Source organism: Formosa algae (assembly GCF_001439665.1).
Lineage (GTDB): Bacteria > Bacteroidota > Bacteroidia > Flavobacteriales > Flavobacteriaceae > Formosa > Formosa algae.
Genome location: NZ_LMAK01000073.1, coordinates 57,672 through 115,062 on the forward strand (window position 1 = coordinate 57,672; position 57,391 = coordinate 115,062).

At 33.4% G+C, this 57,391-nt stretch carries 55 protein-coding genes, 1 pseudogene and 1 riboswitch (1 of these 57 running past the window's edge); of the genes and pseudogenes, 29 read left to right on the forward strand and 27 right to left on the reverse strand.

Going from position 1 to position 57,391, the window contains the following annotated elements:
* Together AST99_RS15510 and AST99_RS15515 are read right to left on the reverse strand one after the other, a co-directional pair.
* Positions 1 to 278, reverse strand: the 5' end (the start) of a protein-coding gene (locus AST99_RS15510) for a 1-acyl-sn-glycerol-3-phosphate acyltransferase (RefSeq protein ID WP_057783271.1). 760 nt of this gene lie to the left of the window's left edge; only the first 278 of its 1,038 coding nucleotides appear in the window; it begins with the start codon at positions 276 to 278; the stop codon falls past the left edge of the window.
* Positions 279 to 374: 96 nt separating this feature from the next.
* Complete coding sequence (locus AST99_RS15515) at positions 375 to 710, reverse strand: tRNA-binding protein (RefSeq protein ID WP_057783273.1); 336 nt, start codon at positions 708 to 710, stop codon at positions 375 to 377.
* A 45-nt stretch (positions 711 to 755) separates the two neighbouring features.
* Here AST99_RS15515 and AST99_RS15520 point away from each other — a divergent pair, with 45 nt between their 5' ends.
* Positions 756 to 1,316: a thioredoxin family protein gene (locus AST99_RS15520; protein ID WP_057783276.1), complete on the forward strand. Its 561-nt coding sequence runs from the start codon at positions 756 to 758 to the stop codon at positions 1,314 to 1,316.
* Here the strand turns inward: AST99_RS15520 and AST99_RS15525 are convergent.
* From AST99_RS15525 to AST99_RS15535, 3 genes are all read right to left on the reverse strand, one after another.
* On the reverse strand, positions 1,306 to 1,851 hold the full coding sequence (locus AST99_RS15525; RefSeq protein ID WP_057783278.1) for a YfiT family bacillithiol transferase: 546 nt from the start codon (positions 1,849 to 1,851) through the stop codon (positions 1,306 to 1,308). The genes AST99_RS15520 and AST99_RS15525 overlap by 11 nt on opposite strands.
* 28 nt (positions 1,852 to 1,879) lie before the next feature.
* A complete protein-coding gene (locus tag AST99_RS15530) occupies positions 1,880 to 3,109 on the reverse strand; it encodes a porin family protein (protein WP_057783279.1) in 1,230 nt (409 codons plus the stop codon).
* A 113-nt stretch (positions 3,110 to 3,222) separates the two neighbouring features.
* The gene (locus AST99_RS15535; protein ID WP_057783281.1) at positions 3,223 to 4,158 is read right to left on the reverse strand and encodes a peptidylprolyl isomerase; all 936 of its coding nucleotides are present in this window, start codon (positions 4,156 to 4,158) and stop codon (positions 3,223 to 3,225) included.
* Between the two features lie 255 nt (positions 4,159 to 4,413).
* On the opposite strand from AST99_RS15535, the gene pta reads away from it, so the two are divergent.
* Together pta and AST99_RS15545 are read left to right on the forward strand one after the other, a co-directional pair.
* Entirely contained in the window at positions 4,414 to 6,507 is a 2,094-nt protein-coding gene (pta, locus tag AST99_RS15540; protein WP_057783283.1) for a phosphate acetyltransferase, read from the forward strand.
* Between the two features lie 39 nt (positions 6,508 to 6,546).
* On the forward strand, positions 6,547 to 7,725 hold the full coding sequence (locus AST99_RS15545) for an acetate/propionate family kinase (RefSeq protein ID WP_057783285.1): 1,179 nt from the start codon (positions 6,547 to 6,549) through the stop codon (positions 7,723 to 7,725).
* Positions 7,726 to 7,811: 86 nt separating this feature from the next.
* Here AST99_RS15545 and AST99_RS15550 read toward each other — a convergent pair whose 3' ends face one another.
* Positions 7,812 to 10,013 (reverse strand): ATP-dependent DNA helicase RecQ, encoded by a 2,202-nt coding sequence (locus AST99_RS15550; protein ID WP_057783286.1) that lies wholly within the window; start codon positions 10,011 to 10,013, stop codon positions 7,812 to 7,814.
* Positions 10,014 to 10,216: 203 nt separating this feature from the next.
* On the opposite strand from AST99_RS15550, the gene AST99_RS15555 reads away from it, so the two are divergent.
* From AST99_RS15555 to lptB, 4 genes are all read left to right on the forward strand, one after another.
* A complete protein-coding gene (locus AST99_RS15555) occupies positions 10,217 to 11,185 on the forward strand; it encodes a KpsF/GutQ family sugar-phosphate isomerase (protein ID WP_057783290.1) in 969 nt (322 codons plus the stop codon).
* Positions 11,185 to 12,021 (forward strand): twin-arginine translocase subunit TatC, encoded by an 837-nt coding sequence (gene tatC / locus AST99_RS15560; RefSeq protein ID WP_057783293.1) that lies wholly within the window; start codon positions 11,185 to 11,187, stop codon positions 12,019 to 12,021. Before AST99_RS15555 ends, tatC begins: the two co-directional genes overlap by 1 nt.
* Positions 12,011 to 12,367, forward strand: a complete 357-nt coding sequence (locus AST99_RS15565) for a carboxymuconolactone decarboxylase family protein (protein WP_057783295.1) — start codon at positions 12,011 to 12,013, stop codon at positions 12,365 to 12,367. Before tatC ends, AST99_RS15565 begins: the two co-directional genes overlap by 11 nt.
* A gap of 80 nt (positions 12,368 to 12,447) precedes the next feature.
* Positions 12,448 to 13,188, forward strand: a complete 741-nt coding sequence (gene lptB, locus AST99_RS15570) for an LPS export ABC transporter ATP-binding protein (protein ID WP_057783298.1) — start codon at positions 12,448 to 12,450, stop codon at positions 13,186 to 13,188.
* Between the two features lie 134 nt (positions 13,189 to 13,322).
* On the opposite strand, the gene AST99_RS15575 is transcribed toward lptB, so the two are convergent.
* Positions 13,323 to 14,081, reverse strand: coding sequence for a CDP-alcohol phosphatidyltransferase family protein (locus AST99_RS15575; protein WP_057783387.1), 759 nt, complete (start codon positions 14,079 to 14,081; stop codon positions 13,323 to 13,325).
* A gap of 218 nt (positions 14,082 to 14,299) precedes the next feature.
* Between AST99_RS15575 and AST99_RS15580 the strand changes: the two genes are divergently transcribed.
* Both AST99_RS15580 and lnt read left to right on the forward strand, forming a co-directional pair.
* Positions 14,300 to 15,373, forward strand: a complete 1,074-nt coding sequence (locus AST99_RS15580; protein WP_057783300.1) for a putative type IX sorting system protein PorV2 — start codon at positions 14,300 to 14,302, stop codon at positions 15,371 to 15,373.
* A 43-nt stretch (positions 15,374 to 15,416) separates the two neighbouring features.
* Entirely contained in the window at positions 15,417 to 17,012 is a 1,596-nt protein-coding gene (gene lnt / locus AST99_RS15585; protein WP_057783302.1) for an apolipoprotein N-acyltransferase, read from the forward strand.
* Positions 17,013 to 17,035: 23 nt separating this feature from the next.
* Here lnt and holA read toward each other — a convergent pair whose 3' ends face one another.
* A complete protein-coding gene (holA, locus tag AST99_RS15590) occupies positions 17,036 to 18,040 on the reverse strand; it encodes a DNA polymerase III subunit delta (RefSeq protein ID WP_057783304.1) in 1,005 nt (334 codons plus the stop codon).
* A 92-nt stretch (positions 18,041 to 18,132) separates the two neighbouring features.
* Between holA and AST99_RS15595 the strand changes: the two genes are divergently transcribed.
* From AST99_RS15595 to AST99_RS15615, 5 genes are all read left to right on the forward strand, one after another.
* Positions 18,133 to 18,579 carry a type I restriction enzyme HsdR N-terminal domain-containing protein gene (locus AST99_RS15595; protein ID WP_057783306.1) on the forward strand — a complete coding sequence of 149 codons (447 nt, stop codon included), beginning with the start codon at positions 18,133 to 18,135 and terminating at the stop codon, positions 18,577 to 18,579.
* Positions 18,580 to 18,585: 6 nt separating this feature from the next.
* Positions 18,586 to 19,575, forward strand: coding sequence for a glycosyltransferase family 2 protein (locus AST99_RS15600; protein WP_057783308.1), 990 nt, complete (start codon positions 18,586 to 18,588; stop codon positions 19,573 to 19,575).
* An 87-nt stretch (positions 19,576 to 19,662) separates the two neighbouring features.
* A complete protein-coding gene (locus tag AST99_RS15605) occupies positions 19,663 to 20,520 on the forward strand; it encodes an OmpA/MotB family protein (protein WP_057783390.1) in 858 nt (285 codons plus the stop codon).
* Positions 20,521 to 20,654: 134 nt separating this feature from the next.
* Complete coding sequence (locus tag AST99_RS15610) at positions 20,655 to 20,933, forward strand: DUF202 domain-containing protein (protein WP_057783310.1); 279 nt, start codon at positions 20,655 to 20,657, stop codon at positions 20,931 to 20,933.
* Positions 20,934 to 21,404, forward strand: a complete 471-nt coding sequence (locus tag AST99_RS15615; RefSeq protein WP_057783312.1) for a hypothetical protein — start codon at positions 20,934 to 20,936, stop codon at positions 21,402 to 21,404.
* Here AST99_RS15615 and AST99_RS15620 read toward each other — a convergent pair.
* The 5 genes from AST99_RS15620 to AST99_RS15640 form a co-directional block, all read right to left on the reverse strand.
* A complete protein-coding gene (locus AST99_RS15620) occupies positions 21,399 to 22,046 on the reverse strand; it encodes a hypothetical protein (RefSeq protein WP_057783314.1) in 648 nt (215 codons plus the stop codon). The genes AST99_RS15615 and AST99_RS15620 overlap by 6 nt on opposite strands.
* Positions 22,043 to 22,873: an ABC transporter permease gene (locus AST99_RS15625; protein ID WP_057783316.1), complete on the reverse strand. Its 831-nt coding sequence runs from the start codon at positions 22,871 to 22,873 to the stop codon at positions 22,043 to 22,045. The genes AST99_RS15620 and AST99_RS15625 overlap by 4 nt, the downstream gene beginning before the upstream one ends.
* 7 nt (positions 22,874 to 22,880) lie before the next feature.
* The gene (locus AST99_RS15630) at positions 22,881 to 23,726 is read right to left on the reverse strand and encodes an ABC transporter ATP-binding protein (protein WP_057783318.1); all 846 of its coding nucleotides are present in this window, start codon (positions 23,724 to 23,726) and stop codon (positions 22,881 to 22,883) included.
* The gene (locus AST99_RS18920; RefSeq protein ID WP_232301636.1) at positions 23,723 to 24,061 is read right to left on the reverse strand and encodes a hypothetical protein; all 339 of its coding nucleotides are present in this window, start codon (positions 24,059 to 24,061) and stop codon (positions 23,723 to 23,725) included. The genes AST99_RS15630 and AST99_RS18920 overlap by 4 nt, the downstream gene beginning before the upstream one ends.
* Positions 24,062 to 24,373: 312 nt before the next feature.
* Complete coding sequence (locus tag AST99_RS15640) at positions 24,374 to 24,793, reverse strand: nucleoside-diphosphate kinase (RefSeq protein ID WP_057783322.1); 420 nt, start codon at positions 24,791 to 24,793, stop codon at positions 24,374 to 24,376.
* Between the two features lie 86 nt (positions 24,794 to 24,879).
* Here AST99_RS15640 and AST99_RS15645 point away from each other — a divergent pair, with 86 nt between their 5' ends.
* From AST99_RS15645 to AST99_RS15655, 3 genes are read left to right on the forward strand one after another with little or no spacing between them, the layout of a single operon-like run.
* Complete coding sequence (locus tag AST99_RS15645) at positions 24,880 to 25,896, forward strand: DHH family phosphoesterase (protein ID WP_057783324.1); 1,017 nt, start codon at positions 24,880 to 24,882, stop codon at positions 25,894 to 25,896.
* Positions 25,893 to 26,432: a gliding motility-associated peptidyl-prolyl isomerase GldI gene (gldI, locus tag AST99_RS15650; protein ID WP_057783326.1), complete on the forward strand. Its 540-nt coding sequence runs from the start codon at positions 25,893 to 25,895 to the stop codon at positions 26,430 to 26,432. The genes AST99_RS15645 and gldI overlap by 4 nt, the downstream gene beginning before the upstream one ends.
* Positions 26,433 to 26,442: 10 nt before the next feature.
* On the forward strand, positions 26,443 to 27,573 hold the full coding sequence (locus AST99_RS15655) for a peptidylprolyl isomerase (protein ID WP_057783328.1): 1,131 nt from the start codon (positions 26,443 to 26,445) through the stop codon (positions 27,571 to 27,573).
* Positions 27,574 to 27,645: 72 nt separating this feature from the next.
* Here AST99_RS15655 and AST99_RS15660 read toward each other — a convergent pair whose 3' ends face one another.
* Positions 27,646 to 29,106, reverse strand: coding sequence for an aminoacyl-histidine dipeptidase (locus tag AST99_RS15660; protein ID WP_057783330.1), 1,461 nt, complete (start codon positions 29,104 to 29,106; stop codon positions 27,646 to 27,648).
* A 75-nt stretch (positions 29,107 to 29,181) separates the two neighbouring features.
* Here AST99_RS15660 and AST99_RS15665 point away from each other — a divergent pair, with 75 nt between their 5' ends.
* Complete coding sequence (locus tag AST99_RS15665; RefSeq protein WP_057783332.1) at positions 29,182 to 30,240, forward strand: DUF3810 domain-containing protein; 1,059 nt, start codon at positions 29,182 to 29,184, stop codon at positions 30,238 to 30,240.
* Between the two features lie 81 nt (positions 30,241 to 30,321).
* On the opposite strand, the gene AST99_RS15670 is transcribed toward AST99_RS15665, so the two are convergent.
* Complete coding sequence (locus AST99_RS15670; RefSeq protein ID WP_057783334.1) at positions 30,322 to 31,128, reverse strand: DUF6503 family protein; 807 nt, start codon at positions 31,126 to 31,128, stop codon at positions 30,322 to 30,324.
* Between the two features lie 85 nt (positions 31,129 to 31,213).
* Between AST99_RS15670 and AST99_RS15675 the strand changes: the two genes are divergently transcribed.
* Together AST99_RS15675 and AST99_RS15680 are read left to right on the forward strand one after the other, a co-directional pair.
* Complete coding sequence (locus AST99_RS15675; protein ID WP_057783336.1) at positions 31,214 to 32,008, forward strand: TrmH family RNA methyltransferase; 795 nt, start codon at positions 31,214 to 31,216, stop codon at positions 32,006 to 32,008.
* A 27-nt stretch (positions 32,009 to 32,035) separates the two neighbouring features.
* Positions 32,036 to 33,271: a M48 family metallopeptidase gene (locus AST99_RS15680; protein WP_057783338.1), complete on the forward strand. Its 1,236-nt coding sequence runs from the start codon at positions 32,036 to 32,038 to the stop codon at positions 33,269 to 33,271.
* Between the two features lie 11 nt (positions 33,272 to 33,282).
* Here the strand turns inward: AST99_RS15680 and cls are convergent, their stop codons facing one another.
* From cls to AST99_RS18630, 3 genes are read right to left on the reverse strand one after another with little or no spacing between them, the layout of a single operon-like run.
* Positions 33,283 to 34,740, reverse strand: a complete 1,458-nt coding sequence (gene cls, locus AST99_RS15685; protein ID WP_057783340.1) for a cardiolipin synthase — start codon at positions 34,738 to 34,740, stop codon at positions 33,283 to 33,285.
* 2 nt (positions 34,741 to 34,742) lie between these two features.
* A complete protein-coding gene (locus AST99_RS15690; RefSeq protein ID WP_057783343.1) occupies positions 34,743 to 35,987 on the reverse strand; it encodes a glycosyltransferase in 1,245 nt (414 codons plus the stop codon).
* A 3-nt stretch (positions 35,988 to 35,990) separates the two neighbouring features.
* Entirely contained in the window at positions 35,991 to 36,464 is a 474-nt protein-coding gene (locus AST99_RS18630) for a heme-binding domain-containing protein (RefSeq protein WP_057783344.1), read from the reverse strand.
* 36 nt (positions 36,465 to 36,500) lie between these two features.
* On the opposite strand from AST99_RS18630, the gene AST99_RS15700 reads away from it, so the two are divergent.
* The 3 genes from AST99_RS15700 (at position 36,501) to AST99_RS15710 (ending at position 38,753) form a co-directional block, all read left to right on the forward strand.
* Positions 36,501 to 37,070 carry a hypothetical protein gene (locus AST99_RS15700; protein ID WP_057783346.1) on the forward strand — a complete coding sequence of 190 codons (570 nt, stop codon included), beginning with the start codon at positions 36,501 to 36,503 and terminating at the stop codon, positions 37,068 to 37,070.
* Positions 37,071 to 37,180: 110 nt separating this feature from the next.
* Entirely contained in the window at positions 37,181 to 38,524 is a 1,344-nt protein-coding gene (purB, locus tag AST99_RS15705) for an adenylosuccinate lyase (RefSeq protein ID WP_057783348.1), read from the forward strand.
* A gap of 13 nt (positions 38,525 to 38,537) precedes the next feature.
* Positions 38,538 to 38,753 carry a hypothetical protein gene (locus AST99_RS15710; protein ID WP_057783350.1) on the forward strand — a complete coding sequence of 72 codons (216 nt, stop codon included), beginning with the start codon at positions 38,538 to 38,540 and terminating at the stop codon, positions 38,751 to 38,753.
* Between the two features lie 50 nt (positions 38,754 to 38,803).
* Here AST99_RS15710 and AST99_RS15715 read toward each other — a convergent pair whose 3' ends face one another.
* The 4 genes from AST99_RS15715 to AST99_RS15730 form a co-directional block, all read right to left on the reverse strand.
* Positions 38,804 to 40,195 (reverse strand): DNA recombination protein RmuC, encoded by a 1,392-nt coding sequence (locus AST99_RS15715; RefSeq protein WP_057783353.1) that lies wholly within the window; start codon positions 40,193 to 40,195, stop codon positions 38,804 to 38,806.
* A 74-nt stretch (positions 40,196 to 40,269) separates the two neighbouring features.
* Positions 40,270 to 41,064 (reverse strand): ABC transporter ATP-binding protein, encoded by a 795-nt coding sequence (locus tag AST99_RS15720; protein WP_057783355.1) that lies wholly within the window; start codon positions 41,062 to 41,064, stop codon positions 40,270 to 40,272.
* Between the two features lies 1 nt (position 41,065).
* Entirely contained in the window at positions 41,066 to 42,094 is a 1,029-nt protein-coding gene (locus AST99_RS15725) for a FecCD family ABC transporter permease (protein ID WP_057783357.1), read from the reverse strand.
* On the reverse strand, positions 42,095 to 43,249 hold the full coding sequence (locus AST99_RS15730) for an ABC transporter substrate-binding protein (protein WP_057783359.1): 1,155 nt from the start codon (positions 43,247 to 43,249) through the stop codon (positions 42,095 to 42,097).
* A gap of 206 nt (positions 43,250 to 43,455) precedes the next feature.
* Positions 43,456 to 43,670: riboswitch (cobalamin riboswitch) on the forward strand.
* 30 nt (positions 43,671 to 43,700) lie between these two features.
* Here AST99_RS15730 and AST99_RS15735 point away from each other — a divergent pair.
* Both AST99_RS15735 and AST99_RS15740 read left to right on the forward strand, forming a co-directional pair.
* Positions 43,701 to 45,533: a TonB-dependent receptor plug domain-containing protein gene (locus AST99_RS15735; protein ID WP_057783361.1), complete on the forward strand. Its 1,833-nt coding sequence runs from the start codon at positions 43,701 to 43,703 to the stop codon at positions 45,531 to 45,533.
* 10 nt (positions 45,534 to 45,543) lie between these two features.
* Positions 45,544 to 46,602: a hypothetical protein gene (locus AST99_RS15740; RefSeq protein WP_057783363.1), complete on the forward strand. Its 1,059-nt coding sequence runs from the start codon at positions 45,544 to 45,546 to the stop codon at positions 46,600 to 46,602.
* An 83-nt stretch (positions 46,603 to 46,685) separates the two neighbouring features.
* Here the strand turns inward: AST99_RS15740 and glyA are convergent, their stop codons facing one another.
* A complete protein-coding gene (glyA, locus tag AST99_RS15745) occupies positions 46,686 to 47,960 on the reverse strand; it encodes a serine hydroxymethyltransferase (RefSeq protein WP_057783392.1) in 1,275 nt (424 codons plus the stop codon).
* A gap of 111 nt (positions 47,961 to 48,071) precedes the next feature.
* Here glyA and fahA point away from each other — a divergent pair, with 111 nt between their 5' ends.
* Positions 48,072 to 49,361: a fumarylacetoacetase gene (gene fahA, locus AST99_RS15750; RefSeq protein WP_057783366.1), complete on the forward strand. Its 1,290-nt coding sequence runs from the start codon at positions 48,072 to 48,074 to the stop codon at positions 49,359 to 49,361.
* 57 nt (positions 49,362 to 49,418) lie between these two features.
* On the opposite strand, the pseudogene acs reads toward fahA, so the two are convergent.
* Positions 49,419 to 51,329 (reverse strand): annotated as a pseudogene (gene acs / locus AST99_RS15755) (acetate--CoA ligase); the annotation flags it as partial.
* Between the two features lie 394 nt (positions 51,330 to 51,723).
* Between acs and AST99_RS15760 the strand changes: the two are divergent.
* Both AST99_RS15760 and AST99_RS15765 read left to right on the forward strand, forming a co-directional pair.
* A complete protein-coding gene (locus tag AST99_RS15760; protein ID WP_057783394.1) occupies positions 51,724 to 52,200 on the forward strand; it encodes an Hsp20/alpha crystallin family protein in 477 nt (158 codons plus the stop codon).
* 81 nt (positions 52,201 to 52,281) lie between these two features.
* Entirely contained in the window at positions 52,282 to 52,746 is a 465-nt protein-coding gene (locus AST99_RS15765) for a hypothetical protein (protein WP_057783369.1), read from the forward strand.
* A 54-nt stretch (positions 52,747 to 52,800) separates the two neighbouring features.
* Here AST99_RS15765 and AST99_RS15770 read toward each other — a convergent pair whose 3' ends face one another.
* Positions 52,801 to 54,174 (reverse strand): alanine/glycine:cation symporter family protein, encoded by a 1,374-nt coding sequence (locus tag AST99_RS15770; RefSeq protein WP_057783371.1) that lies wholly within the window; start codon positions 54,172 to 54,174, stop codon positions 52,801 to 52,803.
* Positions 54,175 to 54,371: 197 nt separating this feature from the next.
* On the opposite strand from AST99_RS15770, the gene AST99_RS15775 reads away from it, so the two are divergent.
* Positions 54,372 to 55,493, forward strand: a complete 1,122-nt coding sequence (locus AST99_RS15775; protein ID WP_057783374.1) for a heparan-alpha-glucosaminide N-acetyltransferase domain-containing protein — start codon at positions 54,372 to 54,374, stop codon at positions 55,491 to 55,493.
* On the opposite strand, the gene AST99_RS15780 is transcribed toward AST99_RS15775, so the two are convergent.
* Both AST99_RS15780 and AST99_RS15785 read right to left on the reverse strand, forming a co-directional pair.
* Complete coding sequence (locus AST99_RS15780; protein ID WP_057783376.1) at positions 55,479 to 56,426, reverse strand: phosphoribosylaminoimidazolesuccinocarboxamide synthase; 948 nt, start codon at positions 56,424 to 56,426, stop codon at positions 55,479 to 55,481. The two genes, AST99_RS15775 and AST99_RS15780, sit on opposite strands and share 15 nt — an antisense overlap.
* 152 nt (positions 56,427 to 56,578) lie before the next feature.
* Complete coding sequence (locus AST99_RS15785) at positions 56,579 to 57,091, reverse strand: c-type cytochrome (protein ID WP_069727870.1); 513 nt, start codon at positions 57,089 to 57,091, stop codon at positions 56,579 to 56,581.
* Positions 57,092 to 57,391: the final 300 nt, after the last annotated feature.

Here is a 57,391-nt window from a genome sequence, read left to right on the forward strand (position 1 = left end):
GCACGATACACCGGAAGCATGTTTAAGCCTTTTAATAATCTTGAAATTAATGGTTTCTGAAATACAGCAGCACGTGTTAAATAATAACAAAACCGATTGGATTCTGTTGCTATTAATAACGGATCGAGCAATCCGTTTTGATGATTAGATAATATTAATACCGGCTGGGTTTTAGGCACAAACTCTTGTCCTTTTACATGTATTTTTTTGTAGTAAAAAAATAAACCTAACGAAATATAGGCCTTAACGGCATGTAACTTAAACTGTTTTAATGTCATGTAAATAGAGGTTGGTATCGCTATATAAATCTAAAAATATTCCTTAAATAAACGATTAAATATTTTAATAAGTGAAGTGTATGTGCTTTCTCAATATTAAAGCACAGACGTACCATTTTTAACGCGTTGTTCTGGATGTAATAACATGACATCTTTTGCTTTTACAGCACCTACAACTAAACATTCACTCATAAATTTAGCGATTTGTTTTCTAGGAAAATTTACAACAGCTACAATTTGTTTATGCAATAAATCTTCTTTGGTATATAAGGTTGTAATTTGAGCAGATGTTTTTTTAATGCCTAAGTCACCAAAATCGATAACAAGCTGATAGGCTGGATTTCGAGCTTCAGGAAAATCGTTAACTTCGGTAATCGTGCCTATTCGTAAATCGACGACATTAAAATCTTCAAAATTTATGGTTGGTTTCATTTTTTAAAAATACGAATTATTACGAACTTTGATAAAAACATAAAAATGTCTGATACACCTTCTAATATGATGCCTTTAGGTACAAAAGCACCACAGTTTACTCTCAAAGATACCATTACAGATACAATTATGTCTTTAGAGCAGCTAAAGGGTAAAAAAGCAACAGTTATATTTTTTATATGTAATCACTGCCCTTTTGTTATCCATGTAAACGCACAGTTAGCGCAATTGGCTAAAGATTATATAGATAAAGGTGTACGTTGTATAGCGATTTCAAGTAACGATATTGAACATTATCCGCAAGATGCTCCAGAACATATGAAAAATTTTGCTACGCAGGCTGGCTATATTTTTCCGTATTTATACGATGAGACACAAAGCGTTGCTAAAGCCTATAACGCGGCTTGTACTCCAGATTTTTATGTATTTGATTCCGATTTATCTCTAAAATATCGCGGACAACTGGATGATTCTAGACCAGGAAATCAGGTGCCAGTTACAGGTCAAGATATTCGCCAAGCTTTAGATTGTATTCTAGAAGATAAAGACAATCCTAATTTACAAAAACCAAGTATTGGATGCAGTATAAAATGGTTTAAAGCGTAATCCAGCCTTTACGTTCCAGAGCCTTTACAATATGCGCATAATGGTGGCTACTATGCCAAGCATAATTACCTATATTTTCTTTAACTGTTATCGTTCTGTTACTCTCAGGATGTATAAAACTTTTATTGAAATCTTCTTCATTAAGAGATTTTAGTAAATACACCAAACGTTTGTGCACAGCTTCTATATGCATTAAAGACATACTTACTGGGGCTTTTATTGCATCTTCTAAGTTAGACCACGCATCTTGATCGTACGCTTTTATTATAGGATTATCTTCTGTTAAGCTCCACTTAAAACGGGTATAACTATGATGATGACTATCTGCAATATGGTGAACCAATTGTCTAATAGTCCATCCGCCTGGTCTATATTCCGTATCTAATTGAAAATCTGTTAGCGGTTGCACAATACCATTTAATCGTTTAGGAAATTTATCTAAAACATCTATCCAGTTTTCAAGATGTTTAGACGTTATAGGGTCTGGACAAACAAATTGTCCAACGGGGTATTTCTGCGATTCTAAAGTTTCCATAATTAAATTGCTATTTATTAATTCTTTTCTAAAAATAATACATAAATCCGAAACTTATACGCATTGCATCACGACTTTTATCAATATTTAGCGCAGTATCGTCTACTAAACCATTAATATCTAAATCCTTCACCCCATAATCTAACTCTAAACCTACTGTCATTCTCTCGTAAGCATCATACATAAAATTTAAAATACCATAGTAATGTTGGTGTTTAAAATCGCCTTCTAAAAACACTGTTTGTGTTGTTTCAGATTCATTTACAACAAGCCTTTCAGAATCATCTAAATTAAATCGTGTAAATCCTAATACGGCATTAGCATGTAACTTCTCTGTTATAAAATATTCATAAGATGCCCAACCTCCTATTGCAGGCGTCGCATTAAAGTCATCTCCAACAGCAGGATATCCATCGTAACCATTACCTGCAACTGTGGTTAGATACGCAGAAATCCCTTTACCACCCACTAATTGAAATTGAAAATTATTTCTATTAGGTTTATAAATTCCGCTAAGCGTGAAACCATAGCCCGTAAAATTATCGGTTTCATTATCTAGTTTATAGCGTATATGTCTTAAAATGGAAGACATTCTTAAATGCCCCCAAGCTTGCTTATATTTTACAGCAAAAGTTACATCTGGTGTAATTTGATCGACCTCTTCTACTAGAGGCTGAAATTCCTGATAAGCAAAATCAGTATCGATTGGAGCCTCTAAACTAGCCTCATAAATCCATGCTGAATTTTTAAAGGTATTCATATATTTTACATGAGGAGTCCTTACCCAAATTCCTGAAGGCGGCCCTTCCCATTCCATAATATTTGGCCAGATATCCTGATCCCCAAAGTTGTTCCACATTTGTCCGATTTGCCAATGCGTGGTTTCTACATAAGCTTTTCTTAAGCGCATTTGTCCGTTTTCCCCCCAAAAATCAGATTCGACAACGGCATATATCACTTTGCCATTTTTCTGAATGTATTTAGTACTCAATTTTAATTGGGTCTGATTTAAATCTACATTCAAACTTTTAGGATTATCGGTTCCGAACACATTAATAGCACCAACGTTAAAGGTTTCACTATCATTAAGTCCGCCATAGAAATCTAAATAGCCATTCAGTTTCATGCTAACGCCTAGGCTTGTTTTAAATCGAGGTTGCGTACCTACAGAATCTTGAGACGTTACAGTTAAAAATGGATCTTGAGCAAAAGCTAAAAAGCCAATACAGAAGCACATAGTGGTTAATATTAGTTTCATTGGTTGGTGGTTTATTGTATTAAAATACTACGTTTTTTAAAGATTACCTAAATGCGTAACAAAAAAAAAGCCGCCCAAAGGGCAGCTTTTTTAATTCTATAGTTGTGGAAATATTATTTTACATCCATTAATTCTACATCAAAAATTAAAGTTGCATCTGGAGGAATAACTCCACCAGCACCACGAGAACCATATCCTAAATTACTAGGAATTACTAATCGTGCTTTATCGCCTACTTCTAATAATTGAATACCTTCATCCCATCCTGAAATAACTTGACCTACTCCTATTGGAAATTCAATTGGCTCTTTTCTTTTGTATGAAGAATCGAATACAGTACCGTCTTGTAATTGTCCTTTATAATGTACAGAAACAGTTTGTCCTTTAGTTGCTTTCTTACCACTTTTAGAGGCTTGTAACACTTGGTAACGTAATCCGCTTTCTGTTTTATTAAATCCTGCTGCAATTTTATCTAATGCTGCATCTTGCTCTGCTTTAGCTTCTGCTAAACGCTTTTCGCGAGATCCTTCAAAAGTTCTAAAAGCTTCAACCGCATTAAATGCTTCTGCTGCTGCTCCTACTCTTACAATTTCTAACGTTTCAATACTATCACCTTGTGCAATCGCATCAACTATATCTTGCCCTTCTACAACATGTCCAAAAACAGTATGAGCATTATCTAACCATGGTGTTTCTACGTGAGTAATAAAAAACTGACTTCCGTTTGTACCAGGTCCAGCATTAGCCATAGAAAGAATTCCTGGACGGTCATGCTTTAATTCTGGGTGAAATTCGTCATCAAATTTATATCCTGCATCACCAGTACCTGTTCCTAATGGACAACCACCTTGAACCATGAAATCTGGAATAACACGGTGAAATTTTAATCCGTCATAATATGGATTTCCTTGTGATTTAACCGAATTTTCTAAATTCCCTTCTGCTAAAGCAACAAAATTACCTACCGTACCCGGCGTCTTTTCAAATTCTAAGGCTACTAAAATAGCCCCTTTTGTAGTATTAAATTTTGCGTATAATCCGTCTTGCATCTGTTTCTATTTTTATGAGGCGCAAATATAGAAAAATGATTCGCTAATAAAAAACAACCTGTATTATCATCTTGTTAAAAACCAGTAGCCTTTAATTTTTTAAACATGATAAAAATCAGTTCATATATCGTAAAAAACCTTGTTATTTGCACAGATTTTTAGAACTTTTTCAATAAGACTAACTTTATGGTTCAGTTTTAGTTAAAATAAAGCTAAATATCATTAATTTCGTAAAAAAACAAAACAATAATAGTGATGAGCAAAGGACTTTACATCGCCACCTTAGAACCTGACAGTGGAAAATCAATCATTTCACTCGGATTAATGCAAAATCTTTTAGGGAAGACTGCAAAAGTAGCCTACTTCAGGCCAATTATAGATAAATGGGAAATCGATAAACGGGATAATCATATCGATACCTTACTGTCTCATTTTAATCTAGATATTCCTTATACCGAAACCTACGCGTTAACTAGAAATGAAATTGTACAAAACAGAAACGCAGGAAAAATTGGAGATTCTTTAGACCTTATTATCAAAAAGTATAAAGCTCTAGAAGAAAAATACGATTTTGTTTTAGTTGAAGGTACAGATTTCCTTGGGGAAGGAACTGTTTTTGAATTTGATTGGAATGTAAATATTGCTAAAAACTTAGGTTTGCCAACCGTTATTGTAAGTACGTGTGTAGACAAATCTTTAGAAGAATTTACCAATAATGCAGAAATGGCTTATAAAACGTTTAAAAGTCATGATGTTGAAGTTATTGGTTTAGTAGCGAACAAAATTCAACCAGATAACATTTTAGTATTACAAAATGCAGTGAATGCTTTCTTACCAGATACTGTAGAATTTTCTGCAATTCCAATGGTTAAATCTTTAGCTTCTCCAACCATAAAAGAGATTAAAGAAACCTTAAATGGAAAAGTACTTTTTGGAGAAGAGCATTTAGGAAACTTATCTGGACGCTTTGCTGTAGGTGCTATGCAACTACGTAATTTTATTACACATTTACGCGAAGGCTCTGTAGTAATTACACCTGGCGATCGTGCCGATTTAATTTTAGGTTCGTTACAAGCGCACACTTCTAGTAATTACCCTAACATATCTGGTATTATTTTAACTGGTGGTATTCTTCCAGAACCTTCTATTTTAAAATTAATAGATGGTTTATCTTCTGTAGTACCTATAATTTCTGTAAATCACGGAACGTTTAATACCACACGTAAAATTGGAAATATTAAATCTAATATTTATGCTGAAAGTAAAACTAAGATTTTAACTTCTTTAGAGACCTTCCAAAAGCATGTACGTGTAGATAACTTATTAGAAAAGCTTACGTCTTTTGAAAATAAGGTTACTACGCCACGTATGTTCCAATACAACTTAATTCAAAAAGCACGTAAATCTAAAAAACGTATTGTATTACCAGAAGCATCAGATCCTAGAATCTTAACTGCAGCTGCGCGTTTAGAAGTTTTAGATTTAGTAGATATTATTCTTTTAGGAAACCCAAAAGAAATTAAAGAAAAAGTAAGTGAACTTGGTTTAAGTTTAGACTACAATAAAACTAAAATTATTTTCCCTTCAGATTACGAAAACTTTGAAGACTACGTTGAGACTTTCTACGAATTACGTAAACATAAAAACGTAAACATGGACATGGCAAGAGACATTATGAATGATGTGTCTTATTTTGGAACCATGATGATTTATAAAAATGATGCCGACGGTATGGTTTCTGGAGCTGTAAACACTACAGGACATACTATTTTACCAGCATTACAATTTATTAAAACCAAACCAGAATGTTCTATCGTATCGTCTGTATTCTTTATGTGTTTAGACGACCGTGTTTCTGTATTTGGAGATTGTGCTATTAACCCAAATCCAAATGCAGCTCAATTAGCAGAAATTGCCATTTCTTCAGCAAAAAGTTCTGCTGCCTTTGGTATAGAACCACGTATTGCAATGTTATCGTACTCTTCTGGTTCTTCTGGAAAAGGTGAAGATGTAGATAAAGTTAGAGAAGCAACAGAGATTGTAAGAGCACAATGTCCTGATCTTAAAATTGAAGGTCCTATTCAATACGATGCGGCTGTAGATTTAAAAGTTGGACAAAGTAAAATGCCTGGATCAGAAGTTGCAGGACAAGCTACAGTACTTATTTTCCCTGACTTAAACACAGGAAACAACACTTATAAAGCAGTACAAAGAGAAACTGGGGCTTTAGCCATCGGACCAATGTTACAAGGTTTAAATAAACCAGTTAACGATTTAAGTCGTGGTTGTACTATAGACGACATCTTAAATACCGTAATCTTAACAGCTATTCAAGCGCAAGGGATCTAAACAAAACTAAAAATTAAATATTCAAGTCAAAACAAACACATGAAAATTCTTGTAATCAACTCTGGAAGTTCTTCAATTAAATTTCAACTTATAGATATGCCATCAGAAGCTGTTATTGCATCTGGTTTGGTTGAACGTATAGGTTTGGATAATGCAGAATTACATTATAAAACAGATAGTAATAAAACAGACACCATTTCTAGTATTGAAAATCATACTATTGGTTTAGAAAAAGTGGTAGCTTTATTATTAGATGAGAAATTAGGCGTTATAAGTTCTACAGATGATATTGATATTATTGGTCATCGTGTTGTGCACGGCGGAAGCACGTTTACAGACACCACAGTGATTGATGATAAAGTTAAAGATAAAATTAAAAGTTTATTCTCTTTAGCTCCTTTACATAACCCATCAAATTATGAAGGAATTATAGTAGCGGAAAAAATATTCCCTAAAGCCACACAAGTAGCCGTTTTCGATACAGCATTTCATCAATCTGTACCAGAAAAGGCTTTTAAATATGCAATCCCTAACTCACTTTTAGAAGAGCACAAAATTCGTTTATATGGTTTCCATGGAACAAGCCATAAATATATTTCAGAAAAAGCTATTGAATATTTAGAATTAAACAGTTCTAAAATTATTAATATTCATTTAGGAAATGGATGTAGTATGACTGCTGTTGTTAATGGTAAGAGTATGGACCATACCTTAGGATTTAGTCCTACTAATGGTTTAATTATGGGAACGCGTAGTGGAGATCTGGACCATAGTATTATTTTCCATATGGTAAATAATTTAGGTTACACCTTAGACGAAGTAAATGATGTTCTACAGAAAAAAAGTGGAATGTTAGGTTTAACAGGTCATAGTGATTTACGCGATATTGAAGCAAAAGCTGCTGAAGGTGATAAAGACTGTATCCTTGCTTTAGAAATGAATGCTTACCGTATTAAAAAATACATTGGTGCTTATGCTGCTGCAATGAATGGTTTAGATGCCATAGTATTTACTGCTGGAATAGGTGAAAATAGTTCTACAATTAGAAAGTTAATTTGTGATGATATGGACTTTTTCGGATTGCGTTTAGATGAAGAATTAAATGCATTACGTTCTCCTGAGATTAGAACAATAAGCACTTCAGATTCTAAGACTAAAATTTTAATTGTTCCTACTAATGAAGAATTAGAGATTGCAAAACAATGTTTTCATTTATAGAAAGCAAAACTTTTATATAAAAAAAGCGTTCAAATACATTGAACGCTTTTTTTATTTTTAATAATTTATAAAAGCTGTATAATTTCTTAGTTAGCAACTTCACTAATAAATTTAATACGACATAAACGTAATTCTTCATCGTCGTAATCGCCATCAAATTCTTCAATAGCAACATCTATCTTATCAGTTTCAGACTCCATAAAATAATCATGAATCTCTTCTTGTTGTTCTTCGTCTAACAAATCGTCAATCCAATAAGTAATATTTAATTTTGTACCCGAAAAGACAATGGCTTCCATTTCTTTAATAAAATCTTTCATCTCCATGCCTTTAGCAGTAGCAATATCATCTAAAGGTAATTTTCTATCAATATTCTGAATGATGTAAAGTTTTAAAGCCGAATTTGTTCCTGTAGATTTTACTACCAAATCGTCTGGACGAACAATATCGTGTTCTTCAACATATTTAGAAATCAGATTTACAAAATCTTTCCCATATTTTTTGGCTTTTCCTTCTCCTACACCATGTACATTAGATAGCTCTGCAACCGTCATTGGATATTTTAACGCCATATCTTCTAAAGATGGGTCTTGAAAAATAACAAATGGTGGCACGCCTAGTTTTTTAGCATTTACCTTACGTAGGTCTTTTAACATACGCATTAATGTGGCATCTGTGGTAGCGCCAGAACTTTTTACAGAGGTCACAGTCCCTTCATCTAAATCGTTACTAAACACATGATCTTCAGTCATCATAAATGAACTTGGAGAGGATATAAAATCTTTACCAGCTTCATTTAATTTTAAAACGCCATACGTCTCAATATCCTTTTTTAAATATCCTGCGACTAAAACCTGTCGCAGTAAAGCCATCCAGTATTTACTTTCATGGTGTTTACCTGCTCCAAAAAATGGCTGTTCGTCTGTTTTATGTGATTTAATTAAAGCGTTTGTTTTACCAACAATAACACTTACTAAATCTTTAGATTTATATTTTTCTTTAGTTTTACTTACTGTGTCTAAAAGCAGAACAGCATCGTCTTTCGCTTCTTTTTGCTTTTTAGGGTGACGAACATTATCGTCCATTTCTCCACCTTCACCAGTTTCATTATCAAATTCTTCACCAAAATAATGAAGTATAAATTTACGTCTGGATATTGATGTTTCTGCAAAAGCAACCACTTCTTGTAGTAACGCATGTCCTATTTCTTGTTCGGCTACGGGTTTACCAGACATGAATTTTTCTAACTTTTCAATGTCTTTATACGCATAATAGGCTAAACAGTGACCTTCACCTCCATCTCGACCAGCACGACCAGTTTCTTGATAGTAACTTTCTATACTTTTAGGAATATCGTGGTGAATTACAAAACGTACATCGGGTTTATCGATACCCATACCAAAAGCAATAGTTGCCACAACAACATCTACATCTTCCATTAAGAACATGTCCTGATGTTTTACTCGTGTTTTAGCATCTAAACCAGCGTGATAAGGCAGTGCTTTTACACCATTTACTTGTAACACTTGGGCTAATTCTTCTACGCGTTTTCTACTTAAACAATAAATAATACCCGATTTTCCTTCATTCTGTTTTACAAAACGGATAATATCGCTATCAACTTGTTTAGTTTTAGGTCGAACTTCGTAATACAAATTAGGTCTGTTAAAAGATGCTTTATATGTTTTAGCATCATTTATACCTAAATTCTTTAAAATATCTTCTTGAACCTTTGGCGTTGCTGTAGCTGTTAACCCAATAATTGGAATATTATCACCTATACGTTGTATAATATGTCTTAGATTTCTGTATTCGGGTCTAAAATCATGACCCCATTCACTTATACAGTGCGCTTCGTCTATGGCCATGAATGAAATCTTGACCGTACGCAGAAACTCTACATTTTCTTCTTTCGTTAAAGATTCAGGAGCAACATATAAGAGTTTAGTTACACCATCTGTAATATCTTGCTTTACGCGTTTAATTTCAGTCTTGTTAAGTGAAGAGTTTAAAACGTGTGCAATTCCTTCTTCATTAGAGATCCCACGAATGGCATCTACTTGATTTTTCATTAGTGCGATTAAAGGAGAAACAATAATCGCTGTACCTTCTTGCATTAATGCAGGCAGTTGGTAACATAAAGATTTACCTCCACCGGTGGGCATGATAACAAATGTATTCTGACCACTTAAAAGACTTTCTATTACAGATTCTTGTAAGCCCTTAAAGGCGTTAAACCCAAAATGCTTTTTAAGTGCAGAATGCAAGTTAATTTCAACTTTAGACATGTACTTTTTTTATATTAGTTTACATATTTAATACAGCGGAAAAAACTTAGGCTATTAGTTAATTCGTTGTATTTAGAGAACCTTCAATGTTTTTTTTCGTTAGTTTTGCAAAACAAATCTAAGCGATTTTTTTTTTAAAAAGCTCGTTTATGTTTAAAGGTAATAAAATCTTTAAAAGGATTAACTTAAAAAATCATTAAATTTTGAACAAACACCAAACCATCATAAACTCTGCAAATCAAGTCTTTGAGTTAGAAGGTCAAGCTATATTAAATTTAAAATCTTATATAAACGACGATTTTGTTAAAGTTGTAGACCTTATTTACAATTCTAAAGGTCGTGTAATTATAACAGGTATAGGTAAAAGCGCAATCATTGGAAATAAGATAGTTGCAACGCTAAATTCTACCGGAACACCTGCAATATTCATGCATGCTGCTGAGGCTATACACGGAGATTTAGGCCTAATTTTAAAAGATGATGTGGTGATTTGTATTTCTAAAAGTGGAAACACTCCTGAAATAAAGGTTTTAATACCATTAATTAAAAGTGCACAAAACACTTTAATTGCAATTACAGGTAATGCCGATTCTTTTTTAGGGCAACATTGCGATTTCTTTTTAAACACTTATGTGGAAAAAGAAGCCTGTCCTTTAAACTTAGCACCTACCACAAGTACAACGGCACAACTTGCTATGGGCGATGCGCTTGCTGTATGCTTGTTGGAAGTTCGCGGATTTTCTAGTCGAGATTTCGCCAAGTATCATCCAGGTGGAGCTTTAGGAAAAAAATTATACTTGCGTGTGCTCGATATCTCTAGTCAAAATAATAAACCCGAAGTCCATCCAGACACGAATATAAAAGAGGTTATTATGAATATCTCTAAAAACATGTTGGGTGTTACTGCTGTTATTGAAAATCAAAAAATTGTTGGTATTATTACGGATGGAGATTTAAGACGTATGCTTACAAAAACAGATAACTTTATAAGTTTAACAGCTAAGGATATTATGGGTGTAGCTCCTAAAGTGATTAATGAACATGCTATGGCCATTAAAGCGTTAGAGCTTATGGAAACAAACGACATCTCTCAATTACTAGTCTGTGATGATAACGACAGTTATGCAGGCGTAGTTCATATTCACGATTTAATAAAAGAAGGCATTATATAATGGCACAAAAAAAGAATGTTAACGAGATGTCTTTTTTAGATCATCTTGAAGATTTAAGATGGCATTTAATTCGGGCAACCTTAGCAGTAATGATTGCTGCTGTACTTGCTTTTTTAGCTAAAGGTTTTATATTCGACACCCTTATTTTCGGACCTACAAAACCTACTTTTTTCACTTACGATATCTTATGTAGAATATCTAATTCTTTAGGATTAGACGATAGTTTTTGCTTTAATGAGGCGGCTTTCGAAATACAAAGTAGAACCATGGCAGGACAGTTTTCTGCTCATATTTGGACTGCGATTACTGCTGGATTTATTATTTCTTTTCCATATATTCTATTTGAATTGTGGCGATTTATTAGTCCAGGAATGCATCCTAGTGAACGTAAAAATTCAAGAGGATTTATCACCATTTCATCTTTCTTATTTTTCTTAGGAGTTTTATTTGGTTACTATGTAATCTGTCCGTTATCTATTAATTTTTTAGGAACGTATCAAGTCAGTGAAAAAGTACACAACGATTTTGATTTAAGCAGTTATATTAGTTTAATTCGATCTTCTGTTATTGCTTCTGGAATTATTTTTGAGCTGCCTATAATTATTTTTTTCCTAGCTAAAGCGGGTATAATCACACCAGAATTCCTTAAAAAATACAGAAAATTTGCACTTGTTATTGTATTAATTGTGTCTGCGGTTATTACACCTCCAGATATAGCCAGTCAAGTTATAGTTGCTATTCCTGTGTTAATTCTGTATGAAGTGAGTATTGTTATAGCTAAATTTGTAACCAGAAAAGAACGATCTAAATCTAAAGCCATTAAGAATGTCAAATAATATCACAGAATTTAACGAATATAGAACCAAAATGAACGACCGCATTTTGGGTGATAATAATAAAATTATTAAACGCATATTCAATTTAGACACCAATGCATTTCAAGCTGGTGCCTTAGATGTTAAAACTAAAGAACTTTTAGGTCTTGTTGCTTCGGCTGTATTGCGTTGCGACGATTGTGTTAAATATCATTTGGAGACCTCCTATAAAGAAGGTTTATCTCGAGAAGAAGTTGTTGAAGCTTTAAGTATTGCAACCCTTGTTGGCGGAACCATTGTAATTCCTCACTTACGCCGTGCTTACGAGTTTTGGGATGAGTTAGAAGCCTCAGAAGCTAAAATCTAAAAAGTATACAAAACAGAATGTGCTAATTTTAGTATTTTAGCACTTCTGTATTTCTAAATCTGATTAAAAAACGCTTACACGTGAAATTAAAAGCTGAACATTTAATGAAGTCCTATGGCGGACGAAAAGTTGTAAAAGATGTCTCTTTAGAGGTTAATCAGGGTGAAATTGTGGGTTTACTTGGCCCAAATGGCGCCGGAAAAACCACGTCTTTTTACATGATTGTTGGCTTGATAAAACCTAACGGCGGAACGATTTATTTAGAAGATAAAGAAATTACCAAATATCCCATGTACAAACGTGCACAAAACGGTATCGGGTATTTGGCTCAAGAAGCTTCGGTATTTAGAAAATTAAGTATTGAAGATAATATTTTAAGTGTATTACAATTGACTAAGTTGAGTAAAAAAGAACAACTTATGAAAATGGAATCGCTTATTGAAGAATTCAGTTTAGGACATATACGTAAAAGCCGTGGCGATTTATTGTCTGGTGGTGAACGTAGACGTACAGAAATTGCACGGGCTCTGGCCACAGACCCTAATTTTATTTTATTAGACGAACCTTTTGCTGGTGTAGACCCCGTTGCTGTTGAAGATATTCAGCGTATTGTAGCACAACTTACCAAAAAAAATATTGGAATATTAATTACAGACCATAACGTTCAAGAAACCTTGGCGATTACAGATAGAACATACTTAATGTTTGAAGGTGGTATTTTAAAGGCCGGTAAACCTGAAGAACTTGCCGAAGACGAAATGGTACGTAAAGTTTATTTGGGTCAGAATTTCGAGCTTCGTAAGAAAAAATTAGACTTTTAAACATAATTACATTTTGTTTTAAAAGACATTATTTAAATATAAAATCGCTATATAAAGTGTTTAAAACCTTTTGTATAGCGATTTTTCAATTTATAGTGACAAACGTTGTGCGTAATAAAGAGCGGTTATCCTTTTTAATATTCTCCTTTAATTACAATATCTAACATAGACATGGCAACATACACAAGAATAATTAATGGTATGGCTGCAAATTGTAAAAACACAAGCAACAACACACTTATAATTAAAAAGATATAACGGATAGCATTGGGTTTAAAATCCCAAGTTTTAAACTTAAGTGCAAACAATATTATTGGTGCATTTAATAAAAACGAACTTGTAATGGTTAATGCAATTAAGAATCCTTGATTCATGATAATCGCATTCATGATATCGTTATGTTGCAATTCCATTATTAAAGGCAACGAAATAATTAATAAGGTATTTGCTGGTGTAGGTAATCCTTTAAAATAATCTTGTTGTTCTTCATCTAAATTAAATTTAGCTAAACGATAAGCAGAAGATAAAGTGATAAAAAAACCAATTACAGGAAGGAAGGATGGCATAATAGCATCTCCGCTAAAAAAGGCATTCCAAGAACCATCATCTACTGCTAGTTCAGATCTGCCTATACTTAAGCCTAGTAATTTAAACATGACTATCCCAGGAACAACTCCGCTCGTAACCATATCGGCAAGCGAGTCTAATTGTAAGCCTAACTCTGAAGATACTTTAAGTTTTCGTGCAGCAAATCCGTCGAAAAAATCAAAAAACACACCTCCAAAAACAAAGGCTGCAGCCGCTATAAAATGATTGTGAGTAGCAAATATTACAGCAATACATCCACAAAATAAATTTAATAAAGTCAGCGCGTTTGGCACGTAATTTTTAATCGACATAGGGTATTTAATTTGTGTAAAAATACTAAAGAAATACGGTCTTAAACAAAAGCATTTGTATAAATAACACAATAAGCATCTCTTTTTTTAGTTAATTAATTTGTTACTTCTTAGGCAAAACAATTTTAAAACGGCTCTTAACGCAGCATAATGCCCGAAATAAAATTTTTAACCAATTAAATTATCTGCATATTTGTAAAAAAAAATTAGCATTGAGAATTTTATTCGCCACATTTTTCGTTTTACTTACGGTTTCTGTGTCTAGCCAGACCGCAAGAAAATACTCTAACGAATTCATGAATATTGGTGTCGATGCAGCTGCATTAGGAATGAGCCATTCGGTAACAGCCCAAACGGCCGATGTTAATTCGGGTTACTGGAATCCAGCAGGTTTAGTCCATTTAGAAGATAACCAACTGTCTTTAATGCACTCTAGTTATTTTGCTAATATTGCCAATTACGATTATGTTGCTTATGCCATGCCAATAGATAATAGGAGTGCGATGGGTATATCTTTAATCCGTTTTGGAGTTGATGATATTTTAGACACCACACAATTAATAGACGATGAAGGAAATATAAACTACGACCGGATTCAGTTATTCTCTACCGCCGATTACGGCGTTACCTTTTCTTATGCTAGAAGGCCGACATTTGCTGAAGGCTTAAGTTATGGCGTAAACGCCAAAGTGATTAGACGTATTATTGGAGAGTTTGCCAATTCTTGGGGATTTGGTTTAGATGCTGGTATTCAATACGAAACAGACTCTTGGAAATTTGGGGTGATGGCTAGAGATATTACAACAACTTTTAATGCCTGGCAAATAGACGAAGATAAATATCAGACTGTTCAAGATGCTATTGAAGGTCAGAACCAGGAATTACCAGAAACCACAGAAATTACAATTCCTAAATTACAACTGGGAATTTCAAAACAGTTCAACTTTAATTACGATTATTCTCTAGAAACCGCGATCGATTTACAGCTGCGTTTCGAAGAAAATAATGATATCATTTCAACAAGTTCTGTTAGTATAAATCCGTCCTTCGGTTTTGAATTTGGCTATTTAAATATGGTGTATTTACGTGGTGGAATGGGTAATTTTCAAAATGAATTACAAATTGATAATACCGAAAAAGTTACTTTTCAGCCCAGTTTTGGCGTTGGTTTTAAATACAATGGCATTCAAATAGATTATGCATTTACAGATATTGGCGACCAAAGTGTAGCTTTATATTCGAATGTGTTTTCTTTAAAATTGGATTTTAGTATCTTTAGACACTAATCTATAGGATGTATTAGTCCTTGACAAACTTAGTTTTTACACTGTGAAACACTTCCTATTAGCTCTTGCATCAGGATTATTATTAGCCCTTGGCTGGCCCACTTACGGTTTTCCTGTTTTACTTTTTGTTGCTTTTATTCCGTTACTTTATGTGGTTTACCAAATCAAAGAACATCCTACTTTAAAATATAAAGGGTGGCGCGTATTTGGATTATCGTATTTGGCATTCTTTATCTGGAATTACATTACGACCAATTGGTTACAATACGCAGATATATTTGGGGCTTGTTTTGCTATTTTAGTGAATAGCTTACTAATGGCATTACTCATCGTTTTTTATCAAGCCGTAGCTAAACGCACCACAATAAATAAATCGCTTTGCTTTTTAATAACCCTATGGATTTGTTTTGAAAAATTACATTTAGGTTGGGAGTTTTCTTGGCCATGGTTAAATTTAGGAAATGCATTTTCAGAACACCCAAAATGGATTCAATGGTACGAATTTACAGGAGCTTTTGGAGGAACACTTTGGGTATGGTTAGTAAATGTAATATTATTTAAAGCGCTTTTAGCTTACTTTAAATTTTCTGATACCAACATTTTAAAACGTGCAGCCATACAAACCACTGCACTCATTTGTATACCAATTGCCATTTCTATTGTTCGGTATTACACATACACTCCAGAATCTAATACTATTGAAGCTGTTGTTTTACAACCCAATATAGATCCATACACAGAAAAATACAATGCCACAAATGAACAAGTTGCAGATCTATTACAAGGCTTAGCTCAAGAAAGTATTACACAAAAAACCAATCTTTTAGTCACTCCTGAAACGGTTTTAGCCGAAAATTATGGTGTAGATTTGCCGAGTTTTAATAGAAGTCCTGAGTTTTTTAAAGCCAAGACTTTTGTGTACAACTATCCGAATTTAAATTATTTACTGGGATTACAGTTCTACGAAAAGCATACAAGTAAGGCAGATATTAGACCAACATCAAATCAATATAACGATCATTTATGGGTCGATTATTTTAACTCAGCAGCCTTAATAAACTCGAATACAGCACCTTTAATTTATCACAAATCAAAACTGGTTGTTGGCGTAGAAAACTTTCCTTATCAAAGTGTTTTAAAACCATTAATTGGAGATGCTATGCTAAATCTTGGTGGCACAGTAGCCATGAAATCTACTCAAGAAGAACGCTCTGCTTTCACCTTAAAAAACACCAACTATAAAGTAGCGCCTGTAATTTGTTACGAATCTGTGTATGGAGAATATGTGACCGGATATGTTAGAAATGGCGCTAATGTACTGGCTATTATGACCAATGATGCTTGGTGGGGAAACACTCAAGGGCACAAACAACATTTAAGTTATGCTAGAATTCGTGCTATAGAAACGCGCCGAGCAATTGCAAGAAGTGCCAATACAGGTATTTCTGCTTTTATTAGTCCGAAAGGTGAACTCTTACAAACCTTAGCTTATAATGCTCAAGGAAGTTTAAAAGCTAATATTCCTGTAAATACAAATATGACTTTTTATGTTACAGCTGGCGATTATATTGCTAGAATAAGTATGTTTTTAGCTCTTGGTTTATTCTTTATTACCTTCTTTAGAAGAGCACGGCAATAAGCTAACGCATGGTTTAAACACACTTAAAACATTAAATGCACCATCAGTTCTTTTAATAAATCTCCTTGTGGTACAGCATTAGAACCAACGCCTTTACTTTTTACGTCAAACTCACGAAGTATTGCAATATTTGCACTCACCTTTTTCATGGGATAATTTCTTAACGCAACGAGATATTCATCAACAAAATAAGGATTTATTTTAATTGCTGAAGCTACATTTCTAGGGTTTTTATCCGATAAACCATGAACCTGTAACAATTGCGAAAAAAATGAGAACACCAAAGATACCGTAACTACCATAGGATTATCCTTAGGGTTCTCGGCAAAATATTTCACAATGCGCTGTGCTTTCAGCGCATCTCTTGCTCCTATTGCTTTTCTTAATTCGAAGTTGTTATAATCTTTACTAATTCCTATATTTTCTTCAATATGTTCAGGTGTAATTTGAGTCTCTTTGGGTAAGATAATTTGGAGCTTCTCTAACTCATTATTAATCTTACTTAAGTTATTTCCTAAAAACTCTACCAACATTTGTGAAGCTTTAGGTGTGATTGTATAAGATTTAGGAGCTAAAACACGACGAATCCAATCGGCTACCTGATTTTCATAAAGCTTCTTACTTTCAAAAACAACACCTGTTTTTTTAATGGTTTTATATACAGCCTTACGTTTATCTATAGACTTGTATTTATAATTTAAAACTAAGATTGTAGAAGGTTGCGGATTCTTAGCATAATCTGAAATCTTATCTATAGTACGCGCTAAATCTTGGGCTTCTTTTACAATAATAACTTGGTATTCTGCCATCATTGGGTAACGTTTGGCATGTCCAACAATATCTTCTACAGTCACATCGCGACCATACAATACCATTTGGTTAAACCCTTTTTCTTCTTCACTTAAAACATGTGTTTCAATATAATCAGAAATCTTGTCTATATAATAGCTCTCTTCACCCATTAAAAGATAAATAGGCTTTAATTTTTTCTGTTTTATATCGGCAACTAATTGTTTAATCTCGTCCAAACTGTAAACTATATAGGATTATTCCAAAAATACACTCTCGGAATTTGGTTTTTGAATTTTGAAATCTACCTTTGAAAATTCAAGACCTAACAATGCAAGACCTAAACTTTCCGAAGTTTTCATTTCGATTCAAAAATAGCGAAAATAAAATTTCTATTTTTGATGATATTCGTAAAAAATTTGTAATTCTTCAGCCTGAAGAATGGGTACGCCAACACTGTGTTCAGTATTTAATGCAAGTAAAGGGCTATCCAAAATCATTAATAAATGTTGAAAAAGAATTAATTGTAAACGATTTACGAAAACGCTACGATATCGTCATTTTTAATCCCGACGGAAGTATTCATGTTATTGTAGAGTGTAAAGCGCCTAAAATTAAAATTACACAAAGCACCTTCGACCAAATAGCCCGTTACAATTTAACGCTTAACGCCAGTTATTTAATGGTCACTAACGGATTAAATCATTATTATTGTCAGATGGATTTTGAAGCCGAACATTATAATTTTTTACAAGATATTCCTAATTACAACGCCTAATTGGTTATGAAAATTGCTATTGCTATTTTAAATTGGAATGGATCCAAGTTACTACAACAGTTTTTACCCACTGTGATAAAACATGCTGAAGATGCAGAAATCTATGTTATAGATAATGCTTCTACAGATGATTCTGTATCTGTAATAAACACACTATTTCCGACTGTAAACATTATAGTAAATCCAGAAAATGGTGGTTATGCTAAAGGTTATAATGATGGCTTAAAGCATATTACTGCAGATGTGTTTTGTTTACTAAATAGCGATATTGAAGTCACGCCTAATTGGTTGGCTCCAATTCGTGCAACATTCCAGTCTGAACCCAAAACAGCTATCATTCAACCCAAAATTTTAGATTATAAAAACAAAGATTATTTTGAATATGCTGGAGCTGCTGGCGGATTTATAGATAAATATGGATATCCGTTTTGTCGCGGTCGTATTTTTAATACGGTAGAAAAGGATGAAGGACAATACAACACCACGCTAGATATTTTTTGGGCAACAGGTGCTTGCCTATTTATAAGAGCTAATGTTTTTAAAAATATAAATGGATTTGACAATGCTTTTTTTGCGCACATGGAAGAGATAGATTTATGTTGGCGGGCAAAAAACTTAGATTATAAGGTAAAATGTGTACCAAGTTCTGAAGTCTATCATGTTGGTGGAGCTACTTTAAATGCTTCAAATCCGCAGAAAACATATCTCAATTTCAGAAACAGTTTATTCCTTTTAGTTAAAAATGCTGAAGGAAATATCTATACAATTATCGTATTAAGAATGATTTTAGATGGTTTGGCTGGCATACAATTTGTGGCACAACTAAAATTCAAGCATTTCTATGCAATAATTCGTGCTCATTTTAGTTTTTATGGTCAGATATCAAGATTATTGAAACAAAGACAAACCCTAGCAAAACAGCCTAATTATTTCAAAATAAGATCTATTGTTTGGGAATATTTCTTAAAAAAGAAAAAAATGTACAAACAATTATAAAATAGTTAGTAAAAGTTTTGTTAAACACGCTTTAAACATCTTTTTTTTCATATTTTTGATATGTTTAAATGTAATTTAAAAATTATTATGAAGAAACTAATTTTAAGCAGCGCTGCTGCTTTGCTCCTTTTATCATCATGTGTGTCTAAGAAAGACTATGCAGCATTGGAAGCTAAACAAAAAGAAACCCAAGATTTATTAAATACAGCAACCGTTAAACTAAATAGTTGCTTAACAGAGAAGGCTGCTGCTACCGCAAGAGCTGAAGCTTTGAAAGATCAGATTACAGATTTAATTGATACTAAAGGTAACTTAACAACACTTACTCAAAAAGGTGCTGAAAATTTAGAAAAATCTTTAGAAAGCTTAAAAGAAAAAGATCTTAAGATTACAAGATTACAAGATGCCTTAACTAGAAAAGACAGTGTCACTTTAGCTGTAGTAACTAGTTTAAAGAAAGAGGTTGGTATTAACGATCCAGACATTGAAATTAATGTTGAGAAAGGTGTTGTATTTATTTCTATCGCTGATAAATTATTATTTAAAAGTGGAAGTTATATCGTAACAGACAAAGCAAGAGAAGTATTAGCTAAAGTTGCTAAAGTTGTAAACAGCAAGCCAGATTTCGAAGCAATGGTTGAAGGTCATACAGATAACGTACCTTACAAAAAAGGTGGTATCTTAGAAGACAACTGGGATTTAAGTGTAAAACGTGCGACTTCTGTGGTACGTGTATTACAAGACTTAGATGTTAATCCTGCTCAACTAATTGCAGCTGGTAGAAGTCACTATGTACCATTAGTAGATAATGATACTGCAGAACACAGAGCAACAAACAGACGTACACGTATTGTTGTACTTCCTAAAATTGACCAATTCTACGAAATGGTAGAAAAGGAAATGAAAAATATGGTAGAAGCTGACGCTGCTATGAAACAGAAATAAATTCTGATTCACTTAATATATTTAAAAGCTCAATCGTAAGATTGAGCTTTTTTTTGTCTTATTGTTTCTAAAATGATATTAAAAAGTTCGCTTTTATTATCTTTATTTCAAAATATAACACAACTGCCAGCAATATGGATAAAGAAGAAGCTATCACACCTCCTGCATTAATAACAAGAGATTGGTTAGCGATAGAACGCACCAAACTTGCAAACGAACGTACATTCTTAGCTTATTTTAGAACCTTTATGGTGTTTCTAGGAACGGGACTTACCATTATTAAAATGCATATGTTTGTACAAATGGAATGGTTTGGAATTGTTTTATTAATTATGGCTCCAATTATTTTAGCCATCGGTATTTACAGATTAATTAGAGTACGAAATATTATACGAGAGCATTATAACGTTTAAATGAAAGCAGCTACAGTACGACAACTTAAAACGGAATTACAAGAGCAAACGCAAGCAGAACTAATAGAAATATGTTTACGCTTATCTAAATTTAAAAAAGAAAATAAAGAGCTCCTCACCTATTTATTAGTCGAGTCTTATAATGAGTCTGAATACATCAATCAGATAAAAATTGAAATGTCTGAACAGTTTAAAACCATAAACACCAACAGTTATCATTATATAAAAAAGAGTGTGCGTAAAATTCTAAGACAAATTAAAACTTACGCCAGATATTCTGGTAAAAAGGAAACAGAAGTCGAATTGTTATTATTTTTCTGTTCAGAATTAAAAACCTTTAAACCTTCAATACAAAAGAATGTTACGCTAGTTAATTTATATAACAGAACTATAGACAGTATTAAAAAAAGCATTGCTACGCTTCACGAAGATTTACAGTATGATTATCAGTTAGAACTCGATAAATTATAACATTTCTATGCTATAATTAGACATTTTTAATGTGATTTTACCTGTTTTAACACCATCTGTTTTCATTTGCTTTTTATCTACATCTATATCTTTCCCCATATAATTAAGCGGTATTTTAATACGTTCCATTTCAAAATTCACAGCTACCAGTTCGGGTAATAAAGATGCCTCATTTTCGTATTGAAACACCAAAACATAAGCACCATGTTTCTTTGTAAAAATTTCAGATTCGGCAATTCTAAGATGTTTCGTATCAATTAATAGGGTTGCGATAGAAAAATCTGCTCGCTTATCTGTCGGGATAACATTTATAGCTTTATAAGTTACACCATTGCGTTGTTCTTCTCCCCGATCAACCGTTATAAACGGATATTCAAACAATTGCTGTAAAGAAAAATCTAAACCACGTTTAGGAATCATTACAAAATCTGATGAAGAGAATTGTGTATGCTTACCTTTATTATAAATCATTTTAGCTTGCTTGGTAGGCATATTAATAAAACTAATATCTACATCTAACTGTATGTCTACCGTAAAATGTTCCACACGATCCATACGTGCTTTAACAGCCAATAAATCGGCATCTACCTCTTGAGCAAAAACAGCCGACATACAAAAAAACGCAAGTAAAATTTTAATCATCCGATATCTTTTTTATTAAACACATAAATACCAAGCCACATTATTAATACAATATAAACACTTAAAAATAATGTGTTTTCTAATATGGTTTTCCAATGAATAGTCGTATAAAAAAAATATTGCCAAGTATCGTTTAATTTGGCAAAAAATAACCGATTAAACCAATGGATACCAAAATCTACTTTTAGAAGTATATTAGACAGTATTAAGAAAAACGCAGACACAATCCATGTTTTGGTCGCTTCTTTAAAAAACACGGCTATGGTTAAACTCGAAACAGAAAAAAATACCATAGAGCATGTTCCAGACATAAAAGCCCATATTAAACGCTTAAATGCATCTGTGTGTTCAAAGAAATTTAAAGCATTTAAATACACGATTAAATCGCCTTTACCAAATATACCGTACGATAATACAAATGCAGAAAGTGCTACAAAAAACACAACAGCAATTGTAAACACTATGGCTACAATATATTTACTGCTTATAAATTTCCATTTACTTATGGGTTGTAACATAACAGCTTGGACTGTCCTGTCTTTATATTCTGATGTTAGTATACCAGACACAATAATCATTAATATTAATGGTAAGTGAAACCACAACGTATTTAATATCAGGTACACTAAAAGATTTCCGTTTAACAAGGTCCCTTCAAAATAGAATGTCTGTTTTAAGTTATCTAAAAGAATATCAATAATATTTGTCCCCTGAAAATAAGCACTTATTAACACGACACCTTCAATAATAAATAGCGCCGCCAAAGCATAATACGTTTTACTTTGCTTAAAGAGTTTATAAAATTCTGAATAAATTAATGCGCGCATCCTCTGGTTATTGAAATAATTTATCCATATCTAATTCCGGCACACAAGAAGTTATATAAATGTGTTCTTCAGACAATTCTTGAATTAATTTTGGAACTTCGTTTGTTGAAATAGCAACCTGTGCAATTTCACCTTTAAACAACACATCATAAGCTTTTAAAGCTTTAGACGATTTAATATTTGGAGCACTAAAACTAAAGCTCGTTGTGTTTTCTAAAATAATGTCTTGAGCTAAACCCGATTTTATAATTTTGCCTTTGCTCATAACATACATTGTATTACAAATTTTACTTAATTGATCTATAATATGCGAGGAAATTAAAATAGCGAGCTGTTCTTGTTCCGCTAAATCTATAATTAGCTTGCGTAAAGCTGTAATTCCTAAAGGATCTAATCCTGAAAAAGGCTCGTCTAAAACCAGACATTTCGGATGATTTAGTAATGCGATAGCAATTCCTAACCGTTGTTTCATTCCCATAGAATAATGCTTTACAAGATCTGTTCTATCAGTTGCTAATCCAACTTGGTTAAGTTTCTCTTCAATTGTTTCTGAAGTTATTTTTAAACCTTGAATTTTACTGAATAGTTTTAAATTTTCTGCTGCATTTAAATACTCGTACAGTGCAGGTTTTTCTATAATGCCTCCAATAGGCTTTACACCTTGAGCATGTAAAACTACCGCACCAGAGTCAGGCTGTATTAATCCTAAAATTATTTTAAACAGCGTAGTCTTTCCTGCTCCGTTGGCACCCAAAACACCACAAATTTCTCCGGCTTTACACTGTAAATTTACCGAATTTAAAACCTGTAATTTACCGTATGATTTGCTTAAATCTATAGCAGAAACTATCATGAAGCTAACTCGAGTTGAAGTTTTTTATAATTGAATTTAGGTGTATAATTACCTTCTAAAAAGGTACGAGACCAAAATGTTTTTCGAAATAAAAAAAACGGATCCTTCACCATAAAATACGGTACATAGTGATACCACTTTACACCACAATGTTCGTAATAACGACTAACCTTTTCTTCTAATCCTAATTCGCTTGCTGCAACTATTGCGGCTTCGCGTTGACATTTTGAAATGATGTAATTCGCAGCAATACGCTTTCTAAATCCGTACTCAAAAAACTGATCTTTAGCGCGTTTATAATTCTGGTAACGCGACCAACCATCCATTAATACCAAAAAAATATGGACAAAAGAAAAGAGAAAACACCAAATCCAAAAAGCTTGAATCCATAAATTAGAGTGTAAAAAAGATGCTTTTAATTGCACCCAATATATCCAAGATTCTAACAAAAAAAGGAAAAGAGAATAGTACAACAGTCTACCCACCCTTAAGTAAGAAATAATTGAATTAGGTTGTTTTGGTAAACGTTGCCTTTCCATTACACCAAAATAAAGAAATCTTTAAGTAATTCAAATTTTAACCCCTTTTAAATACAAAAAGCCTGTAAAAAAATTACAGGCTTTAAAATATATTGAAAAGTTTTAAATCTAAAACATCTCTCTTCCAGAGAAATGAAAAGCGCCTTCAATAGCAGCATTCTCATCACTATCACTTCCGTGTACAGCATTTTCTCCTATAGATGCAGCAAACAATTTACGTATTGTTCCTTCTGCAGCTTCTGCTGGATTAGTTGCTCCAATAAGTGTTCTAAAATCTTCAACTGCATTTTCTTTTTCTAAAATTGCAGCAACGATTGGTCCACGTGTCATGAATTCTACTAAATCATTAAAGAAAGGTCTTTCATTATGTATTGCATAAAATGCTTGAGCATCAGCCGTAGTCATTTGCGTTAATTTTAATGCAACGATTCTAAATCCTGAAGCGTTGATTTTTTCTAAAATTGCGCCAATGTGTCCGTTTTCAACCGCATCTGGCTTAAGCATTGTAAATGTTCTATTTGTTGCCATTTGTTTTATAAATTTGCTTCAAAAGTAATGCATTTCTTAGGAAATACAATATAAACACACATTAAAAAATTGTATCTTCGCCTCTTATGACAACAGCAGAAATCAACCAAATACAAGCGCTTTTAAGCATTCCAAAACAGATTATTATTGTTCCACATAAAAATCCAGATGGAGATGCTATGGGATCTACCCTAGCCTTATATCATTATTTAAAAGCTAATAATCACAATGCTTTAGTTATGTCTCCTAACGATTATCCTGACTTTCTAAAATGGTTACCTGGAGACGATACTGTTTTAAAATACGATTCTGAAACAGAACGTTGCAATACATTATTACAAGACGCAGATCTTATTTTTACATTAGATTTTAATGCTTTACACCGTGTGGGACACATGGGCGATATGATTGCTAAAAGTGAAGCAATTAAACTCATGATAGACCACCACCAACAACCAGACGATTATGCGACTTATGTATTTTCTGATGTTACTATGAGTTCTACCTGCGAAATGGTATACCGATTTATTGAAATGTTGGGAGACGACAGTAAAATTACTGCAGATATAGCGACTTGTTTATATACTGGAATAATGACAGATACCGGTTCATTTAGGTTTCCTTCTACTACGAGTAAAACCCATTACATTATAGGTAAACTTATTGAAGTTGGTGCTAATAACGCACAAATTCACAATAATATTTACGACACAAATAGTTACGAAAAGCTTCAACTTTTAGGTTGCGCCTTAAGTAATTTAAAAGTTATTCCAGAATTAAGAACGGCATATATTACGTTATCTCAAGACGAATTAAATCAATTCGACTTTAAAAAAGGAGATACTGAAGGCTTTGTAAACTACGGTCTATCTTTAAATAATATCATTTTTGCGGCTATTTTTATTGAACACAGACAAGATAATATTATTAAAATATCACTAAGATCTAAAGGCAATTTTTCTGTAAATGAATTCTCTAGACAGTATTTTGAAGGTGGCGGACACACCAATGCCGCTGGAGGAAAAAGTGATTTAAGTTTAAATGAAACCATTGAAAAATTTATTAGTATATTACCAAACCATAAAAATGAACTAACCTCATGAAAAAACTAGGTTTATGTTGTTTGGTAATTTTCAGTATACTAAGCTGTAAGTCCCCAGAAGCCAGACGACCAATATCTGTAAAAAGTGGTTCGTATATAGATGAATCTGTAGCACGAAACATTAAACTATACGAAAACGAAAAATCGCGTTTTCAAGACATTATGGATGCCGATACCAATCAAGATTATTTAACTTCTCAGAACGGATTTTGGTATACCTTTAATACTAAAGTAGAATCGGATTCTATACCTAAACCAGATTTTGGAGATGTTGTAAATTTCGATTACAACGTTAAAACCATAAACGGAGATGTGGTTTATACGTATGCCGAAACAAAACCAGACACCTATATCATGGATAAACAGGAATTGTTTACCGGATTGCGTGAAGGACTTAAATTAATGAAAGCTGGAGAAACAGCAACATTCTTATTCCCATCGGCAATAGCATATGGCTATTATGGAGATCAAAATAAAATTACTACAAACACACCACTGATTTGTAAAGTAACTATTCATTCAATAATCGAAAATTAATTTCACACAAATGACATTATTAAAACAATCATTTAAATTCTTTTTACTTGCCCTTATGGTAAGTTTTACAGCATGTAACGAAAAATATCCTGATTTAGAAGACGGAATGTATGCTGAAATCATTACTAACAAAGGAACTATGGTAGCTAACCTAGAATTCGAAAAAACGCCAGTTACGGTTGCCAATTTTGTATCGCTTGCAGAAGGAACAAATACAATGGTAGACAGCATATACAAAGGAAAAAAATTCTATGACGGTATTATTTTTCATCGTGTTATAGATGGTTTCATGATTCAAGGTGGAGATCCAACTGGAACAGGATCTGGCGGACCAGGTTATAAATTTCAAGATGAATTTGTAGATTCTTTAAAGCACGATAAGCCAGGTATATTATCTATGGCAAATGCTGGACCTGGATCTAACGGAAGTCAGTTTTTTATTACAGAAATTCCTACACCAAATTTAGACAACAGACACAGTGTGTTCGGAGAATTAGTATTAGGTCTTGATGTACAAGATTCTATTTCTAATGTAGAAAAAAATGCAAGAGACAAGCCTTTAGAAGATGTGGTTATTGAAACAATAAACATTATTAGAAAAGGTTCTGTGGCTAAAAAGTTTGACGCGAATGCTGTATTCTTAAATAGTTTTGCTGAGATTGAACGCAAAAAAGAAGAGGCCGAGAAAAAAACAAATGAGGCTAAAGCTGCATTTTTAGAACAAGACAATGCTCTTAAAGCAAACATGAAAACACTTCCTACAGGTTTAGGAATTTCAGTTATATCTGAAGGAGACGGTGTGAAACCAGAATCTACAGACAAAGTACTTATTAACTATGCAGGTTATTTAGAAGATGGTTCTTTATTTGATTCTAATTATGTTGAAGTTGCTAAAGAATTTGGAGTCTATAATCCGCAAAGAGACCAACAAGGTGGTTACAAACCATTCCCTATGATTTATAATGAAACTGCTGGTTTAATTCCTGGATTTAGAGAAGCCATGTTAAACATGAATGTAGGAGATAAAATTAGAGCCTATATTCCTGCTGCTTTAGCATATGGAGAAAGAGGTGCACCACCAGTAATTGCACCAAATTCAAACTTAATTTTCGATTTAGAAATTGTTGGAATTGCTGAATAATAATCAATATATTTTACATCTAGACATAAAAAAGCCGCTAATTATAGCGGCTTTTTTATATTAAAGTGAGTCCTATTTTTTAGGAATCTCTTTTAAAATTTCAAGAACAAATTTCCAATATTTCTGAGTTGATGAAATACTAGCACGTTCGTCTGGAGAGTGTGCTCCTTTAATAGTCGGTCCAAAACTAATCATTTCCATCTCTGGATAATTAGATCCAATAATTCCACATTCTAATCCTGCATGACAGGCAGCAACGTGAGCCTTTTCACCATGTAATTTTTCGTAAGTACTATCTAATACTTTTAAAATAGACGACTCCATATTTGGTGCCCAACCTGGATAATCTCCAGTACAAGCAACTTCACACCCTGTTAATTCAAATGTAGCACGTAAGGTATTGGCTAAATCCCATTTAGAACTTTCTACAGAAGAGCGTGTTAAACATCCAACTTTTATATGACCGTCTTTTACAATTACACGCGCAATATTATTAGAGGTTTCAACCAATTCTGGAATATCTGCACTCATACGGAATACCCCGTTATGCGCTGCATATAAAGCACGAGTAAAGCCTTCTTGCACACCTAAATCCATGATTTTTTCTGGTAACGCAACATCTTCAACAGTCACTTTTAAATCTGGTTCCATGGTTTTTAACTCCTCTTGAATGTTTGCTGTCTGTAGTTTCATTTCTAATTCAAAAGCTGCTTCATGTATGGCATCAATAGCTACAATAGCAAAACTCTCACGAGGAATGGCGTTACGTAAACTTCCACCATCAATTTCAGAGATACGCAATCCGAAATTTTCAAAACCATCAAATAATAAACGGTTTAAAATCTTATTCGAGTTTCCTAAACCTTCATGAATTTGCATCCCTGAATGTCCACCTTGTAAACCGTTAACCGTAATTTTATATCCTAATTTAAATTCAGGTGTTTCTTCCTCTTCGTACGTTCTAGTTGCTGTAACATCTATTCCTCCAGCACAACCTACTCCAATTTCATCATCTTCTTCCGTATCTAAATTTAAAAGAATGTTACCTTCTAACACACCTCCTTTTAAACCTTGAGCGCCCGTCATTCCAGTTTCTTCATCTATTGTAAATAAGGCTTCAAGTGGCGGATGTGCAATCTCATCACTTTCTAAAATGGTCATAATTGTAGCCACACCCAAACCATTATCTGCTCCTAATGTTGTTCCGTTAGCACGCACCCAATCTCCATCTACTAACATCTCAATACCTTGAGTTGCAAAATCGAAAACCGTATCGTTATTTTTTTGATGCACCATATCTAAATGGGATTGCATAACTATTGGTGCTCGATCTTCCATTCCTGCACTTGCAGGTTTCTTAATAATAACATTTCCTACTTCATCTTCTATCGTTTCTAAGCCTAAAGACGTTCCAAAATCTTTCATAAAAGCAATGACTTGCTCTTCTTTTTTAGACGCTCTAGGTACCGCATTTAAATCTGCAAATTTGTTCCAAAGGGCTTTGGGTTCTAGTGCTCTTATTTCTGAATTCATAATTTCGTTTTATAATGTTACACAAAGGTACATATTAGCGCCCACCTATTACAAACATTTACTTATTTTTGAAGCATGTATAAAAACCCAAAATCTTATCTTGCTTTTTCTCTAATTCCTGTGTATTTCCTTGTGAAATTCTTCTCGAATTATCCTGAAATTATAGAACAGTATTACAGTAATGGAATATATCCATATCTTTCTAAAATCTTACGCTATGGTTTAGGCTGGATTCCGTTCTCTTTTGGCGATTTGGTTTATGCTCTTGGAGTGGTTTACCTTGTGAGATGGATTATTGTAAACAGAAAACGTATTTATACAGATACTCAGTTTTGGCTTATTGACATTTTATCTGCTGTAACTTTAATTTATTTTGCATTCCATATGTTTTGGGGGATGAACTATTACCGTTTACCGCTTCATGTCAATTTAAATTTAGAGGCCGATTATACTACGGAACAATTACTAACTGTGACAGATTTATTAATTGAAAAAACCAATACACTACAGTTAGAAATTACTAAAAATGATACGTTAAAAGTAGAAATGCCTTATAGCAAATCGGAAATCATGAAACGTTCTGAAGCGGGTTACAAAAATCTTGAGGCTCAATATCCGCATTTAAAATATCATCCGCAAAGCATTAAAAAATCGTTATTTAGTGTCCCATTAACATACATGGGCTTTAGTGGATATTTAAACCCATTAACTAACGAAGCCCAAGTAGATTATTTAATTCCGAGTTATAAATTCCCAACTACATCTGCACACGAAATGGCTCATCAATTAGGCTATGCTGCAGAAAACGAAGCTAATTTTATTGGTTGTTTAGCCACCATAAATAACGACGATATTTACATGAAATACTCTGGTTATGCCTTTGGCTTACGCCATTGTTTAAATGAAATTTACCGTCGTAATCCCGAACAATACGAGATTATTATTAAAAAAGTACATGTTGGTGTCTTAAAGAATTACGAAGAAACTCGCTTGTTTTGGGAAAGCTATCAAAACCCTCTAGAGCCCCTTTTTAAAATGAGTTACAACTCGTATTTAAAAGCCAATAATCAGGCTAAAGGCATGGAAAGTTACAGTTATGTGGTTGCACTATTAGTAAACTATTTTAATGAATAACTTGTAAAACAACAAATGTTAACAACTCCATATCAGGGACTTTGTTAACATTTATCAATATAAAATTAAATCTGTAAAGTATTATTCTACAACTTCAGCACTCTCAGGGGTTTCATAAAACGAAGCCTCTTGTTTAGCTTTAGAAAGACTGACATCAGAAAATACAACTTCATTTCTCATGTCTACAGGTTTTCCTTCTACAACATTAAACCACTGTATAGATTTTGGTAATTTTACACCATTTACATCTTGCCAATTTGCATACTTTATATAGTTGAATTTTTTACTTTTCTCTTTAGTAAAATAAGTCATGGTATAAGCCAACCATGCCATTTGGTACGTTCCTGGATTGTAATATAAAATATATTCGTCTTCTGGAGACTCTCCCACTCCTGCTCCGTAAGAAATCTGAATACCTGGATATTCTACACCTTCATATACTAAGGGTGCTACATCTGTATAGGTAATCCCATCATCTGATAATACGAAAGGCATCGCATAGAAATAAAACATTAAATTATAATACAACTTAGGCTTTCCTTTATAAGCTGTTGTATCTTTAGCTTGTAACCACACCGCTTTACCATCAAATCCTAAAACGTGGTTAGGCATATCTATATGTGCTTTTCTACTTTTTAAATCTGTAGTAGTCACTTCTGCGCCGTTTGGTTTCTCCATGGTAAATGCCAATGTATGCATCGCATTCCAAGTTTCTAAACCGCCATGAGCTTCAAATACTTTAGAGATCTGTTCTGGATAAGATTTTTCCATAACCTGTTTTGGAGCTTCAACTTCTTCTGCAGGCATTGGGGTTGTGTTTTCTTTTTCTGATGCTTGCTTACAAGATGCAAAGGCAACAATAAATAAAAGTAGTAAGGTGTTTTTCATAAGTGTTTATAATGATTTATTGTCTTTGACGAATTCAAAAGGCATTAATTACATGGAAAACATTTACTTTTGTTTTTTTTAGGTTATGAAAGACATTACAAGCACCCAAAATAGTTATATTAAACAGTTAGTACAGCTCAAAGAGAAATCTCGAGACCGTAAGAAATCGGGATTATTTTTAATCGAAGGGCAGCGTGAAATTACACTGGCATTAAAAGGACATTACACTATTGATACCCTTTTATTTTGCAACGATTTTATTGAAGTTAACCAAATTGAAACGTTAACTACTTCTCAAACAGAAATTATTCAAGTTTCTAAAGATGTATATCAGAAATTAGCATATCGAGACACTACCGAAGGTGTTATAGCTGTGGCTAAGTCGAAAACTTTAGACTTAACAGATTTGACTTTCGATAAACCTAACCCGTTAATTTTAATTGCTGAAGCTCCCGAAAAACCAGGTAATATTGGAGCCTTGTTAAGAACTGCAGATGCAGCAAATATTGATGCGTTTATTATTGCAAACCCTAAAACCGACTTATACAATCCTAATATTATCCGTTCTAGCGTGGGTTGTGTATTTACAAATCAGGTGGCTTCTGGAAGTACAACAGATATAATTTCATTTTTAAAATCGAAAGACATTCATATATTTTGTGCCGCTTTACAAGCTTCTAAACCGTACCATACACAAGATTTTACAACGGCTACAGCTTTGGTTGTTGGTACCGAAGCAACTGGTTTAAGTACAGCATGGCGAGATCATGCAACACAAAATATTATTATTCCTATGCAAGGCGAAATAGATTCCATGAATGTATCTGTGGCCGCAGGTATTTTAGTTTTCGAAGCCAAGCGTCAGCGTCAATTCGCTTAATACCATTAAACTCCTATCCCCTTATTTATGACAGCAACTACGCTTTTCTATATTATAATTGCCTTGATTCTTATTGATTTTATAGTCGATAAAATTCTAGACGCCTTAAATGCAAAACATTTTAATGATGCATTACCTGCAGAATTACAAGATGTTTACGATACTGAAGAGTATAAAAAATCGCAACGTTATAAAGCGACTAATTATAAGTTTGGACTCATCACCTCTGGGTTTTCATTAGTTTTAACGTTAGCGTTTTTATTTTTAGATGGGTTTGAATTTGTAGATAATTTTGCGAGAAGCCTGAGTGATAATGCCATTGTAATTGCCATTATATTTTTTGGAATAATAATGATGGGAAGTGATATTTTAACCACGCCTTTTGCCTACTACCAAACTTTTGTAATTGAAGAACAATTCGGGTTTAATAAAACTACAAAAACCACATTTTTAATCGATAAAATAAAAGGTTGGCTGATGTTAGCTCTAATTGGTGGCGGAATTCTAGCTTTAATTATCTGGTTTTATGACATTGCAGGCAAACACTTTTGGTTGTATGCTTGGGCCTTAGTAGCCGTATTTAGCTTGTTTCTAAACATGTTTTATGCCAAATTAATTGTGCCTTTATTTAATAAACAAACGCCTTTAGAAAACGGAAGTTTGCGAGAAAAAATATCTGATTACGCTAAAACGGTTGGCTTTAAATTGGATAACATTTTTGTTATTGATGGCTCTAAACGCAGTACCAAAGCCAATGCGTATTTTTCTGGGTTTGGAAGCGAAAAACGTGTCACCCTTTACGATACTTTAATTAACGATTTAAGTGAAGATGAAATTGTTGCAGTATTAGCTCACGAGGTGGGACATTATAAAAAGAAACATATTGTGTTTAACTTGGTCGCTTCTATTTTACTTACAGGTTTAACCTTATTTATCTTATCTTTATTCATCTCAAATCCTTTATTATCTCAAGCTATCGGTGTAGACACACCTAGTTTTCATGTAGGCTTAATTGCATTCGGGTTATTATACAGTCCTATAAGCGAAATTACGAGTTTAATAATGAATGTGTTCTCGCGTAAATTTGAATACCAAGCAGACGATTATGCTAAAGCGACTTATAATGCTAAAGACTTAATAACATCACTTAAAAAACTATCTAAAACGAGTTTAAGTAATTTAACACCACATCCTGCTTACGTGTTTATGCACTACTCTCACCCAACTTTATTTAGTAGAATTCAGAATTTAAAACGTCGCTAAATACTGAACATTTAAAGTAAAGGCGATAATAATCGAGCTAATTTTTCAAGCAATTCATGATACCATGAACGGTCTAACCAACGTTCTAAATCTATTTCTTCGGCATCGTTTAAATCGTCTTCAAAAGCATCTTGAAGTTTTTTATTTACACCTTTATCGTAAATAATAGCATTCACTTCAAAATTTAAATCGAAGCTTCGCATATCCATATTTGCAGATCCAACAATGGCTATTTCATCGTCTATAGCCATCGTTTTAGAATGAATAAAACCTTTGGTATAGCGATAGATTTGGACTCCAGATTTTAACAATTCTTCGTAATACGAACTTGCTGCTGCATTCACAACATTAGAATCTGAAACTTTTGGCACCAATAATTTCACACTAACTCCACTCATAGCTGCAATACATAGCGCATCCATAATACTTTCGTTTGGCACAAAATAAGGCGTAGTTATTAATATTTGTTCTTCTGCTAGACTTATAGCTTGTAATAAAGAATACAAAATAGTTGGCGTTTCGGAATCTGGACCGCTAGCAGCAATTTGTATGGCCACATTGCCTTGTGTTTCAAAAGAATCTAAATCTGGAAAAAAATTACCTTCAGGTTCTAAACTACAATCGGCACAAAAATTCCAATCGCATAAAAACAGATATTGTAAATACCATACTGCTGGACCATGAATTTTTAAATGGGTATCTCTCCAAAACGGAAAAGGTTTAGTTTTAATAGCATTAGTATAGGTGTCACTCACATTTATTCCACCAACAAAACCAATACGACCATCTATAACAATAATTTTTCTGTGGTTTCTATAATTCATTCGGTTGGCCAAATAAATCAGTTTAATTTTATAAAACGGATAGGCTTCAATACCAGCTTCACGTAAGCGATACACTAAACTTTTACGAATAGAACTGCTCCCGTAATCGTCGTACATAAACTTAACAGTAACCCCTTCTTTGGCTTTTTTAATTAAAAGCTCTTCTATTTTCCGCCCCACAACATCTTCTGTAAATACATAATATTCAATGTGAATATGATGTTTTGCGGCTTCAATAGCTTTAAATACTTCTGGGAATTTCGTTTCGCCATTGATTAATAAATCGACTTCATTTTTATTGGTTAACGGACTAGAAATATCTTTGAATAACAAACGGATTAACTTTTTATTAGACTCTAAAAGCGATCCTTTGTTTTTAATAATTTGTTTTGCGTAATGCTGAAGTTGAAGTTCTAATTTTCGCTCAAACTCAATATTACTAAACAATTTTTTACTGTAAATTCTACTATTTCTATAGTTTACACCGAAAGAAAAATAAAATATAATTCCTATAAAAGGAATAAAGATAACCACCAACAAATAGGACAATGTCTTGGTGATATGATTGGTATCATAAATCACGCGTAAACACACTATTCCAACTATTATTAAATATACAATCTGAAAAATAAAAAGCCAATCCATACCTATATATTGCTAATGTGTTTGTTTTTTTCTTCAATCCAACGCGACATAAATTTTGTGCTTTGCATGCTGTGATGTTGCAACATACTACCTGTAAAATTATATAAACGATGTGCTGCTAATGTACTTGTAACCGCTTTTATACGATCTATAAACTGTTGCTGAAAGTACAACTTATTAAAACGCAAATTTAAAACTTGATATCCTAATTGTTGTTTTTCATTCCAATAGGCCTCATTTTGATATAAGTCTACTATATTCTCAACAAATATGTCAGGATCATCTTCTATAAAACCATTAGGTATCATAGCTCCAAACATACCTTCTGCTGCTATAGAAGACATGGCACAAGGCGTACCATTCGCCATAGCATCTACCAATTTCCCTTTTAAACCAGCTCCAAAAACTAATGGAGCTATACAGATTTTTGCCTGCTGCATAACCGCATTCACGTCCTCGGCAAAGCCTTTTATAAAAAAACGATCTTTAGGTTGATGCAATTGAGTGACTTTTTGTGAAGCATAAGCCCCGTAAATATGTAATTCTGCGTTTGGTAATTGAGCTTTAATTAATGGCCAAAGTGTTTGCTTTAAATATAAAACCGACTGGTAATTTGGCTCATGTAAAAAATTACCAATAGTTACAATATGTTGACGTTCATTAAAAGCAGGTAATTTATTTTGATGCGCTTCTAAACTACCATCTAACATAAACGGCACATAAAGCAATAAATTTGATGGCACATTAAATTTCTGAGTCAACAATTCAATTTCAACTTCCGAGATCATAAGGCTAATGTCACACCTATAAATACTCGCTATTTCTCTTTTAGCAACATCATTAAATAAATAGGTGTCATTAAACTCGACCTGATCTTTATACGCTTGTTGTCTTCCTTTTCTTAAAGCATGTAAATCTTCGGTATCTAGAATTTTTAGAGCATTTGGGCAACATGCGGTGACACGCCAACCAAATTGTTCTTCCATCATAAACCGATCAAAAATTACAATATCCGGCTGTAATTTGGTGATAAAATCGTCGAAACTTGAATCGTTTAAAGCAATTACTTGTTCCTCTATATCTAAGGATTTTAAATCTGAAGCTTGATTAGATTTACTACTCGGGCTAGAAAATGTAATGTGGTAGTTTTGTAATTGGAAGGTATTAATAAGCTGTAACATTCTGCTTCCTGCAGCAGACGATTTTGGCTCGGGCCATACAAAACCAATAATTAAAACATGTTTCATAAATTATTCTGGCTGGGGCATTAAAGTAAATTTAATTCGGACATGTTCTGCCCATTCTTTAACAGAGACAATGTCTGCATCTGAAAGTTTAGCATTCGTATGTATTAGTGTATACGATTCTAAAGGCATTTCTTTTGCTTCAACCAGCTCTATTAACTCTTCAAATTTATGGTCTTTTTTCTTAATAGAATAGCTATTCCATTTACTAAAATCTAAATGTTTTTTACCATCATTAACATGTTCTGCCATCCAATAATTTACAGGTGTAATTTTATTGTACCAAGGATAACGGGTATAACTACTATGGCAATCGTAACAACCTTCTTCTAAAATAGTTGCAACACGTTCTCGCGGATTGGTCTCTTCAAGAAAAGGTTGTACAGATACCAAATCTCCCGTATTTTGTTCAGGCCCAAAAAATTGAGCAATTACAAAAACAACCAAAAGTAACATCAATATTTTCTTAAGACTTTTCATTTCTTTAAATTTATGAATTAAAAGTATAACATTTAAGTGACTACAACGCAACTTTACGAACAATTAAATACCGTAAATCACTCCCGAGAAAAGCGGTTGTATTTTGCACATATGCTTTTAGCAGAACCTAAGTTAATACCTAGTGTTTTAGATCTTTTATTTAAAACCGACGATAAATTATCTTGTAAAGCCGCATGGATTTTAGAATTTATGTGTGGCGAAAATTTAGAAGCCTTACTCCCGCACATAGATAGGTTTACATTACACATGCACACGGTTTATCTAGATTCTGCGGTGCGTCCGGTAGCCAAAATTTGCGAGTATTTAGCTAAGGCTAATCACGATACTAAAAACACAACACTAAGAACTGCTTTAAAAACAATACATAAAGAGCGTATAATTTCTGTGTGCTTTGACTATATGATAAACGATGAAAAAATAGCACCAAAAGCGTATAGTATGCAAACGCTCTATCTTTTAGGTTTAGAATTTGATTGGATTCATCCTGAATTGGCACAAATTTTAGAACAGGATTTCCACATGCAAAGTTCCGGATATAAAGCCAGAGCGAAGCAAATTTTAAAACAAATACGTACTAAAAAATAAAATACCTATAGGGACTTAGCTTATAAATATTTAATAAAAACCTTTTATAATATCATCAAAAAAAGGGAACGAAATGCTTATATTAGCGGCTTTAAAAAAAACCACAACACATGTCAATATCAACACTTAATGCAATCTCACCTATTGATGGTCGCTATAGAAGTAAAACAAGTGATTTAGCTCCTTATTTTTCTGAAGAAGCTTTAATTAAATATAGAGTTCAAGTAGAAATTGAATACTTTATTGCACTTTGCGAAATTCCTTTACCACAACTTAAAGCGTTTAACAGCGCCCTTTTTGGCGATTTACGCGAGATTTACAAAACATTTTCTACAGAAGATGCTTTGGCTATTAAAAAAATTGAAAGTGTTACCAACCACGATGTTAAGGCTGTTGAATACTTTATTAAAGAAAAATTTGATGCTTTAAATATTTCAGAATTTAAAGAGTTTATCCATTTCGGATTAACGTCTCAAGATATTAATAACACCGCTATTCCGTTAAGTATTAAAGAAGCTTTACACGAGGTGTACATTCCTAAATTTTTAGCTTTAAAAGAAAAGTTAGAAAGTTTAGTCCAAGAATGGAGCGATGTCCCAATGTTAGCTAGAACACACGGACAACCAGCGTCTCCAACACGTTTAGGTAAAGAAATAGACGTTTTTGTTGTCAGATTAAATGAGCAATTTAAATTATTAGAAGGCATTCCTCATGCTGCTAAATTTGGTGGTGCTACAGGAAATTACAATGCCCATAATGTCGCTTATAAGTCTATTGATTGGAAACAATTTGGAAATCGTTTCGTACAAGATATTTTAGGATTACACCATTCTTTCCCTACTACTCAAATAGAACATTACGACCATATGGCTGCGTTATTTGATAACGTAAAACGCATAAATAACATTATAATCGATTTAGATCGCGATGTGTGGACGTATGTGTCCATGGATTATTTTAAACAACGTATTAAAGCAGGAGAAGTAGGAAGTTCTGCTATGCCACATAAAGTTAATCCTATCGATTTTGAAAATAGTGAAGGAAATTTAGGTATGGCCAATGCTGTATTTGAATACCTTGCTGGAAAATTACCTATCTCAAGATTACAACGTGATCTTACAGATAGTACTGTATTAAGAAATGTTGGTGTACCTTTCGGACATACATTAATAGGATTTGAATCGACATTAAAAGGATTAAACAAATTACTTTTAAACAAAGATAAATTTGCTTTAGATTTAGAAAACAATTGGCCTGTAGTTGCAGAAGCTATTCAAACCATTTTACGTCGTGAAGGGTATCCAAACCCTTATGAAGCGTTAAAAGGGTTAACGCGTACTAACGAAAAAATTAATCAATTATCTATTTCTAACTTTATTGATACGTTAGAAGTTTCTGATGACATTAAAGCTGAATTAAAAGAGATTACGCCAAGTAATTACACCGGAATATAATATTAACAACGATATGCTTTCAGATAAAACCTCCTTTATACTCTGTGTACTAGTTGCACTAGGATTCTCTATTACAGGGATTTTAGATTTATTAGACAATTTTGTTGTCGTTACACTATTACTGTTGGGATTCCTTCTGGTAGTTGTAAATTTATTTACACATGATAAAATACAAGTCGATGAATACGAAAAGCCTGAAACCACAGAAGAGGATTTTGAAATGTATTAAACACAATATATAATTCACAAAAAAAGCAGTCTGTAATAGACTGCTTTTTTTTATTCATTTTCTTCTAACGCCCGATTTACTATAGATTCTGGTAAGGCCTTTTTTGCCTTCGCTCCCATTTTCTTCAATTTCTCTACACTTGTTACCAAATTACCACGACCATCTACTAATTTATTCATAGCTGCCGCATAATCTTTCTTGGCATCGTCTATTTTTTTTCCTACACCAGTAAGATCTTTAATTAACCCCTCAAATTTATCATAAAGTGAACCCGCTAGTTTAGCTATTTCTAACGCATTACGTTGTTGCTTTTCATTATTCCACATACTGTCTATGGTACGCAAAGTTGCCAGTAAAGTGGTTGGCGTTACTATAACAATATTCTTTTCAAAAGCTTTATTATACAACGCATTATCTTCATGTAAAGCAATTGCAAAAGCAGGTTCTATAGGAATAAACATCAAGACAAAATCTGGAGATTCTATATCGTAAAGGTCTTGATAATTTTTAGCCGACAGTTGCTCCACATGTCTACGAATAGAATTTACATGTGCTTTTAAGACTGTAGCTCTCTCCACATCGTCGTTGGCATTTACATAGCGTTCATAATCGGTTAAAGATACTTTAGAATCTATAATCATTTTCTTACCATCAGGAAGATGTAACACCACATCCGGCAACACACGTGTGCCATCTGTACGTGTAAAATTTTGCTGAACAAAATACTCTCTATCTTTCTCTAAACCTGATTTTTCTAGTACACGTTCTAAAACCAATTCGCCCCAATTACCTTGCATTTTGCTATCCCCTTTTAAGGCACGCGTTAAATTGGACGTTTCTTTAGTCATTTGTTGATTTAAATCTTTCAAGCCTAGCAATTGCTCTTTTAAGGCTGAATGCATACTAATACTCTCCTTTTGAGAATCGTCTACTTTTTTCTCAAATCCTTGAATTTTTTCTTGAAGCGGATGTAAAATACTTTTGATGTTTTCTTTATTCTGAAGTGTAAACTTTTCAGATTTTTCTTCTAAAATTCTATTAGCTAATAATTCAAAATCTTTACGCAATTGCTCTTGCTGCTTTACTACATCTTTTTCGCGTTGTACATTTTGATGCTGCAAATTTTCAAACTCAGAATTTCTTCGCGTTAATTCAGTGTTTAAAAAATCTTTTTCGCGTCTAATCTCTTCACGCTGCTGTTCTATTTTTGAGATTATATCTTTTAATTCAGTTATTTTATTGTCAAACAGTTGCTGTTGTTTTTCAGTTTCAGCTTGCCACTGCTGCTTTACATCAGAAAGTTGTTGTTGCAAGTTTGTATTACGTTCAAGCAAAGTACTTTTTTCACCTTTACTTTTTAATTTATTAAATAGCATACCTAAATAAGCACCTATTAGAGCTGCAATTATTATGGCTAAAATGAGAATAATGTTGTCGTTCATGAAATTATATTGAAATGAATCAAATATAGTGGTTTTTGAACGAAGGAAATATGAGGAACCTTGAAGATTTAATCCTATTTATTCACACGAAAACTCCCCGTTTCCGCATCAAACTGAATCAAATCATCAGGAAATAAAGTGCTAAACACACCTTGCTGAATGAGATTACATGGTGAATCTGACACCACATGTTCTGGCATCATTACAATCATATTATCACAAAGTTGAATGGCCAGATCGATTTCGTGTGACGAAAACAGGATGGTTTTACCCGTTTCTTTTGCTAATTTTTTAAGCAATTTTAAAGTATAAGCCTTATGATACATATCGAGATGCGTGGTGGGCTCGTCTAAAATAATTAAGTCAGTGTCTTGCGCTAGTGCACGAGAAATCATGACTTTTTGAAGTTGTCCGTCACTCAATTCAAAACATTTCTTATGTTTCAAAGATGTTATATTTGTAAGCTCCAGCGCATGATTCACTTTCTGTAAATCTATTTCAGATAAGGTTCCAATCCAATTGGTGTACGGCTGTCGTCCTAAAGCAACTAACTCGAATACAGATAAATTTTTCGAAGTCAGTTTTTCTGTAAACACGATACTTAACACTTGAGCTAATGCTAAAGCATCATAAGTAGATACGTCTTTATCATTTATAAACACATGTCCACTTAAAGCCATTTGGGTGTTAGTTAGAGTACGTAACATGGTCGATTTTCCAATCCCATTTCCGCCAACTAAACCAATCAATTCTCCTTTTCCTAAAGTAATATTTATGTGCTTAGAAATAACATGGTCGTTCTTTTTAGAACGATATCCAATAGATAAATCTTCCGTTTTTAAAATGATATGTTTGGTATGTACTTTCATCTTAAAACATTAAATTTCGTTTTCTAACCAATAGCCAAATCACTATTGGAGCACCAACTAAAGATGTAATTGCATTTATAGGTAAGGTATAATCGCTATTCGGAATTTGTGCAATAGTGTCGCAAATTAGCATTATCACACTCCCAAATAAAATAACTGCAGGCAATAATATTTTATGATTAGATGTATTAAAAACCAAACGTGTTAAATGCGGAATGGCCAGACCAATAAATGCAATCGGGCCAGCAAAAGCAGTAATAGTTCCTGCCAATAAACTTGTCGCTAAAATTATAAACAGCCGACTTTGTTTTAAATTAAGACCTAGACTTTTAGCATAATTATCACCTAACAACAAGGTATTTAATGCTTTTATAGATGTCAAACTTAGCACTAATCCCACACTGTAAATTAGTGCAAACACACCAACTTCTTGCCAAGACAAATTTCCTAAACTCCCAAAGCCCCAAAACACATAGCGTTGCAATTGTTCTGCCGAACTAAAATAAGATAAAACCCCAACTATAGCTCCGGTAATACTCGCAAACATGAGTCCGATAATTAAAATAGCCATAGTATCTCGCACTCTAGACGATACAATTAACACAGATAACAAAACGAGAAAACTCCCTAAACTGGCCGCAATTACCACACTCCATTTAGAAGTCATGGTAACGGCAAAAGCGCCTCCAAAAAGTCCTGAGCCTAAAACAACTAAAGCCACACCTAAACTTGCACCGGAACTTATTCCTAATACAAAAGGACCTGCTAATGGATTTCTGAATAAGGTTTGCATAAGCAGTCCGGAAATACCTAATCCAGACCCAACAAGTAATGCTGTTATGGCTTTTGGTAATCTGTAATTCTGAATAATATACCCCCAAGATTCGTTAGAAGGCGTGCCAAATACACTTTCAAAAACACCATATAATGGAATAGACACAGAGCCTAAACTAATGTTGATTATAAAACAACAGAGTAACAACACCGAAAGTGTAATGAACGCTTTATGATATGATTGTTGATCTGGCAATTAATTTAATTTTTTGAAAAAGAATAAATCGTAATCTTGAAGTAATTCTGGATGACAGATTTTAATTAAATCCTTCAGTACCAAATCGGGTCTTGCTTGCCCCAATTCATAATACAAAACTCCTCCAGTGGCACCTTTAGTGTTAGACATACTATATACTTGCTTCTGTTTATAAGCATCAAATTTTGTATAATGCGTATTGGCAGATTCTAATGCTTTATAACTCCCATAAATAGATGGGTTTATCCAGATATTAGCGGCTTTAGCTTTATTAAAAACCGTTTCAAAATTTAAAGCTAGACTTCCAGCGCCTTTCGTATTCTTCCACAAATAATTAGCGTTTGCATCTTTAAGTAGTTGGGCTTCAGAACTTGTACCATTTGGCATATACCAAACATCTTTATACATCGCACCACTAAACACACTTGGCTTTTGTTCAACTTGTTCTGCTAGTGTTTTAGCTTCCAGATATGCTGTTTCTATCTTATTATACACTACTTCTGCTTGGTGTTCCTCTTGAAATAAAACTCCAAAAAACTTGATCCATTCTGCTTTAGCTAAAGGAGAATCTTCTACCCAATCGCCATTATAAATTACTGGAATGTTTGCTTTCCTAATGGTTTCCATAGTATTATTATTTCCATCTATACCAAAGGCAATAACCACTTCCGGATGCAATTCTAATAAGACTTCTGTATTTACACCTTCATTTTTTCCTAATTCTCGAATCTCTTTATTATCTATTCGAGCTCTTATTTTTTCTGAAGACACATATTGTGTTCCGGGAAAACCAATTAATTTTTTCTCCTGTCCTAATAACTCCAATCCGGGTAAATGTGTGGTAGATGTCACGACAATACGCTCTATTGGCACAGGAATAATAGCGTCGAAATCTTCAGAATTTAGCGAAACGTTTTCAGATTTTGTTTTATCGACTAAAGCATATGTATACGTCTGATCGGCATTTGGCCACGGACTATAAATTTCTAAAACTTTATAATTTTCAAATGTTTTAACAGAGAAACCTTTAGCATGTTTTAAGGATAAAGCAACACTTTTTACGGCGACTTCTTGTTGTGTTTTGGTCTCGTTTTTACAACTAAGAACCATTACAAAAAACACTAAACATAAAGACTTTAACTGAAGATTTTTCATTATCTAATCATTTTAAAACGCATGAATACCGCTGTTAAATACCGAATACAAAGTTTGAAATTTAACAGTAAAAACACTTCAAATGTAAGCATATAAAATTCAGACAAAATAAAATAGTTCATTTTTTTAATCTCGCTTGTTTATCAAAAAACAAAATCTGCAATACAAAAATGTAGGTTTTATATTCCAATTATAATAAAAACCTTATTTTTGATCCGAATTTTGGTTCATATCATTTTTTAGTGATGGATTAAATGGGAATTGAGTGCAAATCTCAAACTGTTCCCGCAACTGTAATCTTAGTTTTGCTTTGCAAAATGCTTGTTATTAAAACTTCATTATACCACTGATTTTAATTTAAAATTGGGAAGGTAAATAACAAGACGAAAGTCAGGAGACCTGCCAAATTCTGCTTATTAAATCGACTTTCGGGCAAAGAGTCTTAAGATATATGAAAGAAAAACTAATCGTCCAATTATTATTTGCTACGTGTTTCCCTGCGATTCTCGTTGCGCAAACAGATTCTATTCAAAAATTAGAAGAAGTTTACATTACTGCAGATGCGCAATTGAAGGCTTTTAGTAATTCGCAGACGGTTTTAGTGTTAACAGATAGTGTTATTTCTAAAAATCAGCCATCTTTAACGGCTTTATTAAATTATAACACGCCCATATTTTTTAAAGAGAATGGTTTAGGTATGGTGTCTTCCCCTGCTTTTAGAGGTACAACAGCCCAACAAACAGCCGTAGTTTGGAATGGTATAAACATCAACTCCCAACTTAACGGACAAACAGATTTTAACACCTTAAACACCTCAGATTTTAATGCCATTAGTGTAAGAAGTGGTGGTGGAAGTGTGATTTACGGTAGCGGTGCTATTGGCGGAAGTATTCATTTAAACAATGTATTTAATTACACCGAAGGTTTTACCAATACCATAAAAAGTAGTTATGGAAGTTTTAATACCCTACAACTTAATTATAATGGTAACATTACCGTTAATAATTTAAGTGCCAATATAGGAATTAGTAGAAATAGCTCTGACAATGATTATGATTATGTTGATTCTGACGACTCTAATCAAAATGGAGATTTTTACAATACCAGTTTAAATGCCAATATAAGTTACCGCTTAAACCAAAATAACCTACTCAAGTTCTACTCGTATATATATGATGGTGAACGTCATTTTTCTTTAATAAATGCCAACGAAACACCAACTAAATACAAAGATTTTAATACAAGACACTTATTAGAATGGGATGCGTTCTATTCTAAAATAACCTCTAAGTTTAAACTAGCATACATAACGGAAGAATACAAATACTTCTCGAATACAGCTTCAGATATTTACAGTTACGGACAAGTAAATTCTATTATTGCGAAATACGATTTTACCTATAATCCATCAGAAGACATTACTATAAATGCTATCGCAGATGCTACGCAAAATAAAGGTGAAGGCTCCAGTATTGTTCAAGAAGAAAGAAATATTGCCAGCTTTAATCTCTTATTTAAACAGCAATTAACACCTTGGTTTTTATATGAATTAGGTTTGCGACAAGAAATCACAAATAATTATAACAGTCCATTTTTATACAACTTAGGGCTTCAATTTCAAGTCAGCTCCCTCTATTCTATTACAGTTAACGGTTCTAAAAATTTCAGAATCCCCACATTTAATGATTTATATTGGGAAGACAGTGGCAATCCCGATTTAAAACCTGAAAGTTCTTATCAGGCAGAAATAGGAAATCACCTCGCTTTAAAACATACTAAACTTTCTGTAACGGCATATTATAACGATATTACCGATATGATTCGCTGGTTACCAAACGGTTCTATTTGGCAACCTAGCAATACAGACCATGTAATAACTTATGGACTGGAAGGTGTTTTGAATTATTCCAGAACGGTTAACGACCACACATTTAGTTTTAATAGTACGTATGCATATACCATTTCTGAAAATCAAGAGACTAAAAAACAGCTTACTTATGTCCCTTATCATAAAGCGACAGCTAGTTTAGGCTACAGCTTTAAAAACTTATCGGCGTTCTACCAATGGTTGTATGTTGGCAAAGTGTTTACCACAACAGATAACCTTTCTAGATATTCTATAGACGATTATCACCTCTCAAATATAGGTATAGATTACAACTTTAATACCACCTTTACATTAGGAGGAAAACTTAACAATATTTGGAACACAAATTATAAAAGTGGTTCTAACAGATATATGCCCGGACGAAATTTTTCAATTAACTTAAACATAAACATTTAATTATTACACTATGAAACAGATACACAAATTTTTTGCCATTGCTTTTGCTAGTGCAGCACTTTTTAGCTCTTGTAGCGAAGACAGCGATGATATTGACATTGCAACAGGAGATTACGATAACGGATATTTAGTATTGAACGAAGGACAATTTGGTTCTGCAGGTACTGCTGGTATTAGTTTTGTTGGAGAAGATAAAGTTCTTGAAAATGATGTGTACACGACAGTAAACCCTACTGCTGCCGACCTAGGAAACGCTTTACAAAACATCTTTTTTGATGATGATAACGCATACATTATTTCTGGAACAGCCAATCAAGTTACTGTTGTAGATCGTTATACCTTAACTTACAAAGCCACAATAAGCACAAATTTTGACAACCCAAGATATGGAGCTATTGCCGATGGTAAAGCGTATGTTACAAATTCTGCAGGATATACTTTAGGAGCAGAAGATGACTTTGTTACGGTTATCGATTTATCTGATTATTCTACAACAACATTTGCTATGGAAAATGCAAACAAAGTGATTGAAGAAGATGACATGATTTATTTCGCTAATGGATATTATGGTAGCGGAAATGAAGTTACTGTTTTAAATCCAAGTACAGGAACCACTACAGTAATTGACCTAGGCACAGGAAACACACCTAATTCTATTGCAGAAGAAGATGATGCACTTTATGTATTAACGTCTAATTATGATGGAACATCTTATATTTATGAGATAAGCACATCTTCAAACACAATTACAGATACTATTGAATTATCATCGTATGTATCAAGTCCGCAACAATTAACAATAGAAAACGATACGTTTTACTTTACAGATTCTACAAGTGTATATGCTATGGATCTTAACGGTACAACACCTTCAGAAGTTTTAACCTATACTTCTACTTCAGATTATGGTGCGATGTACGGTTTTGCTGTAGAAGACGACACGATTTATATTGCAGATGCTGGAGATTTTGCTTCTGCAGGAACAACTTACGAGTATTCTTTAACAGGAACATTATTAAACACGTATACAGTAGGTATTGCTCCAAACGGTTTTTATTTTAATGACTAATCCCAAATCGGTCATTAATAAAAAAAGGCTGCCAATAATTGGCAGTCTTTTATTTTTATCTATATAAGGTATTATGCAATGTCTTAAGACACAAATAAAGGTCTATCTGCCATAAGTGCATTCACTTTAGTCGCAACCGCTTCTAATACAGATTCGTCTTCAAGGTTTAAAATCACCTCATCTACTAAATCTACAATAGTTTGCATATCGTCTTCTTTTAACCCTCTAGTTGTAATGGCTGCAGCACCAATACGAATACCAGATGTTACAAATGGAGACTTATCATCAAAAGGCACCATGTTTTTGTTTACCGTAATTTCTGCTTTTACTAAAGCTTCTTCTGCTTGTTTTCCAGAAACATTTTTATTTCTTAAATCAATAAGCATCATATGGTTATCTGTACCACCAGAAATAATATTATACTCTTTTGCTACAAATGCTTCAGCTAAGGCTGCTGCATTTTTCTTTACTTGTAGCATATAAGTCAGGTACTCGTCTGTCAAAGCTTCACCAAAAGCAATTGCTTTAGCAGCAATAATGTGTTCTAAAGGTCCACCTTGATTTCCTGGGAATACCGCAGAATCAAATAAAGAAGACATTTTTCTTTTGTTTCCATTTTTAAGTGTAATTCCGAAAGGGTTATCAAAATCTTCACCCATCATAATCATACCACCACGTGGTCCTCTTAATGTTTTATGAGTTGTTGTTGTTACAACATGACAATGAGGAATTGGATCGTTTAAAATTCCTTTTGCAATTAATCCTGCAGGATGAGAAATATCTGCCATTAAAATTGCACCTACACTATCTGCTATAACACGGAAACGTTTAAAATCGATATCACGAGAATAGGCAGAAGCACCGGCAATAATTAACTTTGGTTGTTCTTTAGTTGCTATCTCTTGAATTTTATCATAGTTTAAAATTCCTGTTTCTTGTTCTACACCGTAAAATGTTGGATTGTATAATTTTCCTGAAAAATTTACAGGAGAACCGTGAGTTAAATGTCCACCATGAGATAAATCGAAACCTAAAATTTTATCACCTGGTTTTAAACACGCAGCAAAAACGGCTGTATTAGCCTGACTTCCAGAGTGTGGTTGCACATTTACATAGGCAGCTCCAAAAAGGGCTTTAGCACGATCAATCGCGATTTGCTCTACTTCATCAACAATCTCACAACCACCATAGTAGCGTTTTCCAGGATAGCCTTCAGCATATTTATTAGTTAAAACAGAACCTGCAGCTTCCATTACTTGGTCGCTTACAAAGTTTTCTGAAGCAATTAACTCTAAACCATGTAATTGGCGTTGTTTTTCTGCTTCTATTAATTCAAAAATTTGTTCGTCGCGTTGCATCATTATAATTATCGTTAAAAATTCCTCAAAAATAACAAATAGATTAGTTAAATACATCAAAAAACATATATTTGAATAGAATTTATTAAACAAACAATTAACAATTATACTATGCAAATATCAGCCAACAATCCCGATCGTAAGACATGGCTCCATGTCGATAAAAATTCGGATTTCCCTATTCAAAATATTCCTTTCGGTGTATTTCTTACCCGAGACGACATTATTACTATAGGAACTCGAATTGGAGATACTGCGATCGACCTTGGGGCTTTACACCAATTAGGGTATTTTAGTGATATTCCTTTAACCGATGATATTTTTCTTCAAGATACTTTAAATGATTTTATTGCTGATGGAAGAAAGACTTGGCGCGCAGTACGTAATAAAATTGCAGATATTTTTGATGCTGAAAACGAGACGTTAAAAAATAATAAACAACATAAGGAAATTGTATTATTTCGTTTAGATGAAATCGAAATGCAATTACCTGTACAAATTGGAGATTTCACAGATTTTTATTCTAGTAAGCAACACGCTACCAACCTTGGCGCGATGTTTAGAGACGAAGATCATGCTTTATTACCTAACTGGTTACATATTCCTGTTGGATATCACGGAAGAAGTTCTTCAATAATTCCTTCTGGAATCCCAATACATAGACCTCAAGGACAAACGTTACCACAAGATTCTAAAGACCCTATATTTGGCCCTTCAGAACTTGTAGATTTTGAATTAGAAATGGGATTCATCACTACGGATGCTAATGATTTAGGAGAACCCATTCCTGTAAATGAAGCTGAAGAATACATTTTTGGATTAGTCTTATTTAACGATTGGAGTGCCAGAGATATTCAAAGTTGGGAATATGCGCCGCTTGGACCGTTTTTATCTAAAAATTTCGCCTCTTCAATGTCGCCTTGGATTGTCACTCTAGACGCTTTAGAACCGTATAGAGTTCAGGGACCAAAACCTGTTAAAGAGCAAATGCCATATTTACAAACTAAAGGTAAAAAGAGTTTCGATATTAATTTAGAAGTTGCCATTCAGCCTAAAAAAGCACAAGAAACTGTGGTTTGTCGTACAAATTTTAAATATATGTACTGGAACATGTCTCAGCAATTGGCACATCATACTATTAATGGTTGCCCAGTAAACTCTGGAGATTTAATGGGAAGTGGAACAATTTCTGGGCCAACTCCAGATTCTTTAGGCTCGATGTTAGAAATTACATGGAAAGGCACTAAACCACTTACATTAAAAGATGGAACAGAACGTCAGTTTATAAACGATTACGACACTGTTGTCATGAGAGGTCATTGTGAAAATGACGGCATTAGAATTGGATTTGGAGAAGTTAAAACAGAATTACTTCCCGTATTTACTCCTAAGAAAAAATAAAACAAAAAAAATCCCGATTTAACATCGGGATTTTGTTTTACTACTTGTGAGGGATATTTATAAACTCTCATCTATAATTACTTGTACACATTCAGGATTTAATAATGTACTTGTATCTCCTAAATTACTAATATCTTTACTTGCTATTTTTCTTAAAATACGTCGCATAATTTTACCTGAACGTGTTTTAGGTAAGCCATCTGTAAACTGAATTTTATCTAATTTGGCTATAGCGCCCACACGATCTTTAATTAATTGATTAATTTCATTTCTTAAATTATTCTGATCTCTAGATTCTCCGGTTTCTTTTAACGTAACATATCCATATAATGCATTTCCTTTAACATCATGAGGGAATCCAACAATAGCAGATTCTGCAACCGCTGGGTGTTCGTTAATCGCATCTTCTATTGGTGCTGTTCCTAAATTGTGTCCAGAAACTATAATAACATCATCTACACGACCGGTAATTCTGTAATAGCCAACCTCGTCTCTCAAAGCACCATCGCCTGTAAAATACATATTATCGAAAGCAGAGAAATAAGTGTCTTTATACCGTTCGTGATTTCCCCAAATGGTTCGCGCTATAGATGGCCAAGGAAACTTTATACACAAACGTCCATCGACTTGATTGCCCTTTATTTCTTTTCCTTCTTCATCTAATAAAGCGGGTTGTATACCCGGAAAAGGTAAGGTTGCATATGTTGGTTTTGTTGGGGTTACATACGGAATGGGTGTAATCATAATACCTCCTGTTTCTGTTTGCCACCACGTATCGACTATCGGACTTTTATGTTTCCCTACATTATCGTTATACCAGTGCCAAGCTTCTTCGTTTATTGGCTCTCCAACAGATCCTAATACTTTTAACGATGATAAATCGCAATTTTCTACAAATGAAATATTTTGTTTTCCTAACGCACGAATAGCCGTTGGTGCAGTATAAAATTGATTCACCTTATGCTTTTCTACAATTTGCCAAAAGCGTCCAAAATCTGGGTATTGTGGCACACCTTCAAACATGACTGTTGTTGCACCATTCGCTAAAGGCCCATACACAATATAACTATGTCCGGTAATCCAACCAATATCGGCTGTACACCAATACACATCGCCATCTTTGTACTGAAATACATTTTTGAATGTGTAGGCCGTATACACCATATAGCCACCTGTGGTATGCACCATACCTTTTGGTTTCCCTGTAGATCCTGAAGTATATAAAATAAATAACGGATCTTCTGCATTCATAATTTCGGGTTCGCATACTGGAGAAGCCTCATCTAGTAAAGGCTGCAACCACACATCGCGACCTGCTTTCATTTCAATCTCAGAATCTATGCGATTTACGACTAATACATGTTCTACACAAGGGCAAGATTCTAATCCTTCATCTACTATACCTTTTAAATCTATGGTTTTGGAACCTCGATACGATCCGTCTGAAGTAATCACCATTTTACATTCACTATCATTAACACGAGATGCTAAGGCTTTAGACGAAAATCCTGCAAAAACTACTGAATGTATCGCTCCTATCCTAGCACAAGCTAATAGTGAAATAGCCAGTTCTGGAATCATGGGTAAATAAATGCATACCCGATCTCCTTTCTTAATGCCTTTATCTTTTAGTACGTTAGCCATTTGGCACACGCGGTCGTGCAATTGCTGATATGTAATATGTTCGGCAGTTTCATCTGGACTATTTGGCTCAAAAATAATTGCTGTTTGATCGCCTTTCGTTCTTAAATGTCTATCGATACAATTCTCGGTAATATTTAGCTGAGCTCCTTCAAACCATTTAATTTCCGGTTTTTTAAAATCCCAACTCAACACAGTATCCCAACGTCTTCGCCACATAAAATGTTCTTCGGCAACCTCTGCCCAAAAGTTTTCTGGTTCTCTAACAGATTTTCGATAAACTTGATAGTATTCTTCTAAATGCTTTATGTGATAATTACTCATTGTACGTTTTGGTTTAAAAAGTTAATTTGATGAATTTGATGTTTTCACAACACTCTTCTAAATTATAAAAATTTAACACAATATGTAACTTTTTTCTACCGATAACATAAATTTAACTACGAATTATTACAACATCCTTACAATGGGAGTACACACTTAATCTAAAATCATTAGTTTTAAGCTTCCTACAACACAATCTGGTTTTATAACATAAAATGTAAACTTGTCATTTTTCAGCAATTTAAAAACGACATTTTTTCATATAAAATGACAAAATTTCATCGCAAAACGGCTCTCTTATAGGTCATATTCATTTTGGTATTTAATTTGCTAATAGAACAATAGAAGTCGTAATCGATTCTAATTTGAAATCATGTTTAATTTAAAATTTTGTATTATGAGCAATTTAGTTAGTGTTCCTAAAAACGGAAGTTTAGCAAACACAAATTCAAATGAAAACTTCCCAACATTGTCTACTTGGTTAGACGATATTTTTAACAGAGATCTTCCTTCAGTATTTACTTCTAATTTTAATACTGGAATGACGTTACCAAAAGTTAACATTAAAGAAACTGCAGATGCTTTTATTGTAGAAATGGCTGTTCCTGGTCTTAAAAAATCTGATTTCCATATAGACTTAGACAATCAAATGTTATCTATTTCTACAAAAACAGAACAAGAAAAAGAAGAGAACACTGCACAATACACGCGTAGAGAGTTTGGATATTCTTCTTTTAAACGTTCTTTTAGTTTACCAGAAAGCGTTAATGCCGATAAGATTAATGCTAAATATAACGATGGTATTTTAAACATTGTCTTACCTAAAAAAGAAGAAGCAAAACAAAAGCCTGCAAGAACTATTGAAATTTCTTAGTGCTACACTTGTTTATTAAAATCGATTAGTATAGATGAGGCTGATATATTCAGCCTCATTTAATTCTTAATATTTATAATCATGAAAAATTATATTTTAATTACACTAGTCTCTTTATTAACTATAAGCTGTAACGGACAACAAGATAAAACAGAAAAACGCACCTCAGAGCCACCAAAAGGGACATGGAAGGTAGATAAAGAATTTGATGAACAAGGCCGTTTAATTAAATATGATAGTGTCTATTCTTGGTCTTCTCATGAGACTTTAAAGGATTTACCTTTTCAAGATCAAGATAGTATACTGCAACAATATAGATCTGATTTTATGAGCCATTTTTCAGCATTAAATTCGACCAATTTTGAAGACATATTTCCTCAAGATTCTCTATTTAACAATTCGGTTTTTAACAACGAGTTCTTTAAAGATCAATTTAATAGAGACTTTACATCTATGGAAGAATTAAGAGAACAAATGATTGCTGAACACAAGAAACTCATGGAAAATTTAGATCCAAAATTAATTGAGCCCGACACAGAACAATAACTACTTTACAATATTCTCTTTAAACAAAACATTATAGGAGTAACTTAAATAGACCTAAGATTTCTGCAATGTAGCCACGTATATTTTAACCCGTTTTAAAACACGCGGTGCCATAATTAACGTCGCTAACATGGTTGGAATAGCCATTAATGCGAAGAAACCATCAATCAGGTTAATCATCATATTTAAAGATGTAGTTGCTCCTAAAATTATACTAGCAATATAAATGTAGTTATAGTAGTGTTTTTTATCTGCTCCGAAAAGGAACGACATACATTTAGAACCATAATACGAATATGAAAAGAGTGAGGAAATACTAAATACAAAAATACAAATCAGTAATAAATATTTTCCATAACCCGGAATAGCATGTGCAAATGCTGAAGCTGTTAAACTTACACCATTAGCTTCCGATGTTTGCCAAACGCCTGTAACTAAAATCGCCAAAGCAGTTAATGTACATACTAACAAGGTATCTATTGCCGGCCCTAACATAGCGACTAAACCTTCACGAATAGGTTCTGCTGTTTTAGCGGCACCATGTGCCATAGGAGCGGTTCCAATTCCTGCTTCGTTAGAAAATGCGGCTCTTCGAATCCCTAAAAGAATTAATCCGCCTAATGCGCCACCTAAAAAACTATCGCCTTTAAAATTATCGGCTGTAAAGGCATTAGAAAATATCATTCTAAAGTATTTGGGCACTTCATCAATATGTACAGCAAGAATTATGAGCACCAACACAAAATATAACACTACCATAGATGGTACTAATTTTTCTGCTGTTTTACTAATTCTATCAATACCTCCTAAAATTACAACACTTGTAATTCCTACCAATACCAAACCAATGATAAAACTAGATTTAAAACCAATTTCTATATCATTAGGAGCTAATAAAATATCGTTTATGGCTTGTGTTAACTGATTGACGTTAAATATAGGTAACGCACCAACCAAACCACATACGCTAAACATAACGGCTAGAGGTTTCCATTTTTTCCCTAGACCTTCCATAATAAAATACATCGGGCCACCTTGTAAATTACCCTCGCTATCTTTACCGCGATACATCACGGCTAGAGACGATGTAAAAAATTTAGTAGCCATACCTATTATGGCACTTACCCACATCCAGAACACCGCACCCGGACCACCAATAGCAATCGCAACCGCAACACCTGCAATATTTCCCATACCCACAGTTGCAGATAAGGCTGTTGTTAAAGCTTGAAAATGTGAAATTTCTCCAGGGTCGTTCGGATCGTCATATTTCCCTCTAAGTACTTGAATGGCATGGCCAATAAAACGAAACGGTAAGAATCTGGAGTACAACAACAAGTACAATCCGCCACCTGTTAAAAGTATTAATAATGGTAAACCCCAAACTAAAGATGCAAATTCTGAAAATAACTTATCTAAAAAAACCATGAACTCGTGACTATATTTGGATAAATATAATTCTTTTTAACCTCAAAACTTTAACATTTTTTTCAAAAAAGCCCCCTGTTTTACATCAATTTCGGATATTATTACGTGGATTTTTAAATAATAATGAATAGCGAGTTTAGATTAATTTAATGAATTAAATTTATTGTATTTTTACAGCCATTTTATTATTATATACTTTGAAGGACAACCGCTTATACTTTCTAGATGCTGTAAGAGCATTTGCTATTTTGATGATGCTACAAGGGCATTTTATTGATGGTTTATTAGCTCCTGTTTACAAATCGTCTACCCATACCCTTTTTAACATATGGGCCGACTTGAGAGGAAATACTGCGCCTTTATTTTTTACCATTACAGGATTGGTGGTCATGTTTTTATTAAAAAAAGCTGAAGCCAAACACACCGAACACTCCAGAGTTAAAAAAAGTTTAAAACGTGGTGTCTCTTTAATATTAATAGGATACGCGCTAAGAATTCCAATTTTTTATTGGTTATCGGGACACTTCAATAGTTACTTTTTAGTCATAGACGTACTTCAAATTATTGGAGTTTCGCTACTACTTTTAAACGGATTATATCTTTTATTAAAAGTAAATGCAAAACTATTACCAATAGTATTAACGGCTATAGGTACACTTATATTTGTAGCGGAACCTTTATACAGAAACCTAACATTACCACAAGTACCCGATCTATTTGTGAATTATTTAACTAAAGAAAACGGCTCGGTATTTAACATTTTCCCATGGTTTGGTTATGTGGCTTATGGTGGGGTTCTTGGTATTCTGTTTCAGAAGTTTCAACCTAAAGACCATTTTAAAACCGTCACTATTTATAGCTTCTTAATTGGAGGATTGTTTTTATGTTATTTAAGCTCTATGACACTAGAGTTACTCTATATGTTAACAGACATTAGATTATTTTATGATGCTGCTAACTACAATTATTTGTTTTCCAGATTAGGTGCTGTGTCCATAACCTTTGGTATATTTTATGCTTTAGAAAGCTATTTAAAACATCCATTAATATCTAAATTGGGTAACAATACGCTATCTATTTATGTTGTGCATTTTATAATCCTTTACGGTAGCTTTACAGGTTTTGGTTTATATCGCTATTTACACCACACTTTAACGCCGTTTTCTGCCATTTTTGGAGCCTTATCTTTTATGGTAGTGGTATGTTGTATTGTGCTACAATCAGACAAAATAAAAGCCTTCCTAAATTTTTACATTAGAAAGGCTGCTAGTTTTATTAAAGCAAATACGGTTACCCGAATTAGACTATATAGACGCTAAATAATTTTCTACATTGGTTTTTATGCGTTCCTGGATATTTGTAACGTCTGCCTTAACGAAAGGCTCACCCATAATATTCTCATACAATTCTATATAACGTTCGCTTACAGTTTCAATGTACGCATCTGTCATTTCTGGTAAAGCCTGCCCTTCTAATCCTTGAAAACCGTTAGTAATTAACCATTGGCGTACAAATTCTTTAGACAGTTGTTTTTGTGCTTCTCCACGTTCTTGACGAGCCTCATAACCTTCTGCATAAAAATATCTAGAAGAATCTGGAGTATGTATTTCATCAATCAATACAATTTTACCGTCTTTAGTTTTACCAAATTCATATTTAGTATCTACTAAAATTAATCCGCGCTCTGCAGCAATTTCTGTTCCACGCTGAAATAATTTACGTGTATAATCTTCAAGCACAAGATAATCTGCTTCAGAAACAATACCTTTTTTAATGATATCTTCTCTAGAAATATCTTCATCATGATCGCCCATTTCTGCTTTAGTAGCAGGCGTAATTATAGGCTCAGGGAATTTATCATTTTCTACCATTCCTTCTGGCATTACCACACCACATAATTCGCGTTTTCCAGCTTTATATTCTCTAGCGGCATGTCCAGACATATAACCACGAATAACCATTTCAACTTTAAAAGGTTCGCATAAATGTCCTACAGCAACATTAGGATCTGGTGTAGCCACTAACCAATTTGGAACTAAATCTTCGGTTTGTGCCATAAACTTTGTTGCAATCTGATTTAAAATCTGACCTTTAAAAGGTATCCCTTTAGGCATAACAACATCAAAAGCACTTAATCTATCGGTAGCAACCATAACCAATAAATCGTCGTTAATATTGTAAACCGCTCTTACTTTTCCTTTATATAAACTTTTCTGTCCTGGAAAATTGAAATTAGTATCTGTAATTGTCATGGTTTCTAAAATTGCATCTGTACTTCGTTTAAGAAGTTTTAATAATTAATGAAAATGATAAGTTTTAAAAGCGTAAAAGTAAGGAATAATTCATAAAATATTTTTACTGCATCCTTTAAATTTAACACACTTATATCTCATAAAATTATTCTTTATTTTGCTGCAGCACCATCTTTACTTTTAACTTGTTGCATATCGTTTCTACGCATAAACTCTAAGACAGATCGTGCTTCTGTTTTGGTAAGATATTGATTAGGCATACGCGTCATACAATCTTTTAACTGAATAATTGCGGCTTCGTCCTTTTCCAACATCTCATCGGTGTTAAGAATCATATTCATAATCCATTCTGGACGTCTATAATTTGTAATTCCAGCCCAACCCGGACCAACAAGTCGTTGGTCTGTTAACTTATGGCAAGCTGCACACTGTGCTTCAAAAATTAATTTCCCTTTATCTGCTAACACATTCGAAATCGTATCTGCTAAGTCTACAAATCGCACATGACCAACCCCTTTAGATTTTGGTTTTTGATGACGCTCTATATGTAAATCGGGATAAATAAATTCTGTCTTTGGCTTCCTTTTTAATCCATTAATACAACTTGTTAACAACACCATAGCAATTAATCCTGTTATACGGGACAACATACGTTTGGATTTCATAAAACTTAAATTTTATAGTACCTAGGAGATCATATTCACCTAATATGGGTGATTATGTAAATATAGTGTTTTCGCGTTGTACAGCATATATTTGACACTCTAAAGCGACTAAAGACAGAAATTTCGGATGTTTTACAAATCCTTAAAATGAAATTTATTAACTGTTTGGGTAAGATGACAAACAAGTTTAGATTCAACATGAATAATACAATAACAGACAACTAAGACCAACCGTAAATATTTCACTCTAAATCTACTTCTATTACACCATATAGGAAACTCAAAAAAAAAAAAAAAAAA

What these genes read in the sequence shown, in the direction of transcription:
- AST99_RS15515 (WP_057783273.1), bottom strand. Translation starts at nt 710, where the DNA reads ATGAAACCAACCATAAATTTTGAAGATTTTAATGTCGTCGATTTACGA.
- AST99_RS15520 (WP_057783276.1), top strand. Translation starts at nt 756, where the DNA reads ATGTCTGATACACCTTCTAATATGATGCCTTTAGGTACAAAAGCACCA.
- AST99_RS15525 (WP_057783278.1), bottom strand. Translation starts at nt 1,851, where the DNA reads ATGGAAACTTTAGAATCGCAGAAATACCCCGTTGGACAATTTGTTTGT.
- AST99_RS15530 (WP_057783279.1), bottom strand. Translation starts at nt 3,109, where the DNA reads ATGAAACTAATATTAACCACTATGTGCTTCTGTATTGGCTTTTTAGCT.
- AST99_RS15535 (WP_057783281.1), bottom strand. Translation starts at nt 4,158, where the DNA reads ATGCAAGACGGATTATACGCAAAATTTAATACTACAAAAGGGGCTATT.
- pta (WP_057783283.1), top strand. Translation starts at nt 4,414, where the DNA reads ATGAGCAAAGGACTTTACATCGCCACCTTAGAACCTGACAGTGGAAAA.
- AST99_RS15545 (WP_057783285.1), top strand. Translation starts at nt 6,547, where the DNA reads ATGAAAATTCTTGTAATCAACTCTGGAAGTTCTTCAATTAAATTTCAA.
- AST99_RS15550 (WP_057783286.1), bottom strand. Translation starts at nt 10,013, where the DNA reads ATGTCTAAAGTTGAAATTAACTTGCATTCTGCACTTAAAAAGCATTTT.
- tatC (WP_057783293.1), top strand. Translation starts at nt 11,185, where the DNA reads ATGGCACAAAAAAAGAATGTTAACGAGATGTCTTTTTTAGATCATCTT.
- AST99_RS15565 (WP_057783295.1), top strand. Translation starts at nt 12,011, where the DNA reads ATGTCAAATAATATCACAGAATTTAACGAATATAGAACCAAAATGAAC.
- AST99_RS15595 (WP_057783306.1), top strand. Translation starts at nt 18,133, where the DNA reads ATGCAAGACCTAAACTTTCCGAAGTTTTCATTTCGATTCAAAAATAGC.
- AST99_RS15600 (WP_057783308.1), top strand. Translation starts at nt 18,586, where the DNA reads ATGAAAATTGCTATTGCTATTTTAAATTGGAATGGATCCAAGTTACTA.
- AST99_RS15605 (WP_057783390.1), top strand. Translation starts at nt 19,663, where the DNA reads ATGAAGAAACTAATTTTAAGCAGCGCTGCTGCTTTGCTCCTTTTATCA.
- AST99_RS15610 (WP_057783310.1), top strand. Translation starts at nt 20,655, where the DNA reads ATGGATAAAGAAGAAGCTATCACACCTCCTGCATTAATAACAAGAGAT.
- AST99_RS15615 (WP_057783312.1), top strand. Translation starts at nt 20,934, where the DNA reads ATGAAAGCAGCTACAGTACGACAACTTAAAACGGAATTACAAGAGCAA.
- AST99_RS15620 (WP_057783314.1), bottom strand. Translation starts at nt 22,046, where the DNA reads ATGATTAAAATTTTACTTGCGTTTTTTTGTATGTCGGCTGTTTTTGCT.
- AST99_RS15625 (WP_057783316.1), bottom strand. Translation starts at nt 22,873, where the DNA reads ATGCGCGCATTAATTTATTCAGAATTTTATAAACTCTTTAAGCAAAGT.
- AST99_RS15630 (WP_057783318.1), bottom strand. Translation starts at nt 23,726, where the DNA reads ATGATAGTTTCTGCTATAGATTTAAGCAAATCATACGGTAAATTACAG.
- AST99_RS15640 (WP_057783322.1), bottom strand. Translation starts at nt 24,793, where the DNA reads ATGGCAACAAATAGAACATTTACAATGCTTAAGCCAGATGCGGTTGAA.
- AST99_RS15645 (WP_057783324.1), top strand. Translation starts at nt 24,880, where the DNA reads ATGACAACAGCAGAAATCAACCAAATACAAGCGCTTTTAAGCATTCCA.
- gldI (WP_057783326.1), top strand. Translation starts at nt 25,893, where the DNA reads ATGAAAAAACTAGGTTTATGTTGTTTGGTAATTTTCAGTATACTAAGC.
- AST99_RS15655 (WP_057783328.1), top strand. Translation starts at nt 26,443, where the DNA reads ATGACATTATTAAAACAATCATTTAAATTCTTTTTACTTGCCCTTATG.
- AST99_RS15660 (WP_057783330.1), bottom strand. Translation starts at nt 29,106, where the DNA reads ATGAATTCAGAAATAAGAGCACTAGAACCCAAAGCCCTTTGGAACAAA.
- AST99_RS15665 (WP_057783332.1), top strand. Translation starts at nt 29,182, where the DNA reads ATGTATAAAAACCCAAAATCTTATCTTGCTTTTTCTCTAATTCCTGTG.
- AST99_RS15670 (WP_057783334.1), bottom strand. Translation starts at nt 31,128, where the DNA reads ATGAAAAACACCTTACTACTTTTATTTATTGTTGCCTTTGCATCTTGT.
- AST99_RS15675 (WP_057783336.1), top strand. Translation starts at nt 31,214, where the DNA reads ATGAAAGACATTACAAGCACCCAAAATAGTTATATTAAACAGTTAGTA.
- AST99_RS15680 (WP_057783338.1), top strand. Translation starts at nt 32,036, where the DNA reads ATGACAGCAACTACGCTTTTCTATATTATAATTGCCTTGATTCTTATT.
- cls (WP_057783340.1), bottom strand. Translation starts at nt 34,740, where the DNA reads ATGGATTGGCTTTTTATTTTTCAGATTGTATATTTAATAATAGTTGGA.
- AST99_RS15690 (WP_057783343.1), bottom strand. Translation starts at nt 35,987, where the DNA reads ATGAAACATGTTTTAATTATTGGTTTTGTATGGCCCGAGCCAAAATCG.
- AST99_RS18630 (WP_057783344.1), bottom strand. Translation starts at nt 36,464, where the DNA reads ATGAAAAGTCTTAAGAAAATATTGATGTTACTTTTGGTTGTTTTTGTA.
- purB (WP_057783348.1), top strand. Translation starts at nt 37,181, where the DNA reads ATGTCAATATCAACACTTAATGCAATCTCACCTATTGATGGTCGCTAT.
- AST99_RS15710 (WP_057783350.1), top strand. Translation starts at nt 38,538, where the DNA reads ATGCTTTCAGATAAAACCTCCTTTATACTCTGTGTACTAGTTGCACTA.
- AST99_RS15715 (WP_057783353.1), bottom strand. Translation starts at nt 40,195, where the DNA reads ATGAACGACAACATTATTCTCATTTTAGCCATAATAATTGCAGCTCTA.
- AST99_RS15720 (WP_057783355.1), bottom strand. Translation starts at nt 41,064, where the DNA reads ATGAAAGTACATACCAAACATATCATTTTAAAAACGGAAGATTTATCT.
- AST99_RS15730 (WP_057783359.1), bottom strand. Translation starts at nt 43,249, where the DNA reads ATGAAAAATCTTCAGTTAAAGTCTTTATGTTTAGTGTTTTTTGTAATG.
- AST99_RS15735 (WP_057783361.1), top strand. Translation starts at nt 43,701, where the DNA reads ATGAAAGAAAAACTAATCGTCCAATTATTATTTGCTACGTGTTTCCCT.
- AST99_RS15740 (WP_057783363.1), top strand. Translation starts at nt 45,544, where the DNA reads ATGAAACAGATACACAAATTTTTTGCCATTGCTTTTGCTAGTGCAGCA.
- glyA (WP_057783392.1), bottom strand. Translation starts at nt 47,960, where the DNA reads ATGCAACGCGACGAACAAATTTTTGAATTAATAGAAGCAGAAAAACAA.
- fahA (WP_057783366.1), top strand. Translation starts at nt 48,072, where the DNA reads ATGCAAATATCAGCCAACAATCCCGATCGTAAGACATGGCTCCATGTC.
- AST99_RS15760 (WP_057783394.1), top strand. Translation starts at nt 51,724, where the DNA reads ATGAGCAATTTAGTTAGTGTTCCTAAAAACGGAAGTTTAGCAAACACA.
- AST99_RS15765 (WP_057783369.1), top strand. Translation starts at nt 52,282, where the DNA reads ATGAAAAATTATATTTTAATTACACTAGTCTCTTTATTAACTATAAGC.
- AST99_RS15770 (WP_057783371.1), bottom strand. Translation starts at nt 54,174, where the DNA reads ATGGTTTTTTTAGATAAGTTATTTTCAGAATTTGCATCTTTAGTTTGG.
- AST99_RS15780 (WP_057783376.1), bottom strand. Translation starts at nt 56,426, where the DNA reads ATGACAATTACAGATACTAATTTCAATTTTCCAGGACAGAAAAGTTTA.
- AST99_RS15785 (WP_069727870.1), bottom strand. Translation starts at nt 57,091, where the DNA reads ATGAAATCCAAACGTATGTTGTCCCGTATAACAGGATTAATTGCTATG.